Genomic DNA, 56219 nt, shown 5'->3' on the forward strand with positions numbered 1-56219 from the left:
AAGACCCACACGCACGAGTTCGCGTACGGACTGATCACCCCGCAGACGGCCAACGCCCGGCACGCCGACCGCATCGCGGGCGGCTCCAGCGGCGGCTCGGCCGTCGCGGTGGCCGCCGGATCGGCGACCTTCGCCCTCGGGACCGACACCGGAGGCTCCATCAGGGTCCCATCCGCGCTGAACGGCGTCGTAGGACTCAAACCGACGTACGGCCTGGTCTCCACGCACGGCATCGCGCCCCTGTCCTGGTCCCTCGACCACGTGGGCCCCATCACCCGGACCGTGCGGGACGCGGCTCTCGTTCTCGACGCCATCGCCGGGCATGACCCGCGCGACCCCGTGAGCATCACCCGGCCGCCCGAGCACTGCGAGCGGGGACAGCACAAGGATCTGCGCGGGCTGCGCGTGGGCGTCCCCGTCAACTACTTCTTCGAGCAGGTCGACCCGCAGGTGGAAGCGGCCGTCCGGACCGCCGTCGGCGCTCTGGACGACCTTGGCGCCGAGCTCGTGCGGGTGCGTATCCCCATGGCCGAGTATCTGCAGGCCACGCAGTGGGGACTCATGCTCCCCGAGGCAGCCTCGGTCCACGAACGCGCCCTGCGCGAGACCCCTGACCTCTTCACTCCAGACGTACGCCTCCTGCTGGAGGCGGGCGAACTCGTCCTGGCCGGCGACTATCTGCGCGCCCAGCGCTCCCGCACACTCATCCGGCGCGCCTGGTCACGCCTCTTCGAGACCGTCGACGTGATCGCCGCGCCCTCCGTGCCCTGCGCGGCGGCAAAGCGCGAACAGGGCTCGGTGGACTGGCCCGATGGCACCACCGAACCGGTCACCGACGCCTATGTCAGGCTCTCGGCGCCGGCCAATGTCACCGGCCTGCCTGCCCTCTCGCTGCCCGTCGGGCTCGACGACGCGGGCCTGCCCATCGGCATGCAGCTCATCGCGGGCCCGCTCGCCGAGCCCGTACTGCTGCGCACGGGCATCGCCTACGAGACGGCATCATCGGCATGATGTGCACGGATCCGGTCGAGAACCACCCCCAGGAATGCGCCAGAAATTCGGAGTTCACGTATGACTGCTGATGCGACGCCCGACGCGAGTCCGTTGCCCGAGGCCTTCTACCGGGACCTCGGTCAGGGCCGATACGCGAGCACCTCCGCCACCGCGGGGCCGTGGAGCCCGAAGACTCAGCACGCCGGGCCTCCCTCGGCGCTGCTCGGCCGGGCCATGGAGCGGCACGAGCCCAGAGAGGGATTCCGGATCGCGCGCATCACGCTGGAGCTGCCGCGTCCGGTTCCGGTCGCCGAGCTCCATGTCGCTGTACGGACGGTTCGTTCGGGCGGACGTGTCGAACTGCTCGAAGGTGAGGTCACCTCCAGCGGGCAGCCGGTGCTGCTGGCCCGTGCCTGGCGGATGATCGCCAGCCCGGCCGACACTCCGGCGCTGCGCCCCGAGCCCGGCCCGCCTCCGCTGCCGGGGCCGCAACCGCCGCAGACCATGAAAGGCGCCCACATGGAGGGCTATGTCTCGGCCATGGAGTGGCGATTCGAACCCGGGAAGGGGTTCGACACGCCCGGGCCCGGCACGGCATGGGCGCGGCAGCGCATCCCGCTGGTGGCCGGTGAGGAGGACACTCCGCTGACCCGGGCGCTCACGCTGGCCGACAGCAACTGGGCGGTCGCCTTTGAGCTGGACCACTATGAGCGGCTCGTCATCAACACGGACGTCACGCTCGCCCTGCACCGCGAACCGGTCGGCGAATGGTTCTGTGTGCGCTCGGCGACCGCGGCCAGCCCCGGCGGCTCCGGGCTGGCACTGGGGCAGCTCGACGACAGCGCCGGTGACTGCGGCCGCATCCTGCAGACCCTGCTGGTCACCGAACGCTGATCGCGGGCAGAAACGGCCACGGCCCTCCCACCTCGTTACGAGGTGGGAGGGCCGTGTCAGACCCTCGGTCGTGACCCGGCTCACTCCGGCCAGTCGACCAGCAGGCGCCTCGGTCCCCGGAAGGAAATGTTGGCCGGGAAGGTGAGGTCCTGGCCCTCGACCATCCGCATCTTCGGTGCCCGCTGAGCCAGCAGGTCGAGCGCAATCCTGGCCTCCATACGGGCGAGAGCGGCACCGATGCAGTAGTGGATGCCTTTCCCGAAGGAGAGGTGGGCGCGGACATCGCCACGGTGGATGTCGAAGGCCTCGGGTTCTTCGAAGTACTTCGGGTCCCGGTTGGCGGCACCGAGAAGCAGCAAGACCTTGGCGTCCGCGGGGATTTCGACCCCACCCACGTCGACTGCGCGAGTGGTGATGCGCCGCCAGGCGGTGATGCTGCTGTCGAAGCGCAGCGCTTCCTCGACGGCTGCGGGGATGAGCGAACGGTCGGCGCACACGGCGTCCCACTGCTCAGGGTTGAGAAGCAGCCGCCGGATCGCGTTGCCCGTGAAGTTCGTTGTGGTCTCGTGGCCGGCGAAGCTCAGCCCGTAGGCAACGTTGGTGATCTCCTCCAGCGACAACGCGGACGGGTCGTCCTGGTGGATCCGGATCAGGTCACTGGTGAAGTCGTCCACCGGCTCGGCCGCGCGCCGGGCGACGAACTCCTCGCAGTAGGCCCAGTAGTGGACCATATTGGTGGCGATGTCGCGCTGCTCGTCGGGGCTCGGCCGGCCCCAGCTGAAGGCGATGCGGTTGCCGCACCAGCTCTTGAGCATGTCCATGTCCTCGTCGGGGAACCCGATGAACGTGAAGATCATGTACGCGGGGAGCGGATAGGCCAGCGCCGACACCAGATCGACCTGGCCCGGCCTGATCGCATCCACCAACTCGGTTGCCTTGGCCCACACCTTGGGTTCCAGCACCGAGACCCTGCGGGCTGAGAAGCCCTTGAGGTTGTGCCGGCGAATACGAGTGTGCTTGGGCGGGTCGCAGTCGGACATCACCGGGCTGGCGTGAAAGCCCTCCTTGATAATGGCCTTCGCCTCGTCCGTCAACGGGAAAACCGGACGCTGACCGACCGCCGCGGAGAACGTCCCCGGGTCTTTCAGAACTGCCTCGATGTCGTCATAGCCCGTCACCACCCACATGTCGATCGCCGGTGCATAGAAAGCCGGTACCTCGTCGCGGACAGCCGACAGGGTGGGATAGGGATCGGCCACATAGGAATCAGCCAGCGGGTCAAAATTCTGATGGACCGGGCACGATGCCATGTTGGTCTGCGTCATCACGCAACCTCCTCCGCTCGATGCCTCAAGTCTCGTTCACTTTCCTCTACTTGGAAATCAGATAATTGTGGATCCCGGTATAAGATGTCTTCATGACCGACCGTATGAGTCTGCGACAGCTGGACTATTTCGTGGTCGCCGCTGAGGTCGGCACCATGAGCGGCGCGGCAAAGGTGTTGTACGTCTCTCAGTCCGCGGTGTCGATCGGCATCGCAGAACTGGAGCATCAGCTCGGGGTGCAACTCCTGCTCCGATCGAAGCCGAAAGGGCTGACCCTCACCGAGGCCGGGCGGAAGCTGTTGCCGGAGGCGCGTGCCCTGCTGGCCCGCACCGAGGAACTGCAGGCCGGCATGCGCGATGTCGGACAGACTCCGGCAGGCCGGCTGGTGGTCGGCTGCTTCATGACCATCGCGCCGTTTCTGCTGCCGCGGCTGCTCGAGGATTTCCAGGCCGCCTATCCGGAAGTTACCCTCGACTTCCTTGAGGGCTCGCTGGTCGATCTCCAGCAACTGCTCCTGGAAGGGCGCTGTGAACTGGCAGTGCTCTACGGCGTCGACATACAGCCCGGCATCGACTTCGACGTGCTCTATGCGACCCAGCCGCATGTGCTGCTTTCGTCTGCGCATCCGCTGGCGGAGGCGGAAGCCGTCCGGCTGGCCGACCTCGCCGGCCACGACATGATCATGCTCGATGTTCCGCCGAGCCTGCGGTATTTCACCGAGGTGCTGAGCACGGCCGGAGTCACGCCGGCCATTCGCCACCGCACAAGGAGCTTTGAGATGGTTCGCAGCCTTGTCGCGCGCAATGTCGGCTATTCGCTGCTGATCCAGCATCCGGCTCTGGATGTCAGTTACGAGGGCCGCCCGCTGGAAATCCGCCGCATTCACGACCCTGTTGTTCCGCTGCCTGTCGTATTGGCCCGGCCGAGTGGTGCTCAACCCACCCGCCGGGCCGCCGCTTTTGCATCATTCCTGCATGAAACAGTGGCGCGGTACCCCGAGTTGACGTGACGAGGTCATGAACTGCCGACCACAGGGTGATCACTGGTGAAGGGGGACTGAGCGCTTGCGCCGCCGGGGGATCCCAGGGGGATGAACACCTCCGCATCGGCCGTCAGATACTCGCGCCAGGGCGTCGGCACGGAGGTCTCGAAGAAGATCGCCTCGACCGGGCAGACAGGTTCGCAGGCGCCGCAGTCGACGCATTCCTCGGGATGGATGTAGAGCTTCCGGGGTCCTTCGTAGATGCAGTCGACGGGGCACTCTTCGACGCAAGCCTGATCCTTGACGTCGACGCAGGGCTGGGCAATGACGTAGGTCATGGGGAACTCTCCGTTCACAGGGATGTGTTCACGGTCCAGGAGTCGTTGCCGGTGAGGCGGGGGACAGCGTGAAGCCCGTGATGGGGCCCCCAGACCTCGGCCCGCGTGCCGTCCGGCAGGGCGATGACCCTGCGGGCGCCGACCTTCGCGTCCACCGAGCCTGTCAGCAGAGCGAATTCGGCCCGGACGGCATCGGTGGAAGACAGTTCGTCGGACCCGACGAGCAGCAGGTTTCCCACGATGGCCAGCTCGGGCGAGTCCGGGCCGCCGTCCAGCCGGATGCGGGCTTCGAGCTCGGCCTCCAGGACCGACTCGTACAGTGCGACGGCGCTGTCGAGTGCTGCGCGACGCACCGCTCGCCGGGACAGCAGGCGCATCCCGCCGCTCAGCGGACTCGACCTCTCCCCGTCCACGACGGCCGGTTGGGGCCTGGGCCGCTCGCCGAGCTGTGGCCGGTGCTCGACCAGCTCGGCGATCGTTCCGTCCGGATAGCGCACCCGGGCCCGTGATCCGGGCACGATCACTTCCGGCGGCTCAAGGACCGTGGTGCCGGTACGCCGCAGCCGTTCCAGCTGTTGGCCGAGCGACGGCACGATCAGGGAGTAGGCGGTCTGCCGCTGGATGGGTGTGAACGGACGCGCGCCGGCAATCAGCAACAGATTGCCGACGGCGGCCAGTTCGAGACCGCCGAAGTCGGGGATGGGCATCCGCAAGTCCGCGGGTACCCCGAGCAGCTGCTCGTAGAAGGCGATTCGGTCATCGAGGTCGGCGACGTCGATGAGCGAGCGGGTGAGCAGCCGTGGCCGGGGGAGTACGGAGGAATCAGGGCAGGTACGGAACCAGCGTTCGGGCAAGGTCATCGGGCGCTGGCTCCGGCTCGGGCGCTGGCTCCGGCTCTGGGGCATCGGGGGCCGGCCCTCCTTCATGTCGTGGGCGGCTGTGCTCCACCACCGCCGCGCCGTCAGCCCCCAGGCTGCGAACTCGTCGGCGACGAGGCGGTGCAACGACTCGGCATCGCCGAAGTGGTCGGGTATTCCGGTGACAGTCACGGTCATCCGGCTGCCGACCTGGAGCAGACACAGCGAGGCGCGCAGTCGGGCCTTCTCCGGGACGAGGCCGGGCACGTTCATGGTCCGCAGCGCGATGCTGTCGGCGACCTGGCCGGCGAAGTGCACCACGCCGTCGGGAGCGTGTCCGAAGTTCGACGCGACGACATCGGTCTGCTGGGCTCCGGGAGCCTTGAGGCGGTTGGCGTACTCGGCAGGCAGCACATGCCACAGCGGCTCGGGGACGAGCGTGGTGCTGTGTGCCCCCGCCCCCCGGAGAAGGGCCTTCGTCGCCAGTCGGGTCTGTTGGAGATCGGAGTGCTGCGGGGTGCCGCCGGGCACGGTCAGCGGCACGACGACAAGGGCATTGGCGCGTTCGTCGAGCTCGGAGCGTCGCAGGTTCATGGGCAGGCCGACATCGACGGTGGCGTGCTCGTCGCGCGGTACGCGGGCGCGGATCAGGTTGGCGGCGATTTCCACGAACAGGCTGTTGGCAGTGCCCCCATGGGCGCGGGCTTGCTCCTCCCACAGCTCCGCGTCGACGTCGAAGATCGTCGATGTGAAGTACCGGGGTGCCGAACCAGCCACGCCGGGTGCGCCGTTGAAGAGCGCCGCTCCGATACGCGCGAGCTCCCGCGGGTTCGCCAGCAGACCGACGGTCCAGCGTGCCGTTTCGACGGCCGCACGCGCCGTCTGTCCAAGGGCGTCACCGAGGTCGCTGCCGAGCTCGTCACCGAGGCCGGTGCCGAACACTCTCGCCGGCAGTCCGCGTGGCGGCCCGGCGCAGGTGCTGCGGCTTGCGATCGCGTTGAAGATGCCGAGCCCGTCGCTCCTGAAGTGCGGCACGGTAAGCGATACGAGGCTGCCGCCCTGGTAGGGGGCGGCAGCAAGCTGCCACAGGGCGCCGGAGCCGACCGGCAGTGGTGCGCGCACCTGGGCGTCGATCCAGTCCATCACCGTCTCTTCGGTGAGCGGCTGCTGATCGATGTGCGGCAGCTCCTCATTGCTTGCCATGACCCACTTGCGGCGCGCACCGAAGACGCGGGACCCGGCAACCTGACGGCTGAGCCGCCCTTGGTTCAGCCGGTGCCATTCGGCCTCAAGCGAGTCGGCGGACACCGGGTCGGGGAACCGCCACAGCACCTGGACGGCCCGGGACGAGCCGAGGGCGCCGGCCGACCCGTACAGCATTTCGTCGGTGGCGTTGAGCCGCCATGTCGTTCCGTCGGGCATCAGCCGATCGCCTCCCTCAGCCGGGCGGCCGCATGGTCGCCCACGGCGGGGGCGAGCTTGAACCCGCCACCGTTCCAGCCGGTGGCGGTGACCAGACCGGGGACTTGTGGCCAGACGGTCACGGCCCCCTCGCCCCCGGCAGCCATGGCGTCGTACGCGCTGACGCCTCCCACGAGTCGGGCGCCTGCCAGGGGCGGGTAGCGGTGCCGGACCACGTCCCGGACGCGTCGCTCCTCGGCGGGCGGCACGCCCGCCCGTACGGTCGCCGGGACGTCGGTCTCCTTCGAGGCCACACCCGCGAGCAGGGTGGCCCCGGAGTTCCAGCGGCGCAGCCACGCACCGGTGGCGAAGTCGACCACCGTCGGCAACCCCGAGACATCGGTACCGGCAGCCGGTTCGAACAGGCAGTAGCTCACCGCCCGTGTTCGGAGCGGCAGTTGCACCCCGAGAGACTCGGCCAAGGGGACGCTGCCGACCCCCGCAGTGAGCAGCACTGCCCGGGCGCGGACCCGGCCGGTTGTCGTTTCGACCCCGGACACACCCGCATCGGATGTCAGCAGCCTGGTCGCCCGAGCTCTACGCACCTGCACACGCGGCCCGGCATCACTCAGCATCGCCGCCGCGACGTCCTTGGCCGGAAGCCACCCGGCTCCGGGCTCGAACACCCCGACGAAGCCGTCCGGCACACTGAGTCCGGCGAACGTGGCCCTGATCTCCTCGGCCGGGAGGATGCCGGCCCGCTGCCCGGCCGCCCGAACCGCCGCGACTGCGGCGACTGCCCGGTCGAAGCCGTCGGCGTCGACCAGGGTGAGACTGCCCTGTTCATGGACCTGCGGCCAGGTGCCGCGCCAGCCGCGCCGCAGATAGCGGTCGAGCCCTTCGGCCGCCCACGCCGCTTGGCGGCCGTTCATGTCGAGGGCCCGAACGAGCCCGCCGGAGGCGCCCGAGGCGCCACCGGCGATGCCGGACTCGTCCACGACGATGACGGACAGACCATGGGCGCCGAGCCGTTCCGCGGTGGCCAGCCCCATGATCCCGCCGCCGACTATGGCGACGTCCGCCGATTCGACGGCGTGTGTCACTGCAACGTCCCCGCCGTCAGACGCTGTTCGAGATCGAAACCGTCCGACTCCAGAAGTGAACCGGCGATGTCGCTCGACCGCGCCGACAGCATGGCGAGTGCTCCGGCGTCACCCATGCCATGGCTCGCCTCGCACAGTCCGTTGAGATACACCCTCAAGGGACGAGGACTGGACGCCTGGGTCTTGAGCTCGATCGAATAGTCCCGCGCCACGACCGGAATTCCCTCCTCGTCGAGGGGGAGCCGATGAGCAACGCCCTCCATGAGGGGGTGATACGGCTCATCGCCCGGCCCGGTTCCGAAGTCCCGGAAGCCCGTCGCCAGAATGACGACATCGACGTCGATCGTCTTCTCCGTAAGGTGGTTGACATCGCGCAGCATCAGCCGGTGCACACCCTCACGCGGTCGCGGCAGTATCTCTGCCACTTCCGAGAACGGCATCATCCGGAGCCGGTCGGATGCGATGAGTTCGTACTCGCGCTGCACGCCCACGAGCCGGTCGATCACATCCTGGTCGCAGGCGGCGTAATTGATCGACCGCAGCTCTGCGCGGAGGCGTCGTTTCGTCTCGCTCGGAAGTGGATGGAAATAGTCGACGAAGTCCGGGAGGAAGACCTGCCGGCTGTAGGGGCTGGTGTCCTTGAGCCGGAAACCGATGCCCCGGTGAACCGAGGTGACCTGCCGGATGTTCGCCCGGTTCAGAAGGTCGAGCACGATCTCGATCGCACTCTGGCTCGCACCCACGACGGCGACACGGATGTCCTTGTCCTGAAGGCGCTCGATGGACGACAAGTACTGCGAGGAGTGGAAGACCGTCGGCCCCAGACTCCGCTGGAACGGAGGAGGGACCCGCGGGGAGCGGCCGGTGCCCACGACGACGCTCTCGCCCAGATACTGCCGGCCGCTCTCGGTCTCCACGCAGAACAGCTCGCCGTCGCTTCCGTCGTCGACCAGCGAAAGACCCACGGCGGACTGGCCGTAGTCCACCGAACCGTGGAAGGCGTCGGCAACCCAGGCGAGATATCCCGCGTACTCCCGCCGCAGCGGGAACTTGGCGTTCAGGTGCAGGTAGTTGGTCAACGCATCTCGTTCGGCCAGGTAATTGACGAACGTGTGGCGGCTGTAGGGATTGCGCGGCATGACCAGATCCCGGAAGGGATTGTTCTGGATGTCGGCGCCCGGCAGCAGTTGCTCGTCCTGCCACTGGAAACCGTCGGCCCGCTCGATGAAGTGCGCTGCGCCGGGGCGGTCGAGTTCTTCGAGCGCCACCGCCAGGGACAGATTCGCCGGCCCGAACCCTACCCCGAGTATGGGATAGACCTGTTGCTCATTCACTGTGCGTCACGTCCTCGGCTCGTCGTGCCGCATGCGGCATGCAGGAACGCGGAACAAGTGCTGCTCGATGGAGGGGAGGCATCGAGAATCAGCTGCTCAGGAGCGCCACTTCGGCGATCTCGTTCTCTTCGTCGACATGCACGACACGGGATTTGTGGTCGGCTATCTCGGCGGCGTCCACCTGCGCGTAACTGATGATGATGACCTTGTCGCCGGTCTGGACAAGGCGGGCCGCGGCACCGTTGACAACAACCTCATTGGCGCCCGCGGCACCCAGAATCGTGTACGTCTCGAAACGGGCACCGTTGTTGATGTTGACGACATGGACCAGTTCATGGACGCCGATTTCGGCGGCATCGAGAAGCTCGGGCGAGATGGTGATCGAACCGACGTAGTTCAGATTGCTGTCGGTGACGGTTGCCCGGTGGATCTTCGAGTGCATGAACGTGCGCAGCATGGTGGGACTCCTTCGTCATTCGATGAGGGGTGGTACGGCAGGAGAAAGCCGGTGCGGCGATGGGGGATCGCGATGCCTAGGCCCTGTCCGCCGCGGACGGGTTCGGGGCAAGTCCCCGGAAACTCCCGGCCGGTGGCTCGGCGATGCCGGCCAGCAGCGGCGGCTGCTTCGCCGTGGAAGCGGCGTCGAAGGCCGTCGAGATCCGCTCGGACAGATCCGGGGTGACGGGCCAGGCCAGCGTCCGCAGTGTCCAGAGGAACTGCAGGGCACCCGACACATCGCCGGCGTCGTCCGGCTGGAGGTGCTCGCAGCGCAGCGCCAGCACCTCCAGGTGCAGGGCGACTGCCTCGGCCGCCTTGCGGATGGAGAAGGTCTCCAGCCGGTATGCCTCCTCGAACCGCTGCTGGGACGCCTGGATGGCGCTGGTCCACCACGGCGAGGGCGGTGCGTCGATTCGGCGGCCGGTGAGCGCGGAGTTCAGGCCCTCGGCGATCGTTGCGACCGGTGTGTCGAACCGGGTCGCGATCGTCGATGCGGCAATGGGCTCGCTGAACTCCGACTGCTGCAGCTCGGGGCTGGTCAGCGCCAGTACGAAGCGCGCCCGGTCCCGGCCGACGCTTTCGAGGTAGTCCCGCGCCCAGCGCACATCGCCCTTGCTGGTGGAGAACTTCCGTCCTTCGAGCAGGTAGTACTGATTCGTGATCGTGCGGGTCCGGGGCAGTTCGACCGGGAGCCCGTGCCGGACCGCGAGCAGCGACAGCGTCACATAGATGAAGGCGTTGTAGAAGCCGTTGTCGATGCCGATGAACTGGACCAGTTCGTCGCAGCCCGACTCGCGGTCCTTGCGTGCCTGCTGAAGCCAGTACAGATGCCCGACATAGATTTCCGGCCAGGCGTTGATGGCCTGCGGGACGGCGTCCGGCCCGTCCCAGTCCACCCCGATGCCCCAGCTGCTCGGGTAGGTGATCGGGATGTACGGGAGCTGCTGCGCGGCGAGCGTGTCGGAGACGACCCGGGCCAGATCGGGCCGCAGTTCCACGTCCGACGCCCGGTACCAGTTGGTGATCACCGACCGGTACCGCTCCAGGTCCAGGACCCAGATCGAGACGGGCCTGCGCGGCAGCGCGGCCGCCGCGTCGGTGGACGGCAGCAGCGCGCCGGGCAGGTTGTAGAGCCCGCACGCCTCGCAGACTCCGGCCCGGGCGTGCGCCAGGCAGTGGGGGCAGCGTCCGGTCACGAAGGCCTCGGCCTTGTACTCGCCCGACTCGGCATCGTAGGGAAGTTCCACCTCCCGCCGGTCGAACGCGCCGTGGCGCCACAGGTGGGTGAAGAAGTCCCTGACGAACTCGGTGTATTGGGCGTCGGGGCGCTCGAAGAGGTCGACCTCGACACCGGCCAGGCCGAGCGAGACGGTCACACTGTCCAGCGCGTGCTGGATGAGCGCCTCGGGGCTGGTGCCGAGCCGCTCGGCGGTGGTGACGACATAGGTCTGGTTGTCGTCGGTGCTGGTGCCGAATGCCACGTCGTTGCCCAGGATCTTCTGCGATCGTGCGCACACGTCGCTGGCCAGCACCGGGCCCGAGAGGTGGCCGAGATGCAGGTCACCGTTCGGGGTGGGCGGGGAGAAGGTCACATTGATGCGCCGCCGGCCGTGATCGGCGGCGCTCCGGCTCTCGGTCATCGCAGGCCTTTCCCTAGGCGGCGGGCTGGAGCCAGTAGATGCTGACGAAGGTCAGCGGCTCGGATTCGCTGGTGTTGGTGACGATGTGGTTCGTGCCGTGCGGGACGTAGATGACGTCGCCGACGGTGATGGGGCGCTCTTCCTCGCCGACCCGGACATGGCCCTCCCCGGCGACGAAGATGAACGTTTCGTCGGTGTCATGGCCGTGCGGGGTGCTGGACTCGGCAGGCCGGATCGAGCACAAGGTGCTGTTCCAGGGCGGAGTGATGACGCCGTCCCAGGGATACAGCTGGCGGATGTCGCAGCCGTTCTTGCGGATCTGGTCGTCACCGGACGCGGTCTTCACGTACATGTGGCCTCTTCTTTCTGGTACTTGGGCCGGCGCGGGCAGGCGGCGGCGCCGACAGCGTTGTCTCGGCAGTTCGCAGGGGGAGGCGGTTGTCTCGGCAGTTCGCAGGGGGAGGCGGAAGCTCACCCGAGGGCGAAGATGCGCTGGATGACCTCGGGCTCGAACGACTCGGCGGGTACACCGAAGGGGCCCTGGAAGGTGGCGAGCCGGGACCCGGCCAGTACCGGATCCGTGGGCCAGACCTTGGCGTAGGCCTTCCTTCGGGCAGCGCCTTCGGGCGTGAAGGTCATGTTCATCGTGGTCCGGACCGAACCGGAGATCCGCAGTCGGTGCATCCGGACCTCGCGCTCCTCGGCGTACGGCTTGAGCGTCTCGGGCGACCAGACGGAGTTCGACCGCAGGGCTTCCCACACCATGCGTGCGTCCCGCAGCGCGATCGACAGCCCCTGGCCGATGACCGGATCGGTCCAGCCGGCGGCGTCCCCCACCAGGACTGCTCCGGGCGCGACGGGTGAGTCAGTCCAGGCGTCGTTCATGGGGTAGAAGGCACAGGACGCGGAGGGCGTGGCCTGGGCGAACATCTCGCTGTCGGGGATGCAGTGGAGCTGGAACGCCTTGAGGAACCGGGTGTGCCGGTCGGGGCCGGTGAAGCGGCCCTTCTGGGCGACGTCGTGCAGCAGATACAGGCGGGCCCGGGCGCCTGCGCGGGGGAACACGAAGTAGAGCAGATCTCCCTCCGTGCCGATCGAGGTGACGTTGGCCGGCCAGGCGTGCAGATCCTCGACGAGCATCCCGCCCCCGAGGGAGTTCGGCGGGGTCTGGGTGAGGCCGATGCCGAGCTGGCGGCGCACGGTCGACATGCGTCCGTCCGCCCCGATCACGATCCGGCAGGGGACCTCGTACTCGACGTCGTCGTGCTCGTACCGGACGCTCGGGTTCGGCCCGCCGGTGACGGTGACGTCGCCTATGCCGCGGACGACGGTCGCGCCCGCCTGCTCGGCGGCGGTGGCAAGGGCCTCACAGGCCTCAGGGTGCCCGACGTCCAGTACCCCGCGAATTCCCGGAATCATTTCGTCCAGTCGCAGAGCCTTGGCCCGGGCGACGTCCGGATCGACCGTCTCGTCGAATCCGATGAACCGGTCCACATAGGTGCCGCCTGCTTTGAGGATGGGTTCTTCCAGGTCGAGCTGGAGTAATTCGACGACACCCCAGCAATTGATCACCTCGCCCCGGACCTTGTCCCGGTAGACCGTCTGCCGTTCGAGGAGAAGCACCTCGTAGCCATCTCCCGCCAGCGCCGCTGCCAGGGCAGATCCGGCGATCCCGCCGCCGACCACTACCGCGTCAACGCGCTCAGCTTTCGTCATGGAATCCTCCGGAGGAACTGTGCAAAGGCACGGCTGTTCGGACGGCTTGTGGCGTCAACAATCGGCGTCCGCGGGCCCCTGCGGCAATGCCAACTTGCATAAGACGTAACGGAGTTGTTCGTCGGCGGGGCTGCCGCTCACGCCTGCCCGTCGGGGGAGATGCCGCACAGGGTGAGCTCCCAGATCTGACTGAGCAGCTCGACGGCGCCCTGCCCGGGCATCCTGGCCGAGTGGCAGGTGGCGCGTGTGTGTGCCTCCGCGCCGACAAGAAGGTATACGGCCAGGGTCGCGACGGTGCCCGGGCTGGCCGCGGCGTGGAGTTGGCCGTCGCGGTGGGCGCGCGCGAGCAGGTCGTGCATCGTCGGGGCCCATGCGGCGGACCAGCCGTATGCGGTTCCGGGCCGCTCGCGCGTCAGCCTGGCGGCGGAGCGCACCGTGGATTCCGTCTCCAGCAGCCGGGCGAGCTGGAGGGTCAGGTCGATCGCCAGGTTGAGCGCCGGGGTGGAGTGGGCCGTGACCCGGTCGACGACGACGCGCGTGGCCGACTGGCCGCATGACTGGACAGCGTCCGCCAGTTCGCTCTTGGTGGAGAAGTGGAAGGTCAGGGCGCCGATGGAGATGCCGGCGGATTTGCAGATCTGCGACAGGGACGTGCCGTCGTAGCCGTTGCGGTCGAACTCTGAAGCGGCTGCCTTCACGAGGGCTCGACGCGTACGTGCGGCTCGTTCCTGCTGGGCCATGTTGTTTCTCCGGGGGCCGTCCGGCGCATAAGGCGGGACAACGCGTTGTTACGGATGTTGCACAGTAAGTGAGGCGGCCAGCGTGCCGTCGTGACTGCCGCACGGCAAGCCCGACTTCCCAAAGACGCAGCGTGGTGGCCGATTCCCGCGCCGCTGTCCTGGAGTGTGCGCCAACTTCCCTAAGTCGCGGGGTTGTCTGGTTCTGGAAGTGAAAAAATAGTGATCGCTCTTTATTGTTTCTGGGCGGCACCCAGCGAAGGACGCGCTGAAGGGGGAACCAACTTCATGATCACGCGCTATCCGGTCCACTCGCCGACGTCGGTCGACGTCGAGCGGGTCATCACGTTTGCCGACGACCTTTTCGCACATCTCCACCGGGCGGACCAACGCCGGTGGGCCCATACCTATCTGCTCGGCCTGCTCACCGTGCAAGGCAAGAAGTCGGTCCGCCGGCTGGCGGCCGCCGTGACGAACTCACCCACGGCGTCCCAGTCCTTGCACCAGTTCATCAATGCCAGCCCCTGGGCATGGCAGCCCGCTCGCCGTGAGCTGACGCGCTGGGTCGAGCAGCGCCTGCAGCCACGCGCCTGGACCATTGGAACGGCTGTCCTGCCCAAGCGCGGTGAGCACTCCTGTGGTGTGCATCGCCGCTTTGTGCCCTCGCTCGGCCGGGTGGTCAACTGCCAAGTAGGGATTGGGCTGTTCCTCTCGGACGGCCGTCAGGAGATACCAGTCGACTGGCGCCTGCTGATCCCGGGGCAGTGGTCGGACCACCAGCTCCGCCGCAGGGCGAAGATTCCGGACCGGGTCCAGCCCTTTCCGATCTGGGCTCATGTCCTCGACCTGGTCGACAGCCAGGCCGACCGGACCTCGCTCGCCCCGGTGCCGCTGGTGGCGAATCTGCGCGAGTGCCAGGAGACCGGCAGGCTCATTCGCGGATTGCGGCAGCGGGGGCGTGACTTCGTCATCGCCGTTCCCGGAAGCCTGCCGGTGTTACCCGAAAGTCCGCTCCAGGGGCGGCAGCCGCAGGGGCCCGCAGCGGTGCCCGTGCTGAGTGCTCAGCAGGTCCTGCGCCTGGGCAGCGATCATCCGCACTCCGTCACGGTGAACACCCGCGACGGCCAGACCCGGCGTGCGCGCGTTGTCACCGGTCTTGTACGCCTGCCCCACGAGCCGGGGAACGGTGCCCAGCCCAAGCGCGTCTACCGTGTGTTCAGCGAGCTCCACCGCGGCACGCAGCGCCGTGCCGCCGTATGGATCACCAATCTGGTTCACCGTCGGATGGATGACCTTCTGGAGCTCGCCGGGCTGCAGGCCGGAACCGCCCACACCCTGCACGAGCTGGAGCGCGACTTCGGGCTCCAGGACTTCGAGGGCCGCTCCTACCCGGGCTGGCACCACCACATCACCCTGGTGTCCGCCGCCGGCGCGCACAGGCGTCTGGGTGGCACCGAGCCGAACCCGATCGCCCCGGCCCTGGAGAGTCTGCTGGTCTGACCCTCACCTCACCGGCGTACAGCGGCTGTTGGATGACGCAGGCCGTCCCGGTCCAATCGATCGGACCGGGACGGCCCCTCTCTGTCAGATGGCGCTGCAGCCGCCGTCCACCGGAACGGCCGCGCCGGTGATGAAGGATGCGCGGTCACTGCACAGCCACAGCGCGGCCTGAGCCACTTCCTCGGGATCGGCCAGGCGAGGCTGAATGGCCCGTGCCGTCACGGCCTGTTCGAGCTCGGGGGACTTCTCCAGGTGAGGCGTGAGCAGCTCGGTGCGGGTGCTGCCGACCATCAGTGCATTGACGCGGATCCGGTGCTTGCCGTATTCGGCGGCGGCGGCCCGGGTGAGCCCGAGGACGGCATGCTTGGCGGCCACATAGGGAGCCGCGGCACCGGTGGCGAAGGATCCGGCGGTACTGGAGGTGTTCACGATCGCCCCGCCGCCGGCCTGGCGCAGCATGACGGGGATCTGCCGGCGCATGCAGTTCCACACGCCCCGCACATTCACGCCCATGATCTTGTCGTAGACCTCTTCGTCCAGTTCGTGCAGGGCGCCCACCGTTCCCCAACCGGCGTTGTTGAAGGCCATGTCCAGGCTGCCGAAGGTCTCCACCGCGCCGGAAACGGCCCGTTCCACGTCCTCGGTACGCTCCACGTCGCCGACCACCGATATCGCAGCACCGTCCGCGGCCCGGATCTCCTCGGCCACCTCTCGTAATCTGTCCTCGCGGCGCGCCATCAGCACAACGGCTGCACCCTCCGCGGCGAACAGCCGCGCTGCGGCCGCCCCGATCCCGCTCGAAGCGCCGGTGATCATCACCGTCTTGCCCTGGAGTGTTCCCGCTTTATGAGTCATGGTCTGTATTGAACGCCATCGTCCGCAGCGCGGAGGCCAGGTGAGCGATCTCTATGCGGTCTTCGCGCGCTGAGCGGTGAACTCGATGCCGTCCGCGCACCCGGGAGCCGCGATGAGCGGCAGCAGGAAGCGCCATATCTCCTCGATACGCTTGGGCAAGTCCTGGCGCCCCGTGTCCAGTTGGGCGTTCATCTGCGCCCCGGTCGCGGCATTGACCACCAGCCGGGCCAGACGGCCGACGTCGATCTCGGACGTCAGCTCGCCCTCCTCGGATGCGGCGTACAGATGGGGGGCGAGTACGCCCACCCACTGCTGGTAGGAGTTCTCCTGTTCCGGGCTGACGAAGTACTCCTGGTCCATCACCAGCCGGGCTCCGGCCAACAGCAGGGGATCCTGGAGCAGTTGGCGCGCCCAGGCCATGGTGATGTCGACAGCTCCCTGGAGGCCGGAGGGTGACTCGGGCACGGTGACGCGTCGCGGCTGCGCACCCACGATCTCGCGCGCCAGGGCCTGCTTCGATTCGAAGTGGAAGTACACCGCCCCGAGCGTGAGCCCCGCCCGCTGGGCGATCTTCGCCACGCTCGCCCCCGCGAAGCCGTACTCGGAGAAGACCTCGGCCCCCGCTCGCATGATGGCCGCACGCGTGCGCACCGCACGGAGCTGCTTCGGCTTCGAACCGGCCATTCCTTTGACCTCCGACCCCTCGACAAGAAAAAAGGACACTCTTTACGGTATTGCGAACGCAGGCTGACAGCTTCGGCTGTTCGCAACCGCCGCCTGCCTGATGCTCGCGACTTCACGGGGGGAACCCGCATGTTCACACCCAGTCCCACGGTCGGCCACATACGCGCCGAACCCGTCCCGATGGCATACACCCGTAAGACCGTGCCGAGCGAAGTCTTCGTGACGAGCTGGCGACAACTTACCGCCGCCTCACACACCGTCACCGCCGAATGGCCCACGTCGCACAGCTTCTACACCCCGGGCCCCGGACTCTACGACCCGTCCGTGTTGGCCGAAACAGTGCGCCAGGCCCTGGCGTTGCTCTCGCACACGGCTCATGACGTACCCCTCAACTACCGTCTGGGCTGGGAGCACTTCGAGACCTCCTTGGCCCCGGCAGCGCTGCGGACCCGACCGGAGCCGGCGTCCGTGACCTTGACCGTGACCCACACCAAGTCCGTTCGCCGACGGCTCGGTTCGGTGCATCTGACCGCGCACATTACGGCCATCTGCAACGGATGGCCTCTCGGAACAGTGAAGGTCGGCTACTCTGCCCACCCCCCTGCCATCTACGACCGTCTGCGGGGCGCGCATGCCAATGCCCTTGAAGCGACGGCACAGGCGCTCCCGCTCGTGGCCCCGCTGCCTCAGGTGTTACGGGGAGGCGTCAGCCACCCCGAAGACGTCGTCCTATCCGACGCCGGACTGTCCCACGGCTGGCAGTTGAGGGTCGATGTCGCCAACTCCTCCTTCTTCGACCATCCCCACGACCATGTACCGGGCATGCTGCTGCTGGAGGCCGCCTCCCAGGCCATCCATGTCCTGTCCGGTGCACCTCACACGGTGGCGGCCACCCTCGACATCCGTTTCAACCGCTATGTCGAGCTGGACTCGCCCTGCTTGATCGAAGCGACACCACTGGTCCGCGAGGACGGGGGATCGGTGAGCACCGACGTCACCGGCCGCCAGAACGGCCATGAGGTGTTTTCGGCCCGCATGACAGCGCTCGAAGTGGCATGCGAGAGGGGCGTGTTGAAGATGTGACGGGTGTGTGGGATCGTCAGGCCGGTTGTTACTCGCTGGTATTCGCGAGTCCCTTCCTGTTGCGCGTATCCCCCAACACACGCTCCGAGGACTCCCACGTGCGTAAGTTGTCCGCCAGGCATGCCCTGATAGCTGCTCTGGCCACCATTTCCCTGTCCGTCTCCGGGTGTTCGGCCGGCACTGGGGCGTCGTCCCCGGCTGCGTCCGACGCCGATGGCCCCCGTCCCACCAGCATCGTGACCTCCGACCCCGGCCCCTCGCGGCAGCTCGCCGTGGCCGCGGCGCCCAAGGGGGAACCGACCGCAGTCGCGGGCGGGGGCGGCAAGGCGAAGAAGTCACCGCTCAAGGTCGCCTCGTACGACCGCAAGAGTCGACGTGCCGTCATATCCGGTACGAAGAAGGGCCCTTCGACCTCCTCCTCGGCTTCGCCGAACGCTCCGGCCGAAGACGTCCCCGCCGTCGGCGACATCATCGCCAGCGGTCCCGCGCCCGGCGCTCCCGACGGGCTGCTCGCCAAGGTCACCGGCGTGGCCGGAAAGACCGGGAAGGGCACCGAGGTCAGGACCGAACCGTCGACGCTCGGCGCGCTGCTCGGTGACGACAAGGCCGACGGGACGGTGCCGGTCGATCCGGCGAGCGTCGGCGTCGAGCCGCTGGTCCAGGGAGTGAAGGTCTCCTGGGCCAAGGCCGGAAACATCCATGTGGGTCCCCAGGGCGCGAAGGTGCCCCTGGGAAGCCTGCGGATCGATGTCGGGGCATCGGTCCCGCTCCCGGTCACCGAGGGCGCTCCGGTGACGGGGGGCGCATCGGTCGCGGGCTATGTACAGCTCGCCCCCGAGGTCGAGTTCTCGTACAACGGGTCCTCCGCCTTCACCCCCGACTCTGCCTTCCTCGGCCTCACCGGTGACTGGACGTCCCAGTGGGAACTGAAGGGCAGGGCGAGCGCGGGCGGCAAGCCGGTGCGGATTCCCTTCGCCAAGCTGCACGCCGATCCCGTGATCCAGGTCGGCCCGGTGCCGGTCGTGGTGAACCTCGACCTCACGGCGTATGTCCAGGTGGCCGGTGACGGCACCGTCACCGTCGAGGTCAAGCAGGACCTCAAGGGCGGCTTCCGGATCGGCGGCAGCTATACCAAGGCGGACGGCTGGAAGCCCGTCAGCACGTCCGACATCACCAGCACCCCGGTACGGGCGAAGGCCACGGCGGCCGGCCAGGTGAAGGCCGCCCTCGGCGCCGAGGCCACGGTCGGACTGTACGGCGCGGTCGGTGTCACGGCGGATCTCGCCCCGTATGTACGGGGCGAAGTCAGCGCCGCGGCGACGCCCGGGTCCGTCGTGGGGTCCTGGAAGATATACGGCGGCGTGGACCTGGCGGGGTGGCTGCAGTTGCAGTTGTCCATCTTCGGCACGCCCGTCTTCGAGCACCGCATCCCCCTGGGCACCCTGCACCGGGAGTGGCCGCTGGCACAGGGCAAGGGCGCCCTCGTCTGACGCGCCGCAACGCTCCAACTGAGGGCCCCTGCCGGGGAATCCGGCAGGGGCCTTCTCAGCAAACAGCACTCAGCGCTCAGCCACCCGCCGGGCCCTCCGTGGTCTCTGCCGTCGGCCGGTGGCCCGCCCACGCGTTCAGTGCGGTCGCCAGCTGCGCGCGCGAACGGACGTCCAGCTTCTGGTAGATGCGCGTCAGACGGGCCTCGACCGTCTTCACGCTGAGGTACAGCTTCGCCGCCGCCTCCTGATTGCTCGCCCCCTGGCGGACCAGCAGGGCGAGACGCAGCTCCGCGTCCGTGAGGGAGGAGAGGGCGCCGCCGCGGGCCGGGTCGGGTTCGGCCGTACGCGATGGAGTCTCAGCGGCCAGCGCCAGCCAGGGGGAGGCACCTGCCCGTTCGAAGACCGCGGCCGCGGACTGCAGCGCATTCTGCGCGGCCGACCGCCGCCGGCGGCGGCGCTCGACCCGGGCGAGCGCGATCAGCGCCCGTCCGCGCTCCAGCGGCAGACCCGCCATGTCGAAGCGGTCGGCGGTCTGGGTGAGCAGCCCCGCCGCCTCCTCGGGTTTGCCGCTCGCCGCCAGATACAGCGCGTACGCACGGTCGCAGCCGAGCAGCACCGTCGTGCGGCCGAGCCGTTCGGCCACCGGCCGTACACCGGAGAGCAGGGCCGCGGCCTCCTCCGGTGCATCGTTCGCCAGCAGTGCCTCGGCCAGCTCCTCGTGCCAGCGCAGCATCGAGGGGTCGACGGTCGACTGGGCGTGCTCGGCGGCCTGGACCCGGCGCAGGGTTTCCAGGGCACTGGCCACGTCCCCGGCGACGAGCTGAACGCGGCCGAGCGCATAGAGACTGCGGGAGAGAAAGACGTGATCGCGCTCCTCCTCGGAGGCCTGGACGCTGCGCCGGGCGTAGCTCGCTGCCCGGGCGAAGCTGCCCCCCGCCGTCTCCGCGAGAGCCAGCGTGTACCAGGCGGGACCCGGTGAGAGACCGGCCTCCAGTGTCAGGGCGAGCGACCGTCCGGCGTGCGCGAGCGCCGCCGCGCACTGGCCCTGCCGGGCCTCGACCGCCGCGAGCGTATGGAACAGCTCGATGGCGTCCTCGACCGGACCCCGGCGCTCCACCAGCGGCAGCAGGGCGTTGAGCTGGTCGCGGGCATCTGAGAGACGGTCGTCGAACAGGGCATGACGGATCGTCAGTATCTGCGCGGCGTTACGGACGCCGAGCGGGCGCTCGAACACCTCAAGCGCCCTTGCCTCCGCGAGAATCCGCTCCGCCTCCGGCGAGCCGAGGACCCGTTCCATCCGCGCCTGCACGGTCAGCGCCCTGGCCGCCGTCTTCCGGTCGCCCACCGAGCCGGCGAGCGCGGCGGATTCGACGGCGGCGGCCCGGGAGCGTACGGGATCGCCGTCGGCCAGCACGTACTTGACCGCGAGCCGCAGCTGCACGGCCGCCCGCAGCGCAGTGTCGCCCTCGGAGTCCTCCATCGCGTGTACGTAGATCTCGTCGAGGTCGCTCAGCCCCTGCCCGGCCGTGTCCAGCACCGCGAGCCGCGCGCGGACCCGGTCGGCTGGTGCGGCGTCGCGGGCGAGGAGATCGGTCGCGGCGCGCATCGCCAGATCCGCGCGGGCCGCGCGGGCGGCTTCCTCGGCGGCGTCGACGAGCCGGGTCAGCCGCTGTGCACCGAGCTTGACGGGGGTGGACTCGGCGGCGAGCAGGGCGAGTTCGGCGGCCAGCGCGCTGTTCCCGCGGCGCCGCGCGGTCTCGGCCGCCGCCGCGACCTCCGCCGCCAGTTGCTCGTCGGGGACATCGGTGGCCAGTGCCCGGTGCCGTACCGCCTCGACAGGGTCGTCCACGACCCGCGCGAGCGCCGCGTGACCGTCGCTGCGCTCGGTCCAGCAGGCGTCGTGCACCAGCGTGGAGGGCAGTACACCGGCCGTGAAGGCGACCGTCCCGTCCTCCTTGAGGGAGATCAGATTGGCCCGCTCGGCGGCTGCGAGGTCCGCCTCGGCCGTGGGGCGGCCCGCGCGGCGGATCAGTGACGCCGTCGGGCGCAGCGCCAGCGCGGACAGCAGGAGCGTGCGGCGGACGGCGGGCGATGCGGCACCCAGCAGCTGCCGGGCGAGATCGCGTGCGCGGCCGGACAGCGACAGCGCTTCGGCGTGGTGCACCGGCGTGCGCGCGTCGGCAAGGGAGCGGCCGACGGCGAGCGCGAGTCGCGGATTGCCGCCGCTGGCCCTGTGGATGCGCCCGGCCATGCGGGAGGGCAGCCGGTGGTGGATGAGGAGTTCGGCGATCTCGTCGGCGTGCAGGGGCGGTACGAACAGGACATCGGCCTCGGAGGGCACCCAGAGGGGTTCGGGGCCTGCCGTGTCCGGCTGAGGCGTACCGGCAGGGGGCGTGTCGGAGCCGTACGCCTCCGGAGTCTCGACGGCGACGACCCGCAGCGCCGACGGGGCCAGATGCAGAGCGAAACGCAGCAGGTCGGCGCTGTCGGCGTCGATGCGCTGGACACCGTCGACGACGAGCAGGACAGGGCCGCGCGCGGCGAGGGTCCGCAGGATCTGGGCGAGGGCCAGCCGGAGCGCGATGGGGTCCCAGCCGTGGTCGGGGACGGGCGCTTCGCGGCACAGCATGGCGACGGCGGTCCGCTGGGGGCCCGGCAGCCCGTCGAGGATGTCGAACCCGCCCGGACTCTCCGGAGCTCCGGCACCGCCGTGGGTCCCGGGCACCGGCCAGGACACGCTCGCCGAAATGGAGGCGACTAGGGCCGCGGCCGCGGCGCCGGGTATGTCCCGGTCGGCGGGGAGCGTGGCGAGCCACAGCACCCTCTCACCGTGGGACTCCGCGCGTGCCGCTGTGGCCAGTGCGACCTCTGTTTTGCCGACCCCGGCAGGGCCGGTGAGCAGGGCACGCCCGCGGGTCTGAAGGACCCTTTCCAGCCGCGCGAGGAGCTCCACGCGCCCGACCGGCGCAGGGCGGTACGCCGCTGTTGTCACGTGCCCACCACCACCTTCCGGCGTGCGCGGACCCCCTGCCCACGTGTGCAGAGAATACGAACCCGGCCCGCACAGTCCAGGACCGGTGTCCGGCATGCGGACGTGTGACGGCGGACAGGCGGCGGGGCGCGCCCGCGACGATACGCCGCGAACGCGCCCCTGACCAGCGATGATGCAGTAAAGCGGGGTGGCTCAGAAGGTGAGGCTCCAGCTGTCGATGTAGCCGGTGTCACCCGATGCCACATCGCGGACCTGGAGCTTCCAGGTGCCGTTGGCGACCTCGCTGGACGCGTCGACCGTGTACGTCGCGAGGACGTTGTCGGCGCTGTCCGAGGACGAGGAGGCCTTGAGGTTGCGTACGGTCCCGTCCGGCGCGATCAGATCGATGACCAGGTCGCCGCGCCAGGTGTGCTTGATGTCCACGTTGACCTTGAGGGCGGCGGGGGCGTTCCCGGTGAGGCCGGTGACAGCGATGGACGAGGTGACGGTCGAGTTGTCCGAAATCGTGGCGTCCGTCGCATTGCTGAACGTCGTACCGCCGGTGGTGCCGGTGACCGCGTTCACGGTCTTGGCGGCGTCGGCGATACCGGCGCCGCAGCCGCCGGTGCAGGTGCCCGGAAGCGGCCTGGCGTTGCTCTTGATCGCGGCCTCGATCTCGGCCGGGGTGAGAGTGCTCTTGGCCGACTTGAGCAGCGCGACGAGCCCGGCGATGTGCGGGGCGGCCATCGAGGTGCCCTGGTAGGGCTTGTAGGTCTCCGTCGACTGGGTGGTGGCGCCGGAGTTCAGCGTGGAGAGGATGCCGTTCTCGGGGGTGGTGACGGTGCCGGGCGTGTCGGTGGCGCGGCGGGTCTCGCCGCCGGGCGCTGCGACGTCGACGATGCTGCCGAAGTTCGAGTAGAACGAACGGTTGCCCTCACGGCTGGTGGACGCCACATTGATGATGTTGGCGCAGTTCGCGGGGGTGAACCCGGAGGCGTTGGCGTTGCTGTTGCCCGCCGCGACGACCACGGTGGTGCCGCGTGAGACGGCGCCGTTGATGGCGTTCTGGTAGACGCTGGGGCAGGTGGCGCTGGAGCCGCCCAGGCTCATGTTGATGACCTTGGCCGGCGTCGGGTTCGCCGGTACGCCGGGGACGGTGCCGCCGGACGCCCAGGTGATGGCGTCGGCGATGTCGGCCGACGAGCCGCCGCACTTGCCGAGCACGCGCACCGGCTGGATCTTCGCGTTGTACGCGATGCCCGCAACGCCCTTGCTGTTGTTGGCCGTTGCCGCGATGGTGCCCGCGACGTGCGTGCCGTGCCAGGAGGAGTTGCTGGCCGTGGAACCGGCGCCGCACTCGCCGGCGGTGGCGTTCCAGTCGCCCTCGTCCTTGGCGTCGCTGTCGCGGCCGTTGCCGTCGCGGGCGTCCGCGGCGGTGGAGATGAAGTCGTAGCCGGAGATGACATTCGCGGCGACGTCCGTGTGGGCGGCGTAGCCGGTGTCGATCACGGCGACGGTGACGCCGCTGCCGGTGGCCTTGTCCCAGGCGCCGGGCACGTTCATGCCGCCGGTTGCCTCGAACAGGTCCCACTGCTTGGTGTACTCGGTGTCGTTCGGGGCGACAGCCATCGCGTAGGCGCGGATGTCGGGCTCCACCGACGCGACCGAGGAGTCCGCGCGGAAGGCGTCCATGACCTCGGCGACGTCCTTCTTGGACGTCTCGCCCCCGAGGCCGATCAGTGCCGCGCCGCCGGCCAGCCGGCGCTCGAACGACAGGCTCTCGCCGGTCTCGGCGCCCTTGGCCGTCGCATCGGTCTTGGCCGCCGTGTTGGAACTGGCCTCCGCCGTCTTGGACTTGTAGGTGACGATGACCTTCTCGACCGGTGGGGTCGGCAGCGAGGTCATCGCCTGGGCAGCCGGAGCAGGCTTCGGCGAGGGTGACGGGGTGGCGGCGAGTGCTACGGAAGATGTCGCGGCGACGGCGGCGATCGTCGCGCTCGCGGCCACGACGGATATGAGTCTCCGTCTGGAACCGTTCAAGGTGTTCCCTTTCCACTGACGGTGCGGAGCGCGGGCGGGCGGCGCGGGAACCACGGTTCGCTGTGGGGGTGCGACCCGCGGTGCCCTTGGGCCGGGTTTGCCCGTGCGCCGCCGCCCGTGCGACGGCCCCTGGTCAAGGGCCGTCACTGGCGGAACCCATGACTTACATGCACCTGACATCGAAGAGTCAGAGGATGAGATCCGCCGGTGCGGCAGACAGTAGGGAAAGCCGAGATGAACCCGATACGGGGAAAACCCTTGTCACCCCCGTGCGGGGGCTGCGGGCAGCAGTAGGGCAGGGTGTCGCGGTGTGCGGAACGACCGATTGTCAGTGGGGGCTGGCATGCTGAAGCCGACCGACCTCATCCGTCATCCACCGCGCAGTCGCGGGAGGAGAATTGCGATGCTGACCACCACATTTGTCCCGGGCGCACCGAACTGGCTCGACCTGGGAAGCCCCGACACCGAAGCGGCCGCCGCCTTCTACGGGGCCGTGTTCGGCTGGGACCTGCAGACCCTGGGACCGGACGCCGGAGGGTACGGCTTCTTCCAGGTGGACGGGAAGACCGTCGCGGCAATCGGCCCGCTCACCGAGGAGGGCGCGTCCTCCTCGTGGACTCCGTACTTCCTGACGGCCGACGCCGACGCCACCACCAAGGCCGTCGAGCAGGCCGGCGGCACCGTGAGGGTCCCGCCGGGGGATGTCTTCACCGAGGGCCGGATGGCGGCGTACACCGACCCGACCGGCGCCGACTTCGCCGTCTGGCAGCCCGGAGACACCAAGGGCCTGGGCGCGGTCAACGATGCGAACACCCTGTCCTGGACCGAGCTGTACACCACGGACGCGGCCGCCGCGAAGAATTTCTACGGCTCCGTGTTCTCGTGGGACTACGAGGACATGCCGTTCGCGGGCATCACCTACTCCGTCGTCTCCCCTTCGGGCGGCGGCCAGGAGGCCACGCAGGGCGGGATCATGCAGCTCCCGAAGGAGAACCTCGAAGCGGGCTCCAGCTCGGAGTGGCACCCGTACTTCGAGGTGGCCGACGTCGACGCCACCTTCGCCAAGGCGACGGAGAGCGGCGCGACGACGCTCATCCCGCCGATGGACGCGGAGGGCGTGGGCCGCCTGGCGATGTTCACGGATCCGTTCGGAGCGCCCCTGGCCATCATCCGCGGCGCCGCAGCCTGACGGCCCCCTCGTCTGGCTGTCTGACAGGCGAATTGATGCTTGAATCCGAGGATGACTGAATCGATCAAGCAGCCCTGGGGACTGAGCGTGTACGGCGCGGGCACCGTGAAGGCCGAGCCCGAGGTCGCCCGAGTCAAGCTGGCCGTCGATCTGCTCGCGCCCACGCCCGACGAGGCGTTCAAGAAGGCAGGCAGGGCGGTCGCGCAACTGCGCGAGACACTGCGTCGGCACGGCATACCGGACTCGGTGGTGTCGGACTCCCGTCTCTCGCTCAGCTCGGAGTACGACGGTTACAACGCCACCCGGAAGTTCCTGGGCTATCGCTGCCAAGCCACGTACACCGTGGAGACTCCCAAGCTCGGCGAGCTGCAGCAGCTCATCGTGGACGCGGTCGACGCCGGCGCGAATCGGATCGACGAGGTCGTGTTCGACGTGCGGGACAAGCCGGCCATGCGCGACCAGGCCCGCCGCAAGGCGGTTGCCGCGGCGCGGCGCAAGGCCGAGGTGTACACGGAGGCGACCGGGGTGAGCCTGGGCCCGGTGGTGCACATCGAGGACGTGGACCCGGACACCGTCGGGCTGCGCGGCCACGGCGCCTACGGCGGGGGCCGTGGCGACGCCGACGGTGACCTCGCCCCGGGAGTGGTGGAGGTCTCGGCGAGCGTGCTGCTCGGCTACTCGCTGGGTCGATAGGACCTCGCCGCGGCTACCCGGCGCCCGGCGGGGACCTGCGCGGCGCCGACCGGGAGTTCAGCGTCGCGGGAGTGGTTACTGCCCCACTCGTCCGTCGATCCGTTCGCGCAGAAAGTCCGCGTGCCCGTTGTGCCGTGCGTACTCCTCGATCATGTGCGTCCCACCAGCCGAACTGCCGGTCGGGCTGATCCTGGAGAGACCCCTCGGTCCCTGCGTCCTTGTCGGAGGCTGGCATTGCGGTATTGGGCATCGCTTCGAGCATCCACCGTCCGCGTGGGTTCCGCCACCGGTTTTCCCGGGCTTCCGTAGAGCCGCGGGCACGGTCGTCGGCAGCGATTAATCACATGCACCACGTGGCCGGCCGAGCCCACACTGGACGCCCCGGACACCTCTCCCGAAGGAACTCCACGCGTGCAGGCTGCCGTCACCGTCACTCCCGCCCGGATCCCCGACCTGCTGCTCGGTCTCGCCACCGTCCGGCCGGTTTTCCTCTGGGGCGCCCCCGGGATCGGGAAGTCGTCCCTGGTGCGGAAGTTCGCCGAGTCGCTCGGGCTCGAGTGTGTGAGCCTGCTGGGCACCCAGCTCGCCCCCGAGGATCTGATCGGCGTACCGCAGATCCGTGACGGGCGGTCCGTGTTCTGCCCGCCCGAGGCGATCGCGCGCGACGAGCCGTACTGCCTCTTCCTCGACGAGCTCAACGCCGCGACGCCCGACGTGCAGAAGGCGTTCTACTCGCTGATCCTCGACCGCCGGATCGGCACCTACGAGCTGCCCGCCGGAAGCATCGTCATCGGGGCGGGCAACCGTGCCACCGACAACGCTCTGGCGCGCCCCATCGCCTCCGCCCTGGTCAACCGGCTCACCCATGTCCATCTCACTGCGTCTCCCGCCGACTGGCTGGTGTGGGCCGGCGAGAACGGCATCCATCCCTGGGTGAGCGACTATCTGACCGACCGGCCCGACCACCTCTGGTCGCAGCCGCCCAAGACCGAGGAGCCGTTCTCCACCCCGCGCTCCTGGCACATGCTCTCCGACGCCCTGCACTCCTTCGGGCCGACGCTCGACGAGGACACCCTCAAGGTGCTCACGCACGGCACGCTGACGCCCGCGCACGCCGTATCGTTCTGCGGCTACGCGAAGATCGTCCGGCACACGTTCGGTATCGAGGCGATCCTCAAGGGCGACGCCTCCTGGCCCCGGCGGATCGAGGACCGGGATCTGCTGTACTACCTCGCCGAGGCGTTCCGCGGACGGCTCATGAAGGAGCTGCCGGCGAACAAGGAGCATGTCTCGCCGTCGGTACGCCAGACCGCCTACCGCGCCAAGTCGCTGCTCGTCCAGCTCGCCGAGATATCCGTCGAGGTCGCCCAGACGGTGATCGCCGACGACAACGACGGGCAGCCTGTGCTGCCCGCCTGGTTCCTCATCGAGGCCGCGCGGGACATGCCGCGGCTCGTGGAGGCGCGCCGATGAACCGTACGCACAAGAAGTCGGGGGACAAGCCCGATCCGGCGACGGAGGCGTTCGCGGCCGGGGTCGTCCTGGTGAAGCGCAATCCGGCGCTCGGCGCGCTGGAGGCCACGTTCTGCCGCGACAAGACCTGCGATCGGGCGCCCCGCCTCGGCCTTGCCGCTGTCGACTCCAACGGCCGCGTCCATGCCCACCCCACCCGGCGCGCCGAACCGGCCGAGTGGGCCTCGGCGCTGGGGCACTGCCTGCTCCACCTCGGCTTCGGCCATGTGCGGGCGGCCAAGGGCGAGCGACAGCAGCCGGACCGCCACGACCTGGCCGCGCGCTGTGTTGTCGTCAACCGCTTCCTGCTCACCTTCCCCGTCGGCCGCGCACCGGACGATCTCCCGAGCTCGTACCCCGGCGGTGACGAGGAGCAGCTCGCGGCCCGCTGGCGACGCGACGGCATCCCGGCCGCGTACGAACACTGTGGTACGGGCGGCGCCGAACCCGACCAGGTGCTCCTTCCCTACACCGGCTGGCAGAGTCAGCCCCCCGACTGGCAGTTGGGGTTCGCGCGAGCCCTCACCCGCACGATGTCCGCCGCCATGGACGTCGCTGGCGGGCGCCGGGACAGCCTCACCGGGGAGCGAGCCCGGCAGCAGCCGTGGGATCGAGCACTGAGCTGGTTCGTCTCCTCGTATCCGCTGCTCGGCGGGATCGCGGCCGGCATGACGCTGGTCGCCGACGCGGAACTGGCCCGCGCCCACGGCATTTCGATCGCCGCCGTCAACGCCGCCGCCGGTGAGATCTACATCAACCCGCTCAAGCGGTACGCCGACGAAGAGTGGCGGTTCATCCTCGGGCACGAGATGCTGCATGCCGCGCTGCGGCACGGCGAGCGTTGCGGTGCCCGCGACCCGTACCTGTTCAATGTCGCCGCGGACTATGTCGTCAACGGCTGGCTGTACGCGATGGGCGTCGGCGCGATGCCCGAAGGACTGCTGTACGACGCGGAGTTGAACGGCCTCTCGGTCGAGGAGGTCTATGGCCGCATGGCCGGGGATCTGCGCCTGAGGCGACGCCTCGCGACGCTGCGAGGCAAGGGCTCCGGGGACATCCTCGGCGAACCCCTCGCGCACGGCCGCACTTCCGGCACCTACGTCGACCTCGACGAGTTCTACCGGCGCGGACTGCTGCAGGGCCACGATCTCCACCTGGCCGGGGAGCGCGGGCTGCTGCCGGCGGGGCTCATCGAGGAGATCCGGGCGCTGGCGCATCCGCCGGTGCCCTGGGACGCCCGACTGGCCCGCTGGTTCGACGAGTTCGTGCCGCGTCCGCAGCCGGTGCGCAGTTACGCCCGCCCCGCCCGCCGACAGTCATCCACCCCCGACATCCCCCGGGCGGGCCGGTACTTCCCGCCGGAGGAGATCGCCCGCTGCACGTTCGGGGTGGTGCTCGACACCTCGGGTTCGATGGACCGGACGCTGCTGGGCAAGGCGCTGGGCGCCATCGCTTCGTACGCCGAAGCCCGGGACGTACCGGCCGCCCGTGTGGTGTTCTGCGACGCGGGCCCGTACGACGCGGGCTATCTGCCGCCTACGGAGATCGCCGGGCGGGTCCGGGTACGCGGGCGCGGTGGCACCGTGCTGCAGCCGGGTGTGGACCTGCTGCAGCGGGCCGACGACTTCCCGCCCGGCGCGCCGGTCCTGGTGATCACCGATGGCTGGTGCGACGTCCTGCGGATCCGGCGTGAGCACGCCTTTCTGATCCCGCAGGGCGCCTCCCTGCCGTTCACCGCCCGTGGCCCGGTCTTCCGGGTCGACTGAACGCCCGGCCGCGGGTCCCTGAGCAGGCCGGACAGCCTGGACAGACCCGAGCGGAATGATCATAGTGGCGCACATGACTTCCCTCGTACGCCACATCACGATCGACTGCGCCGACACCTACACCCTCGGCGGCTTCTGGGCCGAGGTCCTCGGTGCCTCGCTGGGAGAGGATGACCGGCCAGGCGACCCGGAGGCGCTGGTTGCGGCCGAGGGCGTCACGCTCCTGTTCATAGCGGTTCCGGACATCAAGACCACGAAGAACCGGGTCCACTTGGACCTCCAGCCGCAGGACCGCACTCGCGACGAGGAAGTCGACCGCCTCCTCGCACTCGGCGCCGGCCTCGTGGCGGACCACCGCCGCCCGGACGGCAGTGGCTGGGTGACGCTGGCGGACCCGGAGGGCAACGAATTCTGCGTCGAGCGCAGTGCGGGCGAACGGGCGCTCTGACCGGCGGTCCGGTCCCAGGAACTAGGCCCCGGCGTTGCCGAGCCGGTTCACGGCGGCGAGTACGGGGCCGACGCTGTCCTCCTGGCTGATCCGTTCGGCCAGAGCGCGGGCGCGATGTCCGTAGGCGGGGTCGGAAGTCGCCGCGATCAGTGCGGCGGTGAGCGTGTCCGCGGTGAGGCGGCGCAGCGGGACCGGGCCGGGGGAGATGCCGAGCGCGGCGAGACGGGCGGCCCAGAACGCCTCGTCGAACTGGATGGGGACGGGAACGGCCGGGACGCCTGCGCGCAGCCCCGCGGCCGTGGTTCCGGCGCCCGCGTGGTGGACCACCGCTGCCATCCTGGGGAACAGGGCGCTGTGCGCGACCTCGCCGATGGTGAGCATGTCCTCCCCGTCGCCGTGCAGCCCGCTCCACCCGGACTGGATCACGCCGCGCAGACCGGCGGCGCGCAAGGCCCGCACCACCGTGTCGCTGACCTGATCGGGGTCGGGCACGGTCGCGCTGCCCAGGCCGACGAAGACCGGGGCCGGTCCGGAGGCGAGGAAGTCGCGCAGAAGGGGCGGGAGTTGGGCCGATGGAGGGTCGTGGGGCCACCAGTAGCCGGTGACGCGCAGACCGGGGCGCCAGTCGCGGGGCCGGGGCACGACCAGCTCGCTGAAGCCGTGGAAGACGGGCCAGTCCTGCTGGTCGCGGGCGCGGCGGGCGGCACGCGTTCCGGTGTGCGGCAGGCCGAGGCGGGCTCGCAGGCTGCGGGTGGTGTCGGCGAAGACGTGGTCCAGGGCGGCGTTCACGGCCTGCCCGGCCAGCCGGTTGGCCGTCCTTCCAAACGACCGGGTACCCGTGACCGGCGGGGCGAACTCCCCGGTGGCGGCGAGCGGTTGGAGGTAGACGCCCATGCTCGGCAGCGCGAGTCCTTCGGCGATCGTGTGGCCGAGCGGCGCCAGCGAGCTGGACAGCAGCAGCACATCGTTCGCGTGGGCGGCTTCGAGCAGGCCGTCGGCCATCTGTCCGACCAGGGACCGGGCCATGGTGATCACACGGACGAGCTTCCCGGCGCCGGTGGTGCTGCGGTGCAGTGCCCGGCCCGCCTCGGATTCCAGCTCCGCACGCGGGTCGACGGGCAGCGGGTGGAACCGTACGCGTGAGGCCTCGACCAGGGGCGCGAAGCGTGCGTGGGTGACAAGCGTGACCTCGTGCCCGGCCTGCGCCAGTTCGTGGCCGAGTCCGGTGTAGGGGGCCACATCGCCCCGCGATCCTGCCGTCATCACTGCCACGCGCATGATCGCCAGTATGGCGGCGGCCGCGGATCCGGCCACCCGCGGCGCGCACCGCGGTCCCTCAAGAGTCGTCAGACGAAGTTGACCTCCGCCCGGCTCAGCAGGGGATCGTCGACCATCTGCCAGAGAGGGACGGCGTAGTTGCCGAGGCCGTAGCGGCCGCCGAAGTGCAGGCCGAGGACGCGGTGGTCGGTGAGGTCGAACACGGGGGAGCCGCTGTTGCCGCCCAGGGTCGAGCAGTCGTGCATCATCGTGGTCTGCTCGGACCGGAGTTCCGTGGTGGTGCCGGGCTGCAGACGTTTGACGTTGTAGATGTCCATGAAGATTCTGCGCATCGACTCCGGTTCGTTGCGACGGCCGTCGTAAGCCGGATAGCCGACGCAGTACACGGGATGCCCGGGCAGATCGGCGGGCGCGTCGGCGGCCACCGCGAGCGGGGTCGGCAGCGCTGTGCCACCCGCGGCCGGATGGACGCGCAGCAGTGCCATGTCGACGTCCTGGTGGATGCCGAGCACCTCGGTGACCTCGTACGCCGGTCCACTGCTCGCGGGGAGCGCGCCGTACTCCTCGTTCATGTCGATCCGGGCGCTCATGCCCTGCTGGAACGTCCAGCCGGTGCCGTCACCACGTGAGAACTCCGCCGCCACATGACGGTTGGTCATGACGGCATCGGGGCTGACGAGGAAGGCCGTGCCGAGCCAGTCCAGGCTGGCGTGCCCGGAGACCTCGACCCGCCCCACGCGCGCGATCGACTCGCGGATCGCGGCCCGATGACCGTCCAGGACCGCCCAGTCGCCCTCCTGCGAGGTGAAGTCCTGGTTCTGGACGAGGATGGCGGGTCTGCCTTCCAGCAGGACGATGGCCTCCAGGCCGAAGGACTCGTCGTCACTGATCTCGTCCGCGCGCCCTTCGGCCAGCTTCTCCAGGCCGTTCGCGCCCGCCGACAGAACGCGGTCGCGTTCCTGCTGTGCGAACTGGGATATCTGCCCTGCGGGCCTCTCTTCCGCGGGGAGTTCCTCCGACGACTCGGGGACTTCCTGCCACAGTCCTTCCCGTACCCGTTGCGCGACCTCGCGCAGATCGGTGAAAACCTGCTCGGGATCGGTCGCCACCGGTGATCTGCTCCGGCTGCCCATATCGCCCTCCTCGGTCTCCTCAGTGGTGTTGTTCAGTCGTGTTGTGCGGTCTCGATCTCGCCATGGATTTCAGGGCTGTTCGCCTTCAGATGGCGCATGATGCTGCCCATCTGCGTGCCGACGTTGACGAACGCCGTCGTCCTGCCCTGGAACATCACGTCCTCGACGCGCCGCGTGCCCCGGTGGAGTGCGACCACCTTCCAGTCGTCCGTGAAGACGGGCGATCCGGATGATCCGCCGCGGGTGTCGGTGAAGTAGCGCACGTCGTTCTCGTCCGCCGCGTAGACAAGGTTGTTGCGCAGGGCGACGCGCTTCGGCTGTCCGCCGGGGTGCTGAATGATGTTGACGGCCACGACATCGCCCTTGGCGACGGACAGGGGTTCCTTCGCCAGCTTCAGTACCGGCCGGGAGGGCTCGGTGGTCAGGCGCACGACCGCGTAGTCGAGCTCCGGGTCCGCGGCGACGAGTTCGCTGACGGCGGCCTCCTCGGTCTCCACGTCGTCCGTGTCGTAGTCGAACCGCGCGTGTGCGTGCTGCGCCTGGAGGCTCAGGTCCTCGGCATCGGCCCGGGGCCGTCCCGAGCCCGTGCCGGAACGGGCGTTGACCACATGGTGGTTCGTGATGAGCAGGTCAGGGGCGATGAGCCATCCCGTGCCGGAGTGCGGGAAGCCGTTCGGCTGGAGCGGCGCGCCTCCCTGGTAGGGGGGAACCTTGATACGTGCGACGGCCGTTCCGGCCAGATCGCCGCCCCGGAGGAAGTCGAAGGGAACCGTGTCGTCGCGGTGGACGATCTCCTCCTTGATCTCCTGGATGTCCGGAGCGGGCATGCCCGCCATGACGTCCGGCTCGCCTCCCGCGCTGCGCGCCACGTCGTCCAGGGTGCGCTGCAACAGGGCGAGCGGTGCGGCCTCGGTCGTCTGGGCGATGGCGTTACGGAGCCAGATCTCCAGCGGTACGGAACCGTCCACGAGCCGCTCGACCCCGTTCATCTGGTTGAGGTCCGAGTGCACTTGCCGCCCGGGCGCCGGAAGCAGCGGCAGCGTGCCGCGGTACCTGGGCATGATGCCGTCGAACAGCAGCGGCCTGACCATGGGGTCGGCGAGCCCGGTCTCCAGGGCCGCGTCCCGCACCTGGAGGATCTCGTCCGCCGAGAGGTATGCGCTCATGACCGACCAGGCCGCGCGGGGCCGTTCCCTTCGCTTCCGGTGTGTCCGCCTTCCCGCGGGGCCTTGCCTGTCCGCGACGTACGACTGGCGGTGCCCGCGCCCATGGCGGCCGCCACTCCGGCGACGATCTCACCGCTCTTGTCGCGTACGGCAAGCAGCCGCCGGGCGAGCTTGTTGAGGGTGCCGCGGTCGCGGGCCAGGCGCAGGATGCCCGTGGTGTCGGACGGGCCTGATCCCGCCTGCGGCTTGGAGGGGCCGGCCGCGTCGCTCAGGATGTCCATCAGAGAGCCGAGCAGCGCCGGCTGGTCGGCGGCCGCACGGCGTATCGCCGCTCCGAGTGTCTCCAGTGCCTCGTCGTCCGCGGGCAGCCCCACGACATCGAGCGCGTGCTCCAGCGCGCCGGGATCCTGCGGATAGACCTGCGACGCCACCGCGCGTACGAGGGCGGGCTGGTCGGCGAGAACACCGTCGGGCAACCGCCGCAGCCGCTGCGCAAGTTGGTTGTCGGCGTCGTTGTCGGCCACTTCGGCGCCGGTGGAGAGCCGCGACCGGGCCAGCAGTGCACCCATCGCTTCCAGGTCCTGCCCGAGGTTCACGGCAATGTCCTCCGCGATCCGCAGATCATGCTCGGCGCTTTCCAGGTCGTCCGCGTCCTCAGCGAGTCGGGCGGAGAGCAGGAGTAGTTCCAGTTGCTGTTCCGCGCACCCCACTGCCTGAGTCGAAGCGATCGCCTCCGAGGCCGCTCTGCGCGCCTCGTCCTGCCGTCCGAGCCTGTTCAGCGTCTCGGCCAGCAGGGAGTGGAGCGGGCTGCACGGCATCCATGGCCTGCGTTCCCCGAGCCGCACGAACGCGGCTTCGGTGAAGCCCTGAGCCAGCAGATCCTCCACCTCGCGCGCGGCGATGCGCTCCCAGTCCTGCTGGTCGGCGCCCGCCATGACATGGTCGGGGGCCTCGCCCCCGAGCTTCGCGCCGAGCAGGCCCGCGGCCCGCGGGCTCATCTCCTGCTGCGCGCCGATCAGGAAGCGCTCGATGCCGGGCAGCCACCGCTCCTCCACCGATCGCGGGTTCTCGTTGAGCCGCAGCCGGTGATAGATCTCCTCTGCGCGTGCCTCAAGACCGTCGCGCGTTTCGTAGTACTCGACGGCGCGCCGTTCGACCGTGCGCATCACGTCGGAACGGTCGGTGCTCGGCAGTCGCAGCATGATGGCGCGTACGTCGGTACGGTGCCGCACGGCTTCGGGCCCGGCCGGTTCCACCAGGTCGAGGCGGGACAGCTCGTCGAAGAGGTGCCGGGCGTCGTCGAGGGTCTCCACCCGCAGCCCGCAGGGTTCGGCGAGTACGTCCTTGATGATCTCGGGGGTGATGACGCGGAGCACCAGGCCCGGGTGGGCGAGACGGCGTACCTCCGGATTCGCGATGTGGTTGAGGATGCGGTCGTAGAGGATGCCCTGGACGAGCATCTGGTCGACGCGGCGGAAGAACTGCTCGCGCCGGGCGGGCAGGCTGCGGATGAGGTCGCCCATCCGGTCGGCTTCGCTTCCGGCGAGCGTTGCGGCCCGGGCGGCCAGTTTCAGACTGAGCGGATGCCCGCCGACGCGGTCCGCCAGCACCCATGCCACTTCAGGGTCCTTGATGCCGCACGAGGCGAGGAGGCCGACGGCGGCCTCCGGATCGAGTTCGAGGAGTTCGATGTCCCGCGGGACGACGGACCGTGCCGGATGGTCCACGGAGGCGCGCCCGGAGACGACGACACGCAGCCGCGGGTAGACGTTCTGGAACGAGACGCACATCGCCCACATCCGGCCGAGGACGGGTGAGCCCCGGTACTGGGCCTCCTCGAACGAGTCGATGGCCAGGACGAACGGCGGGTCCTCCTGTTCTGCCGAGGCCACCGCCCGTACCAGGACACCGGCCGTGCGCCGGATGAGGTCGCCCTCGCGCTCGCCGGCCAGCAGCTGGAATTCCTGCGAGGAGCGGCGTCCCATGACCGACCGGGTGGTGGCGAGCTCGTGCAGCTGTGTCACGCGTTCCTGGCCCTCCCGCTGACTGCGGGCCGTGCGATGGCACTCGTCCGCCAAGGCGTCCAACTCGGCGCGGTGAGCGGGGTACTGGATGCCGAGCTGCCGCGCTACCTCGGCGATGAGCGTGACCGGTTCGTGGATCGAGATTGTGGGCCGCTCGAAGTCGATGTACGCGAAGGGGAAACCGAGGCCGCGGTCGTGAATGCTGTCGAGGAGGAATTTGGCGAGGAGGGTGCTCTTGCCCATGCCGCCGGGGCCATGGATGACCAGTGGGGGCACCGGAGCAGGAGGGGCGCCCGCTGCGGAGTCGGCAGGCGTGGCGGAGACGGCAGACGTGCCGATGTAGTCGTGCAGTTCGTCGAGTTCGCCCGTGCGCCCCTGGAAGGGAGCCTGCACGAGACGTTCGAGTGGTTGCAGCAGTCTGGCCCGCTCCAGAGTGTGCTGGAGTTCTTCGGTATCCGGCAGTCCGCTCATACCCGGCACGCGCGAGAGCCACAGCACCGCTTGGAGGGTGTCGGCCAGTTCGTCGGCCGCCCGGGCGCTCTTCGCCGGAGGGCTGTCCGACAGATAGGCCAGGCAGATGCGCTCCGGCCCGGGCTCGTCCTGGAGCTGGTCGAGATTGCACTCAAGGGCGCGCCGGGCGGCTTCGGGCCCTGCCAGGCCGCGCAGCGCTTCGTCCCGGACATCGGCCTTGAGGCCCCAGACAGCTCGCTCCTTCATGCCCATGGTCGTGCAGTCGTCGAGCAGTTCGAGTACCGCATTGCCGCTGGCGCGGCTCTCGCCGGGCAGGCGGAGCAGCATGGGGTCGAAGCGGGTGAGGAGGCAGGCCGCTTCCCGATAGGCGCCGCGGGCGTCCGAGACGGCGCTGGAGCGGTCCTCACTTGCGCGGAGTTCCTGGCGCAGCCGGGCGCTGAAGATCTTCCGCGCCTCAGAGGGTTCGGTAGACATGAATGGCCCCCTCTGCTGCGGTGCAGATCTTCCGCATGTAGCTTTCGCTGCCGCCGTTGCCGTCCGTCTCGGCGGCCCGGAGCACCTCCTCGACGGCCACGTCCACGAGTTCGGCGATCGTGGATTCCCCGGGCGGGCCACCGGTGAGGAATTCGGGAGGGGACTCGTGGAAGTACTGGTTGAAGAAGTTGCGCAGATCGTCGGGTTCGGCGACCCGGGCCGTGTCCCAGCAGAGACTTCCCCGCAGGTCGTACGGGAGTTGGCGCATCGAGGGCCCGTAGCCGAGAAGCACAAGACGGGGTGCCTGGTCGCCTCGTACGGCAGCGTGCTCGTAGATTGCGAGGGCCAGTTGCCCGATGAAGTCCCATACGTCGGAGCTGGGATCGAGCTTGTCGCACTCGTCCAGGACGAGCCAGAAGCGGTCCTCGACGGCGGTGGCCCTGCCGACGACCCAGTGCACGGCGTCGTCGATCGACGGCAGCAGGTCGTTGAGCTCCGTGGGGTTCAGCAGTGAGATTCCCGCGCCCGGGTCGGAGACGAATTCCGCGAGCCGGCGGACGACCTTGTCCGCGGTCGAGGTGTGCGACAGAGTCACTCTCGCCGGACGGAAGCCGTAGTGCTGCCCGATATGGCGGATGAGGTTGTACGTGTACGACCTGCCACTGTCCGGATCGCCGTCGACCAGCAGTACGGATTTCTCCGGGTCGTAGACGAACTGACGCAGCGTCTCCCGCAGGTTCTGCCGGTCTATGAAGACCTCGGTGCCGTTCTTGAGGACGCAGGTACGGAAATTGTCCTGCGAGGCGTGGACGCGGCAGTCCTCGCGCAGCCGGTCCTTGAATTCCAGCGCCTTGGAGACTTCCGGAAGGACGCTGAGCCGGTCGACCGTGGCGACGACCTCGATGAGTTTGAGCTGCCGCTGGATGTCTTTGCGTGAAGCTTGAACCAGCGCGCGGGCATTCTCCGCGCTGACCGCCGTGAGTGGCAGGGCGGAGACGAATTCCGGGGCGAATCCGTACTGGACGAGCTGGGTGTGGGGGTCGGTGGTGTCGAGAAGGTACTCCCGTACCCACATGGTCACGAGGTCCCATTCCGTGTCGGCCAACGGCATGCCACACCTGCCCAGCCGCCCCTGAAGAGCAAGAGACGGACTAACTCCTAGTTGTCATGTTTCCACCCGGTCTATGCTCACGCAAGGTGGCTGAACATCCGCTGGAATGGCCCTCTGACCTGCGGATTTCCCAGATATTCGGAGATGCCGTGATGGTTCTTGCTGTCGTTCGTGACCAGCAGATCTGTCACCCGTTCAACAGGTGCGTACTCGGGCCGGAGGGTGTGGTCGAGTGCCACCAGATCCCGCAGGTCCGACGCGTTGCGCCAGACCCGTACGCCCGACGGAACCGCGGGCGGCTTCGCCAGATGGTCCTGCACCTCGGTGATCGCCAGCGGCGATCCGACGGTGGCGAACAGCTCGATGTCCCGTTCCTCATCGGCCAGTACTTCGTAGGCGACGATGGACCCGAGGCTGTGCCCGACCATCGCCAGGGGGGCACCGTCCGGGCCCTCCAGCGCCTTCCTGACCACCTCGCGTATCGCCGCTCCGGCACCGCCGAAGAAATAGGCGTAGACATCCTTGAAGGTGCGCTTGACGAGCAGCCGGAACACCGCCTTGCGGGCCGATCCGGGCAGCGGCAGTGCTTCGAGGGGGAGTTGGGATCCGAGCCCCGTCTCCTCCGTCTCGGCGAGCGTGTCCCCGAGATAGGTCATCCTGAGCAGCCAATCGCTGAGCGCGTTCTTCACCTCGCCGGTGCCCGGCACCGACTCCGGCGCGACATCACCCGCGTCGAACCGTGCTTCGTCGATGGTTCTCGCCACGAATGCCTCAGGCGTCTCGAACTCCACGGGTGCGGGTACCCCCTCGGTCGCCGGCGGTCCTTCGTCCAACGGGCCACCGTCCAGCGGGTCGGGCCGGTGGTCGGGCAGAGGGTGGTCGTACCGAAGCGGAGCCCAGTACGCCATGCGCGAGAAATCACCCATGTCCCTGCCGAAAAGGGCCGTGTCCCACTGAGACTTGAGCAATTCCGAGCGAACCTTGTTCCCATTGCCGTGGACGTAAATGACCCTGGGTTGCATTTTCGTGCCTCCCGACACCGCACGGGCTCCGGTCATTTGGACGCCGGTCACTTTCAGTATTGGCCTGCGGTGATGTGTCCGCCATTCGGGCGCCCGACCGCCCGAATGGGGTTCAGACACCGAACGGTCACGGAACTATGCAGACGACGCACGTCACCCAGGCACAAGGAGCCCCCCTCATGGCCACCGGCCTCTCCCTCCACGTCGGACTCAACAGGGTCGACCCAGCGAAGTACAACGGCTGGGACGGCGAGCTCGTCGCATGCGAGAACGACGCCAATGACATGGCCCGTCTGGCCCGCGAAGCGGGCTTCGAGGACACCACTCTCCTCACCACCGACGGCACCGTCGAGAACGTCACCGCCGAGCTGCGCAAGGCGGCCCGAAAGCTGAAGAGCGGGGACATCCTGATGTTCTCGTACTCGGGCCACGGCGGTCAGATGCCGAACGCCGTCGGCTCCGACGACGAGCTGGACGACTTCGACGAAACCCTCGTCCTCTACGACCGCGAGTTCCTCGACGACGAGCTGTACAGGGAGTTCGGCCGCTTCGACACGGACGTCAGGATCCTGGCCTTCCTCGACTCCTGCCACAGCGGCACCGGCATCGAGGTACGGGAGGTCCTCAGCCCCGAGGCCATGCAGGAGCAGTTCCAGACCAGCGACCCGAACCAGATCGAGAACACCTCACGACTCATGCCGGTCGCCAAGCAGTACGAGATCTACCAGCGGGACAAGGAGTTCTTCCAGGAGATCCAGCGCGCAGTCGGCACCGAGAACGGTCGCGAGGACGGAGCGAACGCGCTGCTCATCTCCGGCTGCCAGGACAACCAGCTCTCCTCCGACGGCCCGGTCAACGGCAAGTTCACCGGCACGCTGCTGGACGTCTGGGACGGCGGAACCTTCCGCGGCGGCTACCGTGCCTTCCACCGGGACATCGTGCGGAACATGCCGGCCACGCAGAGCCCGAATTTCTACGTGACCGGGCGCCCCGGGGCCGAATTCCTGGAGCAGCGGCCCTTCACGGTGTGAGGACCGGCTCGAGGAGGCCGGTTCGAAGAGGCCGGTTCGAAGAGGCCGGTTCGAGGACCGGTGTGAGGACCGGTGCCGTCAGGATCCGTCAGGGCCAGGCGCCGGCGAAGTCGATCTTCTCGGCCCACTCCGGGTGGTCGATGAGCGGATTGCGATTGCCCTGTATCTCGGCTATCGCCGCATTGCGGTGCCGCTCGTACTCGCTCACCTCGTCCGCGCTGTGCCAGGACAGCAGAAGGTCCAGGCGCTCCCGTTGGAGCTCGCGTGCCTCGTCCCCGATGAATCCGGGATAGCGCAGCAGGAAGTACAGCGTCGCCCGGGCGACCGGTCCCTTGCCGTCCGACGGCTCGAACTTGAGCGGCTCGCGGCGCCCGCAGGAATGCCGTACGACTTCCTCGCTGTCCGCGAAGTCGAAGTACGGGATGTTCCCGCGGAAGCTGTTGCACGCCGACTCGCAGGCGAAGAGATGATGCAGATCGCCGCGCATGGGCTCCTTCTTGGCGAACCAGGACTGGGGCACGACGTGCTCGCAGTTGAACGGCAGGGCGGCCTCCAGTGCGTCGAACTCGGCCTCCAGCGCGCCGGGGCCGGGCGCACTCTCGTGCAGCAGGAATTCCTGCCAGCGTCCGATCCGGGCGGCCTCCACCGCCGCGTCGGCCTGTATCAGCTCTTCGGGTGTGAAGTCCTTGCCCGAGTAGATACTGCGCAGCTGCTCGTCCGGGTGCAGGTCGACCCACGGGTAGAGCATGCGCATCGGCTTGTACGCGGGCCGGTGCTCGTGGGTCGTCTCCAGCAGCTCGGCGAGCGCACCGCGCAGGCCGGTGGGGCTGCCGGTGCGGATGTCGGCGTAGTAGGCGTCCCGCGCGGTCCGGTCCGCCGCCGCGTCGTAGTAGGGGCGGGCCCTGGCGGCCGCGAGGTTGACGAGTGCGGCGGCCAGGTCGTTCTCGGCGGGCGACTGACCGTCGATGTGTCCGACCGCAGGACCCGGAAGACCCGGGAGAGCGGTGGCCGGAATGGACCCCGGAGCCGCGGCCGTTGTCTGGGTCTGAGCCTGGAAGGTGGTCGTGTCGAGGCTGACCGTGATGTTCAGCGGGACGCTCAAGCGCACCGTCCCGCCGGACACCGACGGCTGCGCGGCCCCGTCCGGCGCCAGGCCCGCGAGGCCCACGGCGCTCTGGGGTCCGACGACGCCGTTCGTCCCGCTCGGCGGCGGCAAGAGCGGCGGCGACACCTCCACGGGGTGCAGGGACGCTCCGGCCGCGAAGATCTCCTCGCGGAGAGCGGCGGCGGCACCGGACATCGGCAGCTGCCTGAGCGTGCCCAGGACGCGGCTGATCCGTACGCCCTCGTTCGCCATCCAGTCGAGCCGGTTCTCACCCATCTCCGGCTCCCAGATGGAACCGTCGACGGCAAGGGGTTTGCCGTTCTCGTCGGTGCGCGGAACACCCGCGTGGTGCAGCGCCACGACCTCCCACTGGTCGTTGAAGACCGGCGACCCCGATGATCCGGGAGCTGTGTCGGTCGCGTAGTGCACGAACATCTCCAGCAGGTCCACGACCTTGTTCTCGCGCAGCGCGAGCTGCTTGGGCTCGCCGTTGGGGTGCTGGATGATGTTGACCATCTCGCCGAGGATGACCTTGCCCTCGGCCTCCTTGAGGGGCAGCCGGCCGAACGGCGAGAGCGGCCGGCCGTCCTGCGAGCGCTGCGCCACGGCGACCACGCTGAAGTCGAGGGCGCGGTCGGTGACGAAGAACGTCTGGGGCTCCAGCTTGAACACCACAGGCACGAGCGGCTGTCCGTCCAGGCCCGCCTGGAAGTTGAACTCGATGACCCCGCGGCCCGCTTCGTCCGCGTTGCGCAGCACATGATTGTTTGTCATCAGGAGCGTGGGGGACACAAGGAATCCGGTGCCGTGGAGCGTTCCGCCTCCACTCCGCAGGGTCACCCGGCCGATCGAGCGTGCCGCCAGAAAGCCGGCTTCGAGGAAACCGACTCCGATGAGGTCATTGCGCCCCATGAGGCGTTCAAGACCCAGCACATCGGCACCGAAGGAGTCCGGGGCCAGCTCCAGGCTGCTGCCCGTGGTCGCTGCCGCCGGTGTCTGGTCGATCGCCGTGGCCAGCGCCATGTCGGCGCCCAGGCGTGCCAGCCGTTTTTCCACCCGCTCCGGAGCGTCGGCATACAGGATGCCGCGCCGGTCGAGGACGCGCAGGTTACGGGCCCGCTCCGCTGCTCGCATCTCGTAGCGGTCGCGGGCCTGCTTGATTTGGGAAAGATATTCCGCGTCGGCCTGGGACAACTGCTCCACCGTCATTTCGGTCCGCCTCCTCGTGGACCTCGCCTGCACGTGGGTTCATGGCTTGTCGCCCCTCCTTCATTATGGGCACGGAATGCCCATAGGTGCTCACCCGAACGGGCCAGTGGTTGGCCCTTCAATACTGGACCGCTGGATTATTGCGAATTGAATTTGGTTTGCCCGCGCGAAACGTACTGAGCACCCGAACGGCCCGGCTCCTATGCTCGAAAGAGAAACCATCGAGCAGAATTCAGCAGAGGAGAGGCCATGTGCACCTACCGTACGTACCGCGCGGTTGCCGATCCCGCACGCGCGGATGAACTCGCCGCCGTCACCTCGCCATTCACGATCGAAGTGCGGTTCCTCGGAGGGCTGACGGATACTCAGGAACAGGCCTTCGAGCAGGCGGCCGACCGCTGGGCGCGCGTCATCATCGGCGATCTGCCGACGGTCATCCTCGGCGGCGAGGTTATCGACGACCTTCTGATACTTGCTCAGGGAGTGCCGATCGACGGCACCGGCAGAATACTTGGACAGGCGGGTCCGACACATGTGCGCTCCGCCTCGGCCAACTTCGGTGCCCTGTTGCCGGTCAAGGGAATCATGTCGTTCGACACGGCCGATCTGGCACACATGGAGGACGACGGGACCCTGCTCGATGTCATCACCCATGAAATGGGGCACGTTGTGGGCATCGGCACGGTGTGGGAGGACAAGGGCCTTCTCAAAGACCCCCGGACGCCCAATCCGAATTTCGTCGGAGGCGCCGCCATGGACGAACTCGGCAAGCTCATGGGCGCCGGCGGACCCGTTCCGGTACCGGTGGAGAGCACCGGCGGTCCCGGCACCGCCGACAGCCACTGGCGGGAGACCGTCTTCCACAACGAGCTCATGTCCGGCTTCGTCGGCTCGCCCGGAAATCCGCTCAGCCGTGTGACGGTCGCGAGCCTGCAGGACCTCGGATACGAGGTCGACATCGAAGCCGCCGAAGCATACGAGCTTCCCGATCTGTTCGAACTCGCCCGCGCCGGCGAACTCGTGACGCACAGCGCGCCTACGGACCGCGGCATGATGCTGCCGGTCATCCCGGTCGTGCTGCCCGCGGACACCTCCGGCCGCCAGGTGGCCTGAGGTACCTGGGGGAGGGCTCGGTACAGTGCGGCCCGGCCTCCCGCAGGTGCGGCCCGGCCCTCCCACATGGGAGGACCGGGCCGCACATCGGTCGCGCCGCCGGCTGTTCGCCCGCGCGACCGGCCCCCGTCCTAGGGCCTGTGGTTCGGATCTTGCCGGGCTCGCGTGCCCTGGCACGCACGCTCGCTGCGTTGTCGTCAGTCGCCGACGCTCCGCGTCGCCGCCGAGCGCAACGCCGCCCAACGTATGAGGGATACCCAGGGTTGACCTGACATGGCGGTCATCGTGCCACGCCGCGATCCAGCCGGACGAGCCGCTCATCCGTGGTCGGGCGGCCCGTACAGCCCCTCGTAGGCGATGCGTGAGGTGTCGGACTGCCGGGTGTCCTGGGCAACTGCCCACTGGCGCGTCGCACGGTCGACCGCGACGGTGGTCCACCCATGACCGTCTTCGTCGCTGAGGTGGATCAGGAGGGTGTACTGGTCGTGCTCCACACGAAGCCGGTGGTCCGGGTTCGCTGCCTCGTGCAGCCCGCGTGACGCTTTCTCCGGGGTCGTGGGATCGGCGACGAAGGAGGTCCATCGCTGTCCACGACGCGGAGGGCGGGCGGGGCGATCGCCGGGAGCCGCTTGGTCGGACACGGATGTCTCCTCTCGTGAACCCCGCTTCACGAAGCATTGTCTCCCCGGCGCGTCCGCCACCGGCGGGCAGAGCGCATCCCTCCACGGAGGCCGATCCACACGATCCCGGCGCCCCCACCGGCGATCACGGCGGCGCCGATCCACACGTCGTGGCGCGCCTCCTGAACCTGGATGCTCTTCTGCTCCTCGTAGGTCCGCGTGCCGCCGTACTTTCCGCCGGGCAGGATCACAGCGCATGAGGTGTCCCCGGGATGCATGGGGCCGGGCACCTCCTCGCCCTGGCTCCCGGCGGGGCTGTTCTCTCCAGGGCAGACGACGTCGGCCGACCGGCCCCGCAGACCTGCGGCGACGAACAGCAGGCCGACGACGACGGCAAGCAGCAACAGGGCCAGGGGAACAAGGCGTTGGCGCACGCGTCTCCTCGGTCGAGGCATCGGGAATCAGGCATGGTAGTTGCTCAGCCCGACGAGCTACCTGTTTCCCGGAGCGTCGGCCGGTGCCGTGCGCGCCGCGAAGTCGGCGAGGTCGGCGAGAACGCGTCCGGGCTCTTCCCAGTGGACGACGTGGCCGACGCCCTCGTACGTGAGGAGACGCGCGCCATGGATGGCGTCGAGGATGGTCTGCTGGTCGCTGCGCGGGAGGAAAGAGTCCTCGTCGCCCCAGATGAGAAGGGTCGGCACCAGGATGCCCGCGAGGGTCGCGCGCAGATCCGCTTCGAGCAGTCCGCGCAGTGTCTCTTTCCAGACATAGGCGGGGAGTTTGAGGCTTTGCTCGATCATGGTCTCGATCAGACCCTTGGCCACCGGGCGGGCCACCATCCCGGACATGAGGTCTTCGACGATCGCCCGCGGGACGGGATCGGAGAGGCCCTCGATCGTCTCCTGCATTCCGGTCATCCCGGGCTTGTCCGCGAGGGTGGCGGGGACACCGACCAGGACCAGCCCCGAGACACGGTCGGGGTGGCTGCCGGCGACGATGCGGGCGGCCACGCCGCCGCTCGAGGAGCCGACGAGGATCGCGCGGCCGATACCGACCGCGTCGAGGAAGGCCACGAGATCGGAGGCGAAGTCCTCGGGCCGGTAGCCGTCAGGGGGACGGTCGGCGTCGCCGTGGCCGCGCTGGGTGGGTGCGTAGCCGTGCAGGGATGCCGGGAGTCGTCTCAGCAGAGGTTCGAAGGACCACCAGGAGTCGGAGAGGCCGTGGACGAAGACGACCGGAGTGCCACGGGGATAGCCCGCCTCGGCGTAGGGGAGCGTGAGCCCTTCCTGCAGAGGCGCGGCCTTGACGGAGATGGTGGTCATGGCGGCCTTCCTCGCCGCGCTCGATCGTCCCCCGGCGGCAAGCCCGCGGGAGCCGGTCGGCAATATTCCGATCGTATCGACGACCGGCCGCTCCCGCCGGGTAGCGAGAGGACTGCGCGCATCACCGGGCCCGCAGCACCAGGTCCTCAGCGCCGCGCCCTCCCGGACGCGCTATTCGGCGATCTCTGTCCGCTCCCACCATTCATAGACGGGCAGCCGTCCCTCTGGGCTGTCCTGATGCCGCGACGTGACCTTGAAGTGCTCGAACCCGCCGCGGTGCGGAATCTTCAGCTCTTGTCCGGGAGGGGTGATCGGGACGATCCGCTCCTGCAGATCATCCGGACCTCCCTCAAGGACTGCCTTGTTTGTCATGGAACCAGTCTTCCTACCCGAGCGACCCCTCGCACCTCGGATCGAGCATTGGCTCATGCGGGCGTGATGCCGGTGTCGGCGAGGATCTGCTCTGCCGATGTGCAGTTGCTGTCCTGTACGGCCATGGTCATCACGGTGTACGCGGCGGAGGCGTCGGCATGCAGCGGGATCACCAGGAACGAGAAGTGGTCCTGAGGCCCGCGGGTGATGATCATTGTGTGGTCGTCGACCACGGACCTGTCGATACGGACCATGTGGTCATCGATGACCAGGTGACCCCAAGCGCGTCATGAGCTGCCGCCCCTCCGAGGGCACTTCTGCACGGGTGGTCTGCGCATGGTGTCTCACTTCCGGACGAGACGGCGGGGCCAGATCCGCCCGGAGCCTCCGACGCGACGGTCGCGGCGGCCATCAGTGGCACTCGAAGCCACGAGTCCGCGGGACGTGTGAGGATCCGCCGTGGGCGGATTGCGAAGGTTCGACTTGGCACGGCCGTAGGGGAAGGCCGCGATCCGTTCGTCGTGCTGGGAGTTGAGCATGTGAATCGCGAGCGCGCCGAGGGCGACCGTGGCCAGCAGCACGAGCACGGTGAAGAAGGTCCCCATGATCCTCACATCGCTTCCGTCGGATCCGGCACCTGATTGATGACCGCTCGCGCAGGTGAATGGGAGATCGGGCCGCGCGCTTCATGGCCGCCTTCGGAGTCCCAGACCCTCTCGCGCGTCGAGTCCCAATCGGCTTCGGCCGCCATCCGGAAGAACTCGGCCTCCCGGATCAATCCGCTCGCGGTGAGACTCTGCGACGGGTCAGCGGCTGTGGCCATCAGCCTGGCGGCCGTGGCCGGACTGGTCTCCGGGGGGATCACCAGAAGGTCCCAGCGGCCGGCGGTGTAGGAGAGCAGCAGCAGCTTGTGGGGGTCCTGCTCGGCCTTGAACCAGCCGACATGCACCACGTGCCCGGCGACGGGCACCTTGCGTGGGATGACGGGCCAGAAGGTGGGGTTCACCGTGACGCGGGTGATCCGTCCCCACAGCGGGTCCAGTACCGCGATGAGCGCGGGGAGTTCCGCCGCCAGATCCCGGGTACGTGGCCACCACGCACCGTCGATCAGAGCGGGAGCGGTGCCGGCCGGCGCCAGCATGAGGCGGAGCGGCAACGAAGAAGGGGTCCGGTCTTCGACCGCGTGCGTATCCAAAGTGGTCGCGGTCATGACGCGGACCCTGCCCCGGGCCGGACTCAACCGGCCCGGTGTCGTGAATCGCCGAAAACGACACGAGCTTGAAGGCTGGTGCACGAAGTGTCCTCGGTGCCTTCAGGGTACTCCGATGCAACGGCCCCGGCGTATACACGTCGGGACCGCCCTTCCGGGCGGTTGCACGTGAGAGTGCACCAACCCAATTCCTTATTTTACGCCGCTATTGCGCCGTTTCCGGAATGAGGCGGGACGCGGGCCGAATCCCGCGTCAACCGCGCTCTTCCTCCTCGGCCTCCATGCGCCGAATGCCTTGATGCGTCAGTGTGACCATGGAGGGCGTATTGCCCGTGGCCCAGTCGACGGTGATGAGGTCCTCGCCCACCAGGTACGTGCAGGCGGCAGCCAGATCCTCTTCGTGGATCCCGAGATCGTGAAGCAGCCTCGCCCCGGTGACGCCCAGAAGGCGGCTGCCTTCTGTGGCCTCGTACAGGGCGTGCATGATCTTCTCGCGGTACGCCTTCCGCTCGGTCAGTGATGCCATGACGGCCGCTTTCTGGAGCGCTGTTGGCTCAGACGCTGTTTGCTCAGACCTCGTCCGCGTGCGGGCGGTCGTCGCTGGCCGACTTACTGGTCACCAGCCAAGGCGCGTCCGACTCGGAGGGCTCGGAAGGGTGCGTGGTGTCCACGGTGATGTGGAGCCGGGTTCCACCCTCGTGGCCGGCGGGGTAGCTGCGCTGTTCGGTCGACGCGAAGCTGCTCCGGAGCACTTCGGCGACCCGCCGGGCGGACTCGGGGGACGCGGCGACGATACGAACCTCGGCGAACCCTTCCGCGGGCTCTGATTCCACACGTCTCATGATGGCCTCGCTGTCCGGCGAATGATGCGCCCAAGGGTGTGGAGCGAAGACGTCGAGAAGCATGGGCCGACACGCTCAGAGCGCTCCCGGTTCCTTCACACTACTCCGGGTCACCGAACTGGGCCTGTTCGACACCGACCCGCAGATGGGCGCGGGCATGCCGTAATGGCTGCACGACGGTGCGGTCGTGCGGCACGCTCTCCGGGGTGCTCGGCGGTCGGCGGCGGTCCCGCACACGCGCCCGTTCGCGATTCGGGTCAGCGCGCGTGCTCGTGATCGGTGAGTACTTCCCGGATCACGTGGCGCGCGTTGGCCGCGATCGCCGGGTTCGTGTCCTCGTAGTACGGGAGTTGGATGAGGGCCATCGACAGCGCCCAGCCGCGACCGCGCGCCCACGTCGCGTCATCGGCCTTCGACGCGGTACGGAAGATGTCCCGCGCATCGGCCGGGAGGAGATTCCACGCGGCGATCAAGTCGCACGAAGGATCGCCCACACCCATGGTCCCGAAGTCGATGACCGCGCTGAGCCGTCCCCGGTCGATCAGGAGGTTCCCCGGCATCAGATCGGAATGGACCCAGACGGGCGGACCGGACCACTCCGGCGCCCGCAGGGCTGCATCCCACGCCGCTGTCGCCGCCTCGGTGTCGACCATTCCCCGAAGCTCTCCGATTGCCGTACGCGTCTCGGCGTCCTGCGTCCTCAACGGCCCACCACGGTAGGCAAGCGGCCCGTTCGTAGGATCGATCCGGTGCAGCGCGGCGACGAACTCCGCCAGATCCAGGGCGAGCAGGCCGGGGTCGGCGAGGCCGCCGACGAGCGGGTGCTCGCCGTCGAGCCAGCGGTACACGGACCAGTTCCAGGGATATCCCTCGGCGGGCTCCCCCTTGCCGAGCGCGACGGGAATGTCCACCGGAAGCAGCGGAGCCAGCCGCGGCAGCCACCGGTGCTCCTTCTCCACATCCCCGACGCCCGACTCGATACGGGGGAGTCGTACAGCCATGTCGTCCCCGAGCCGGTACACCGCGTTGACGGTCCCGGCCGAGGGGTACGGCTCGATGGGCAGGTCCGCCCACTGCGCGAACTGCGCGGCGAGCAACCGGCGTACGAGAGCTACGTCAATGTCTGCCTCGTCGGCATGCATCTTGCTTGCGCACATGGACCCATCCGAACGGGCCGGGACATTGACCGTCAACTCATTTCCCGACGGCCAGGAGGTCACATCCAGGTGTCGGGGCCGGGGTTGCCGCCCTCCGCGATTGTGGCGAGCCGCTCCGTGTAGTGGATCCAGCCGTCCTTGTGGGCGGCGCGCGCCTGGGGAGAGGGCAGGTCGCGGTGGACCAGGCGGAGCAGGGTGCCCTCGGCGTCGGGTTCGAGGGTGATCTCGACGGTGGTCGAGCCGGGTGGGACGGCCAGTTCGCTGTCCTGCCAGCCCCAGGTGAAGACGAGGCGTTTGGGCGGGTCGATCTCGACGAAGCGCCCCTCGGCGATGTTCTGGCCGGTGACGGTGGTGCGGTAGGCGCCGCCGGGCTGGAAGCTGAACTCGCCGTCCTGGCCCATCCAGGACAGCCATTTGTTCCGGTCGGTGAAGAAGGAGAACACGGTCTCGGGCCGGGCGGCGATGCGTCGCTCCAGGGTGACCAGGTCGGTGCTCACGAGCTCGTCCCTTCGGACTTTTCTTCGCGTTCGGCCGCTTCCGCCAGTTCGGCGAGGGTGTCCAGCTTGGTGGCCCACATGGACTGCAGATAGTCGGCCAGCGGGCCCATGGACTCGCGGTCGGCCCGGTAGAAGCGCCTCTTGCCGTCCTGGCGCAGCGTGACAAGGCCGGAGTCCCTGAGCACCTTGAGGTGCTGGGAGACCGCGCCGAAGGTGACGTCGAACCGCTCGGCGATCTCGCCCGCGGACAGCTCGGAGTCCCAGACCAGGCGAAGGATCTCGCGCCGCCTGGGCTCGGCGACCGCCCGTACCGCATCCATGGTGTTCATTTTAGCCGCTGCTGCAATTTGCCTTCCAGTCGAAGTCATTTTAGTGTGTACTAAAGCGACGAGGAACGGGGCACATCCCATGGCGGACATCGCGATGCAGCTGCACATCGAGGCCGACGCGGACACCGTGTACGCGGCGATCTCCACGACCGACGGCATCAGGAGCTGGTTCACCACGACCGCAACCGCGGGCGAGGGCGTGGACGGCCTGCATGAGCTGCGGTTCCCGGGCGTACCGGAGCCGTGGCGGCTGCGGATCACAGAGGCGGAGCCCGGCAAGCGGCTCGTCCTCGCGGCCGAAAACGGCCCCTGGACCGGCACCGTGCAGACCTACGCGGTCCTGACCCGCCCCGAGGGCGACGTCACACTGCGCTTCACCCACAGCGGCTTCCCGGCCGTCGACGACGCCTACCGGGACTTCACATACGGCTGGGCGACGAAGTTCGTACAGCTCAAGGCCTACGCCGAGACGGGCAAGCCCGCGCCCTTCTTCACCGCCTGAACCCGAGGGAGAGACCCCATGAACGCCCCACAGAGCACACTGCCCACCGCCATCCGGGAATGCGCCGACGCGGTCGCGGCGACGGCCTCCGGCATCCGCGGCGAACAGCTCGGCGACCGCACCCCGTGCGAGAAGTTCACCGTCGCCGAGCTCCTCGACCACCTCGGCGGGACCCTGTCCTCCTCGGCGCGCGCCGCCCGGAAGGAGCCGCAGCCCGGCGAGGCCGCCGCATCGGCCGCATCCCCGGCGTCCGTCGCCGAGTCCGCGAACCGGGCCGCGGCGGCCTGGGGTGACCCAGTCGCGTACGAGGGCACCACCGAATTCGGCCCTGGGGAGATGCCCGCCGGCCTCGCGGCCACGATCACCCTGGAGGAACTCGCCCTGCACGGCTGGGACCTGGCCCGCGCCACCGGGCGGACCTTCGTCATCAGCGAGGAGGCCGGACGCGTCGCGCTCGGCGCGGTCGAACAGATCGCGGAGCAGGCCAGGACCAACGGCTCCTACGGTCCGCCCGTCCCGGTGTCGGCCGACGCGCCCGCCTTCCACCGTGCGCTCGGTGCCAGCGGGCGGAATCCTGAGTGGGCCGGATGACCGAAGGGCGGGGGCGACCGGCGAGGAGGCCGAGGCACCGGCGTGACGATCGACGAGAAAGCGGAGCGCGTGATCCCGCTCCCGCCCGACCGGGTGGCGGCCTACGCCATGGACTGGAGCAACGATCCAGAGTGGACGCAGGGCATCCGCACGCGGAGCAGACCCGGGAGGCGGACGGGGGAGGCTTCGGCGTCGGCGCCGAGGTCACCCGTACCGCGTACTTCCTCGGCAAGCGCATCGACTACGTGCTCCGTGTCGCCGCGTACGAACCGCCGCGGGTGCTGGACATGGTGTCCGTGGCGGGCCCGATGCCCATGCACGTCACGTACACCTTCGCCCCGCATCCGCACGGCACGCTCGCTCGTATCCGCGTCCAGGGTGACGCAGGCCGTTACTACCGCCTGGCCGTGCCCGTCATGGCGAGATGGGGCTGGGCCGCAATGTGCAGCAGGCGATCAAGGACGGACACATCGACGAAGAGCGCGGCCGTCGCTGGTTCACCTCGCTGTCCGCAGGCCCCTTCCTCGCTTCCTTCACCCTCAACACCGTGATCGGCTCCCGCTGACCTCATCCGTGGAAGCGCCGTAACGCCCCGGCGCTGCTTGGTGATTGAGCCATTGACTCCGCCTGTCCCTCCTGGTTGAGTGGCTCATCCACTGAGCCACTCATGTCACGAAGGAGGGTCCACATGGAGGCGCTGCCCCGCGAGACCATCGTCGATGTCCTGGAGACACGGCTGCGCGAGGACATCCTCGCCGGGCATCACCCGGCCGGCAGCTATCTGCCTCCTGAGCGCCGGCTCGCCGACGGATACGGCGTCACCCGGACCACCCTCAAGCACGCCTTCGGCCGCCTCGTCCAGGCCGGACTCCTGGAGACCCGGCACGGTGTGGGCACCCGGGTGCGCGACTACGCGCGGCTCGGCGGGGCCGATCTGCTGCCCATGCTCGTGCGGCACAGTCCGGACTGGATCGGCGAGATCTTCGAAGTGCGGCGCAGCGTCGGCGCGTTGATTGCCGAGCGGGCCGCGGCCCGCTCCACCGAGGACCACCGGGCAGAGCTGCGTTCCCTGCTGGCGCTGGTGCGGGCGGCCGATGGCGGGGACGCCGTGCAGCTCGCCGACATCGAGGTGCACCGGGCACTGGCCCGGGCCACAGGGAACCGGGTCTACGTATTGCTGACCAATACCCTCTTCAATGCCTACCTGCCGGTGCGGGCCGCCCTCGTGGGCCCCTTCACCGACCCCATTGCCGCGCACGCCAGGCTGGAACCGGTGGTCGAAGCCGTCGCATCGGGTGACGAGAGCGGCGCGCGGCGGGCGGCCGAGGCGTATCTGACGGCGACGGAGCGGATCATGCTGGAGGGCCTCGCATGAGTGCGAGTGCAGCCAAAGCAACGAGTGGTGCCAGGGGAACCGTCTTCCGCGAGACGATGCTCGGTACGGTCAGGCTCGACGGGGAGGACCGGACCCGAGCGGTCCGGCTCGACCTGAAGGCCGCCGCGGATCGCGTGCTGCGTCCCCGCGGCACGACCGAGGCGCGGATCACCGGGCGGACACGGATCGCCGGATGGGCCGACGACCCGTGTGCCGAGGGCAAGTTGGAGATATCGCCGCTGGCCAGGCGGCGCATCCGCTACAAGATCTCGTTCATGGCCGGAGATCGCCGACTCACCCTCGACGGCTGGAAGTCCGTGACGCCCCGAAGGCCGCTGACGTCGATGACAGTGCTGCCCTTCACGCTGTACGAGGAGGGAACCCCGGTCGGCGAAGGCACCCTGCGCTTCCCGGTGGCCACGGGGCTCCTGCCCTTCCTCGCGAGCTTCCGCTTCCCGCGACATGAGGACGCGGCTGCCCATCTGGCACCGCGCTGGAAAGGCGAACCGGGCCGCACCGAGGTCTGGTACACGACCCTGACCGACCCGGCGACCGGCACCGGGCTGTGGCTTCACCATGAACTCACCGCGCCCGCCGACGGCTCCGAGGCATTCGCTCACGGCTGGGCCGCCGTGTTCCCGAAGGACGGTCCGGTACGGCACGCCCGCTTCGGCCCGGCGAAGTGGACCGGGAGCGCTGACGGCTACACCGCTGAGGGCTTCACCGCGGACGGCGTCTCGGCCGCACCCGGACGGCTGTCCGGCTCGGCGGGCGCCCTGAGCTGGGACCTGACCGAACGGACCACGGGCGCCCCCCTGTTCACCTTCCCGCGCTGGTCCTGGCGTCGCCCCCTGCTGCCCGCGGCACAGATGCTTCCGGCCGCGCGTGCCTCGTACGGCGGCACGTTCTCGTACGAGAACTCGACCGTGACGCCGGTCGATGCTCCCGGAGCCACCGCCCGGATCTACGGTCACGGCAACGCGCGCCGCTGGGCCTGGCTGCACGCGGATCTCGGCAGGGGCGATGTGCTGGAGGTCGTCGCCGCGGTCTCCACCCGGCCCGGGCTGCGACGGCTGCCGCCACTGGTCTTCCTGCGGCTGCGCCGCGGCGGCCGGACCTGGCCGCGCAGGGCGGAGCGTACGGCGGTCGGCTGGGCGGGGCTCGGGCGCTTCCGCTGCGCCATCGGCCTGCCCACCTGGACGGCGACCGGCCGTGCCGGTCTGCGCCGTATCCGTGTCGAGGTCACCCAGCCCGAGGAGCGCACGCTCGCGCTCGATTACACCGACCCGGACGGCAGCCGCGCGACCTGCCGCAACAGCGAACGTGCCGACGCACACGTCCTGTTGGAGCGGTGGTGGGGCGGCTGGCGCACCGAGGCCGAGTGGACCCTGGACGGCACGGCTCACGCGGAGGTGGGCACACGATGAGTCTCACCGGTCTGGTGGCCGCTCTCATCGCTGACGACGGCACCGCCGACTGGCCTGCGCGGGTTCCCGGCAGGCTGGAGGCCGTCATCGGCTCGATGCCCGCGCCGGCGCGGGCCGGGGTGCGGGTGGCGGCCGGTGCCATCGACGCGTATGCGATGGCCCGCACAGGCCGCAGGCTTGCCGCTCTCACCGCTGAGGAACGAGAGACCGTGCTCGGTTCGATCGGCTCCCGGCCTTCGCTGCTGCCCCTGATCGACGTACTCAAAGTGCCTGTCCTGCTCGCTGCCGGGACCGAGCGAATGCTCGAACACGGTGTGCGTACACATGCGTTGACGCGTGAGGATCCCCCGCTCGACTGCACGCCTTCCGGCGAGTGGCCGGCGCGTTCCACCGCGGACGCCGTGGTCATCGGCTCCGGTGCGCTGGTGCCATGGCGGCCCGGACCCTGGCCCGGGCAGGGCTCCGCGTCGTCGTACTGGAGGAAGGGCACCACCACTCCACGGCGTCGTTCGGGCGGCGCACCCCGCTCGACCGGTTTGCCGAGCTCTACCGTGACGGCGGGGCGACGATTGCCGTGGGCCGTCCGCCGCTGCTGCTTCCGGTGGGCCGGGCGGTCGGCGGCACGACCGTCGTCAACTCCGGGACCTGCTACCGCACTCCGGACCATGTGCTCGCGCGCTGGACAGGCGACTTCGGTTTCTCGCTCGCTGAAGGCTTCGGCCCGTATCTCGACGAGGTCGAACGCACGCTCCGGGTGGGCACCCAGCCGATGGACGTCCTCGGCAACAACGGCCGGCTCGCGCTCGCCGGAGCCGAACGCCTCGGCTGGCAGGCCTCGCCCCTGCGCCGTAACGCCACGGACTGCAAGGGCTCCTGCCAGTGCGTCGTGGGCTGTCCGACCGGCGCCAAACAGAGCGTCCAGCTGTCGGTGCTGCCCGACGCCTGCGCCGCCGGAGCCCGCATCGTCACGGGCGCGCAGGCCAGGCGCGTCCTCGTGGACGCCGACCGTCCGGGTGGCCCGCGTGCGGTGGGTGTGCTCGTACGGAGGGAGGACGGCGGCGAGTTCGAGATCCTTGCCCCGCTGATCGTGGTCGCCGCGGGCGCCCTGCAGTCCCCGCCCCTGCTGCGCCGCTCGGGCCTCGGCGGCCATCCGCAGCTCGGCCGCAACCTCAGCGTCCATCCGGCGACCAGCGTCGCGGGCCGCTTCGCCGAGCCGGTCACCGCCTGGGAAGGAGTGCTGCAGAGCGTCGGCGTGGAGGAACTGCACGACCAAGGCGTACTGATCGAGGCCACAGCGACCCCGCCGGGCATGGGTTCCTTCGTGCTGCCGGGCCTGGGCGGCGAGTTGCGGCGCGAACTGGAGACCGCCGACCGGCTCGCCACCCTCGGCGCCATGATCGCCGACCGCCCGTCGGGCCGTGTCCTTGGCCGGGAGCGGACCCTGCTCCGCTACGACCTGGACGTACGCGACGGAGGCCGCCTGATGCGCGCGGTACGCGCGATGGGTCAACTCCTGTTCGCAGCAGGCGCACAGGAGGTCCTCACCGGCATCCCCGTAGCACCCCGGGCTCGTTCCCTGCCCGAACTGGACGAGATCCTTACGCGAGTGGGCCCGCGGCATCTGCATCTGTCCGCGTACCACCCCACGGGCACGGTCGCCGCAGGCGCCGACGACCGACGCTTCCCGGCCGACCCCGCCGGGCGGCTGCGCGGAGTGCACGGGGTGCTGATCACGGACGCGGCGGTGCTGCCCGGCTGCCCGGAGGTCAATCCTCAGCTGAGCATCATGGCCGCGGCACTGGCAGTCGCCGAGCGCTACCTGGAGGGACGAGGGCCGGGCGGACTCATTCGGACCGGACCCGTTCAGGAGCGCTGACCTGCCCTGTCAACGATATCGGTGTCGACCCGGGTGGCCGTCGCGATCACCGTCCCCTTGGCCACGAACGGTCCCCCCGAGTCCTTCCCGCCCACGTAGTAGCCGATTCCGGCCAGGTAACGGACACCGCGGTAGGCAAAGGTCTCCGGGTCGAGCAGCACCTGCATGCTGTTGCGCTCGTAGGAGTAGTCGCGGAAGTTGCCGTCGACGCCGATCGCGATGGTCGGCCGCCCCGCCCCGTCGGTCACTTCGACCGGCTTGGTCACCCCTTGAAGACGAGTGATGACCCGGTGGATCGTCCTGGCCTTGTCGGGTGGGATCAGGGGCGATCCGGAAAGGACCTCGACGATCTCCGCGAAGTCCCGCTGAGCCTGGGTCAGGCGCGGCGCGTTGCCGTCCCGACTGGGGATGGTCCGCTTACGGATCATCTTCAGCGCCGCCTGCGGATCGTCGGGGAGAGCGGCCACCAGAGCGTCCGACGGCTGTGGGGCGAGCATCTCCCACGATTCCGGATGGCGGTCGTTCCAGACGTCCACGTCGTCCGGATCCTCGGAGCTGTCGTCCGGCGTGGCCAGCACTCGCCCGTCGTAACGGATCCACTTGTCCTGATAGCGCGGCTTGGCGGGCTTCGCGACGCACCGCTGGGAAGAGGGCCCCAGGCTGAAGTAGTCGGCTTCGCTGTAGCCCAGAGTGCTGCCGCCTGTGCCGCACTGCCATGTGTCCCACCGGACCTTCTGGTGCACCCACTGGTCCGACCGCGGCATCGGATTTGCCGGCGCATCGTGCCGCTGCCCCAGCGGCAGTGTGGTCAGCAGGGCGGCCGCCGTGACCGCCGCCGCCGCGCCCACTGCCGCGAGCTTCCACCCGCCGCGGCTGCGGCCGGGCTTGGCGATCTCGTCCAGCAGCCGTTGC

At 69.2% G+C, this 56219-nt stretch carries 51 protein-coding genes and 3 pseudogenes (2 of these 54 cut by a window edge); 19 read left to right on the forward strand and 35 right to left on the reverse strand.

The features are described 5' to 3' along the window. Nucleotides 1-1011: the 3' portion of an amidase gene (locus ABZS64_RS20250; RefSeq protein WP_355831134.1), read on the forward strand. 360 nt of this gene lie to the left of the window's left edge; the window shows 1011 of its 1371 coding nt (coding positions 361-1371); the start codon falls outside the window, past its left edge; the stop codon is at nt 1009-1011. Between the two features lie 60 nt (nt 1012-1071). Further along, nucleotides 1072-1887: a thioesterase family protein gene (locus ABZS64_RS20255; protein ID WP_355831137.1), complete on the forward strand. Its 816-nt coding sequence runs from the start codon at nt 1072-1074 to the stop codon at nt 1885-1887. An 80-nt stretch (nt 1888-1967) separates the two neighbouring features. Here the strand turns inward: ABZS64_RS20255 and ABZS64_RS20260 are convergent, their stop codons facing one another. Further along, nucleotides 1968-3212: a cytochrome P450 gene (locus ABZS64_RS20260; protein ID WP_355831140.1), complete on the reverse strand. Its 1245-nt coding sequence runs from the start codon at nt 3210-3212 to the stop codon at nt 1968-1970. A gap of 92 nt (nt 3213-3304) precedes the next feature. Between ABZS64_RS20260 and ABZS64_RS20265 the strand changes: the two genes are divergently transcribed. Beyond that, complete coding sequence (locus tag ABZS64_RS20265) at nt 3305-4222, forward strand: LysR family transcriptional regulator (protein ID WP_355831143.1); 918 nt, start codon at nt 3305-3307, stop codon at nt 4220-4222. A gap of 5 nt (nt 4223-4227) precedes the next feature. Here the strand turns inward: ABZS64_RS20265 and fdxA are convergent, their stop codons facing one another. The 9 genes from fdxA to ABZS64_RS20310 form a co-directional block, all read right to left on the reverse strand. Next, the gene (gene fdxA / locus ABZS64_RS20270; RefSeq protein ID WP_355831145.1) at nt 4228-4533 is read right to left on the reverse strand and encodes a ferredoxin; all 306 of its coding nucleotides are present in this window, start codon (nt 4531-4533) and stop codon (nt 4228-4230) included. A gap of 14 nt (nt 4534-4547) precedes the next feature. Beyond that, on the reverse strand, nt 4548-6812 hold the full coding sequence (locus ABZS64_RS20275; RefSeq protein WP_355831148.1) for a hypothetical protein: 2265 nt from the start codon (nt 6810-6812) through the stop codon (nt 4548-4550). Then, nucleotides 6812-7894, reverse strand: a complete 1083-nt coding sequence (locus tag ABZS64_RS20280) for an FAD-binding oxidoreductase (RefSeq protein ID WP_355831151.1) — start codon at nt 7892-7894, stop codon at nt 6812-6814. The genes ABZS64_RS20275 and ABZS64_RS20280 overlap by 1 nt, the downstream gene beginning before the upstream one ends. Beyond that, entirely contained in the window at nt 7891-9228 is a 1338-nt protein-coding gene (locus ABZS64_RS20285) for a SidA/IucD/PvdA family monooxygenase (protein WP_355831154.1), read from the reverse strand. The genes ABZS64_RS20280 and ABZS64_RS20285 overlap by 4 nt, the downstream gene beginning before the upstream one ends. A gap of 88 nt (nt 9229-9316) precedes the next feature. After that, a complete protein-coding gene (gene panD / locus ABZS64_RS20290) occupies nt 9317-9685 on the reverse strand; it encodes an aspartate 1-decarboxylase (protein WP_355831157.1) in 369 nt (122 codons plus the stop codon). A 76-nt stretch (nt 9686-9761) separates the two neighbouring features. After that, complete coding sequence (locus tag ABZS64_RS20295) at nt 9762-11366, reverse strand: class I tRNA ligase family protein (protein WP_355831159.1); 1605 nt, start codon at nt 11364-11366, stop codon at nt 9762-9764. A gap of 13 nt (nt 11367-11379) precedes the next feature. Then, on the reverse strand, nt 11380-11718 hold the full coding sequence (locus tag ABZS64_RS20300) for a cupin domain-containing protein (protein ID WP_355831162.1): 339 nt from the start codon (nt 11716-11718) through the stop codon (nt 11380-11382). 119 nt (nt 11719-11837) lie between these two features. After that, nucleotides 11838-13082 carry an FAD-dependent monooxygenase gene (locus ABZS64_RS20305; RefSeq protein ID WP_355831165.1) on the reverse strand — a complete coding sequence of 415 codons (1245 nt, stop codon included), beginning with the start codon at nt 13080-13082 and terminating at the stop codon, nt 11838-11840. Nucleotides 13083-13219: 137 nt separating this feature from the next. Next, the gene (locus ABZS64_RS20310) at nt 13220-13822 is read right to left on the reverse strand and encodes a TetR/AcrR family transcriptional regulator (RefSeq protein WP_355831168.1); all 603 of its coding nucleotides are present in this window, start codon (nt 13820-13822) and stop codon (nt 13220-13222) included. Nucleotides 13823-14107: 285 nt separating this feature from the next. Between ABZS64_RS20310 and ABZS64_RS20315 the strand changes: the two genes are divergently transcribed. Then, nucleotides 14108-15319: a transposase gene (locus ABZS64_RS20315; RefSeq protein ID WP_355831171.1), complete on the forward strand. Its 1212-nt coding sequence runs from the start codon at nt 14108-14110 to the stop codon at nt 15317-15319. Nucleotides 15320-15403: 84 nt separating this feature from the next. On the opposite strand, the gene ABZS64_RS20320 is transcribed toward ABZS64_RS20315, so the two are convergent. Next, nucleotides 15404-16174, reverse strand: a complete 771-nt coding sequence (locus ABZS64_RS20320; RefSeq protein ID WP_355831174.1) for a glucose 1-dehydrogenase — start codon at nt 16172-16174, stop codon at nt 15404-15406. Nucleotides 16175-16225: 51 nt separating this feature from the next. Next, nucleotides 16226-16858, reverse strand: coding sequence for a ScbR family autoregulator-binding transcription factor (locus ABZS64_RS20325; RefSeq protein ID WP_355831178.1), 633 nt, complete (start codon nt 16856-16858; stop codon nt 16226-16228). A gap of 129 nt (nt 16859-16987) precedes the next feature. Here ABZS64_RS20325 and ABZS64_RS20330 point away from each other — a divergent pair, with 129 nt between their 5' ends. Continuing rightward, on the forward strand, nt 16988-17941 hold the full coding sequence (locus tag ABZS64_RS20330) for a ScbA/BarX family gamma-butyrolactone biosynthesis protein (protein WP_355831181.1): 954 nt from the start codon (nt 16988-16990) through the stop codon (nt 17939-17941). A 98-nt stretch (nt 17942-18039) separates the two neighbouring features. Continuing rightward, entirely contained in the window at nt 18040-19431 is a 1392-nt protein-coding gene (locus ABZS64_RS20335; RefSeq protein ID WP_355831184.1) for a hypothetical protein, read from the forward strand. A gap of 76 nt (nt 19432-19507) precedes the next feature. On the opposite strand, the gene ABZS64_RS20340 is transcribed toward ABZS64_RS20335, so the two are convergent. After that, entirely contained in the window at nt 19508-22423 is a 2916-nt protein-coding gene (locus ABZS64_RS20340; RefSeq protein WP_355831187.1) for an AAA family ATPase, read from the reverse strand. A 192-nt stretch (nt 22424-22615) separates the two neighbouring features. Next, a complete protein-coding gene (locus ABZS64_RS20345) occupies nt 22616-24307 on the reverse strand; it encodes a S8 family serine peptidase (protein WP_355831339.1) in 1692 nt (563 codons plus the stop codon). Nucleotides 24308-24845: 538 nt separating this feature from the next. Between ABZS64_RS20345 and ABZS64_RS20350 the strand changes: the two genes are divergently transcribed. After that, complete coding sequence (locus tag ABZS64_RS20350) at nt 24846-25631, forward strand: VOC family protein (protein ID WP_355831190.1); 786 nt, start codon at nt 24846-24848, stop codon at nt 25629-25631. 51 nt (nt 25632-25682) lie between these two features. Next, on the forward strand, nt 25683-26324 hold the full coding sequence (locus tag ABZS64_RS20355; RefSeq protein ID WP_355831193.1) for an SIMPL domain-containing protein: 642 nt from the start codon (nt 25683-25685) through the stop codon (nt 26322-26324). Between the two features lie 75 nt (nt 26325-26399). Here the strand turns inward: ABZS64_RS20355 and ABZS64_RS20360 are convergent. Then, nucleotides 26400-26480, reverse strand: a pseudogene (locus tag ABZS64_RS20360) (DUF664 domain-containing protein); the annotation flags it as partial. 255 nt (nt 26481-26735) lie between these two features. On the opposite strand from ABZS64_RS20360, the gene ABZS64_RS20365 reads away from it, so the two are divergent. The 3 genes and pseudogenes from ABZS64_RS20365 to ABZS64_RS20375 form a co-directional block, all read left to right on the forward strand. Further along, entirely contained in the window at nt 26736-27797 is a 1062-nt protein-coding gene (locus tag ABZS64_RS20365; protein WP_355831195.1) for a MoxR family ATPase, read from the forward strand. Next, complete coding sequence (locus ABZS64_RS20370) at nt 27794-29602, forward strand: hypothetical protein (protein ID WP_355831198.1); 1809 nt, start codon at nt 27794-27796, stop codon at nt 29600-29602. The genes ABZS64_RS20365 and ABZS64_RS20370 overlap by 4 nt, the downstream gene beginning before the upstream one ends. A 73-nt stretch (nt 29603-29675) precedes the next feature. Further along, nucleotides 29676-30044: pseudogene (locus ABZS64_RS20375) on the forward strand (VOC family protein); the annotation flags it as partial. A 27-nt stretch (nt 30045-30071) separates the two neighbouring features. Here ABZS64_RS20375 and ABZS64_RS20380 read toward each other — a convergent pair. The 6 genes from ABZS64_RS20380 to ABZS64_RS20405 all read right to left on the reverse strand — a co-directional run bounded on the left by ABZS64_RS20380 (nt 30072) and on the right by ABZS64_RS20405 (nt 38633). Further along, the gene (locus tag ABZS64_RS20380; protein ID WP_355831201.1) at nt 30072-31328 is read right to left on the reverse strand and encodes a glycosyltransferase; all 1257 of its coding nucleotides are present in this window, start codon (nt 31326-31328) and stop codon (nt 30072-30074) included. Between the two features lie 68 nt (nt 31329-31396). Beyond that, nucleotides 31397-32461 (reverse strand): serine protease, encoded by a 1065-nt coding sequence (locus tag ABZS64_RS20385; RefSeq protein WP_355831204.1) that lies wholly within the window; start codon nt 32459-32461, stop codon nt 31397-31399. 32 nt (nt 32462-32493) lie between these two features. Then, entirely contained in the window at nt 32494-33627 is a 1134-nt protein-coding gene (locus ABZS64_RS20390; protein WP_355831207.1) for a trypsin-like peptidase domain-containing protein, read from the reverse strand. Further along, on the reverse strand, nt 33624-36596 hold the full coding sequence (locus tag ABZS64_RS20395) for an AAA family ATPase (protein WP_355831210.1): 2973 nt from the start codon (nt 36594-36596) through the stop codon (nt 33624-33626). Before ABZS64_RS20395 ends, ABZS64_RS20390 begins: the two co-directional genes overlap by 4 nt. After that, nucleotides 36577-37707 carry a hypothetical protein gene (locus tag ABZS64_RS20400; RefSeq protein ID WP_355831213.1) on the reverse strand — a complete coding sequence of 377 codons (1131 nt, stop codon included), beginning with the start codon at nt 37705-37707 and terminating at the stop codon, nt 36577-36579. Before ABZS64_RS20400 ends, ABZS64_RS20395 begins: the two co-directional genes overlap by 20 nt. Nucleotides 37708-37784: 77 nt before the next feature. Then, a complete protein-coding gene (locus ABZS64_RS20405; RefSeq protein WP_355831216.1) occupies nt 37785-38633 on the reverse strand; it encodes a hypothetical protein in 849 nt (282 codons plus the stop codon). A 275-nt stretch (nt 38634-38908) separates the two neighbouring features. On the opposite strand from ABZS64_RS20405, the gene ABZS64_RS20410 reads away from it, so the two are divergent. Next, a complete protein-coding gene (locus ABZS64_RS20410) occupies nt 38909-39760 on the forward strand; it encodes a caspase family protein (RefSeq protein WP_355831219.1) in 852 nt (283 codons plus the stop codon). Between the two features lie 88 nt (nt 39761-39848). Here ABZS64_RS20410 and ABZS64_RS20415 read toward each other — a convergent pair whose 3' ends face one another. Then, complete coding sequence (locus ABZS64_RS20415; RefSeq protein WP_355831222.1) at nt 39849-42074, reverse strand: endonuclease; 2226 nt, start codon at nt 42072-42074, stop codon at nt 39849-39851. Nucleotides 42075-42323: 249 nt separating this feature from the next. Between ABZS64_RS20415 and ABZS64_RS20420 the strand changes: the two genes are divergently transcribed. After that, nucleotides 42324-43187, forward strand: a complete 864-nt coding sequence (locus ABZS64_RS20420) for a leishmanolysin-related zinc metalloendopeptidase (protein WP_355831225.1) — start codon at nt 42324-42326, stop codon at nt 43185-43187. 317 nt (nt 43188-43504) lie between these two features. Here the strand turns inward: ABZS64_RS20420 and ABZS64_RS20425 are convergent, their stop codons facing one another. The 12 genes from ABZS64_RS20425 to ABZS64_RS20480 form a co-directional block, all read right to left on the reverse strand. Then, nucleotides 43505-43828: a hypothetical protein gene (locus ABZS64_RS20425; protein ID WP_355831227.1), complete on the reverse strand. Its 324-nt coding sequence runs from the start codon at nt 43826-43828 to the stop codon at nt 43505-43507. A 26-nt stretch (nt 43829-43854) separates the two neighbouring features. Further along, the gene (locus ABZS64_RS20430) at nt 43855-44241 is read right to left on the reverse strand and encodes a hypothetical protein (protein ID WP_355831230.1); all 387 of its coding nucleotides are present in this window, start codon (nt 44239-44241) and stop codon (nt 43855-43857) included. A 57-nt stretch (nt 44242-44298) separates the two neighbouring features. Continuing rightward, on the reverse strand, nt 44299-45129 hold the full coding sequence (locus ABZS64_RS20435) for an alpha/beta hydrolase (protein ID WP_355831233.1): 831 nt from the start codon (nt 45127-45129) through the stop codon (nt 44299-44301). Nucleotides 45130-45300: 171 nt separating this feature from the next. Further along, nucleotides 45301-45501: a DUF5988 family protein gene (locus ABZS64_RS20440; protein WP_355831235.1), complete on the reverse strand. Its 201-nt coding sequence runs from the start codon at nt 45499-45501 to the stop codon at nt 45301-45303. Between the two features lie 53 nt (nt 45502-45554). Beyond that, nucleotides 45555-45773 carry a DUF5994 family protein gene (locus ABZS64_RS20445; RefSeq protein WP_355831342.1) on the reverse strand — a complete coding sequence of 73 codons (219 nt, stop codon included), beginning with the start codon at nt 45771-45773 and terminating at the stop codon, nt 45555-45557. 72 nt (nt 45774-45845) lie between these two features. Continuing rightward, nucleotides 45846-46106, reverse strand: coding sequence for a hypothetical protein (locus ABZS64_RS20450; RefSeq protein ID WP_355831238.1), 261 nt, complete (start codon nt 46104-46106; stop codon nt 45846-45848). A 5-nt stretch (nt 46107-46111) separates the two neighbouring features. Then, nucleotides 46112-46711: a DUF5994 family protein gene (locus ABZS64_RS20455; protein ID WP_355831241.1), complete on the reverse strand. Its 600-nt coding sequence runs from the start codon at nt 46709-46711 to the stop codon at nt 46112-46114. A gap of 253 nt (nt 46712-46964) precedes the next feature. Then, nucleotides 46965-47237, reverse strand: a complete 273-nt coding sequence (locus ABZS64_RS20460; RefSeq protein WP_355831245.1) for a hypothetical protein — start codon at nt 47235-47237, stop codon at nt 46965-46967. A gap of 43 nt (nt 47238-47280) precedes the next feature. Continuing rightward, nucleotides 47281-47553, reverse strand: a complete 273-nt coding sequence (locus tag ABZS64_RS20465; RefSeq protein WP_355831248.1) for a hypothetical protein — start codon at nt 47551-47553, stop codon at nt 47281-47283. A 257-nt stretch (nt 47554-47810) separates the two neighbouring features. After that, the gene (locus ABZS64_RS20470) at nt 47811-48710 is read right to left on the reverse strand and encodes an aminoglycoside phosphotransferase family protein (protein ID WP_355831251.1); all 900 of its coding nucleotides are present in this window, start codon (nt 48708-48710) and stop codon (nt 47811-47813) included. 59 nt (nt 48711-48769) lie between these two features. Further along, nucleotides 48770-49207, reverse strand: a complete 438-nt coding sequence (locus ABZS64_RS20475) for an SRPBCC domain-containing protein (protein ID WP_355831253.1) — start codon at nt 49205-49207, stop codon at nt 48770-48772. After that, nucleotides 49204-49527 carry a metalloregulator ArsR/SmtB family transcription factor gene (locus ABZS64_RS20480; RefSeq protein WP_355831255.1) on the reverse strand — a complete coding sequence of 108 codons (324 nt, stop codon included), beginning with the start codon at nt 49525-49527 and terminating at the stop codon, nt 49204-49206. The genes ABZS64_RS20475 and ABZS64_RS20480 overlap by 4 nt, the downstream gene beginning before the upstream one ends. Before the next feature lie 88 nt (nt 49528-49615). On the opposite strand from ABZS64_RS20480, the gene ABZS64_RS20485 reads away from it, so the two are divergent. The 6 genes and pseudogenes from ABZS64_RS20485 (at nt 49616) to ABZS64_RS20510 (ending at nt 55307) form a co-directional block, all read left to right on the forward strand. Further along, nucleotides 49616-50038 carry an SRPBCC domain-containing protein gene (locus tag ABZS64_RS20485; RefSeq protein ID WP_355831257.1) on the forward strand — a complete coding sequence of 141 codons (423 nt, stop codon included), beginning with the start codon at nt 49616-49618 and terminating at the stop codon, nt 50036-50038. 18 nt (nt 50039-50056) lie between these two features. Next, entirely contained in the window at nt 50057-50629 is a 573-nt protein-coding gene (locus tag ABZS64_RS20490; RefSeq protein ID WP_355831259.1) for a TIGR03086 family metal-binding protein, read from the forward strand. 42 nt (nt 50630-50671) lie between these two features. Next, nucleotides 50672-51180 (forward strand): annotated as a pseudogene (locus ABZS64_RS20495) (SRPBCC family protein). Nucleotides 51181-51317: 137 nt separating this feature from the next. Continuing rightward, nucleotides 51318-52004: an FCD domain-containing protein gene (locus tag ABZS64_RS20500; protein ID WP_355831262.1), complete on the forward strand. Its 687-nt coding sequence runs from the start codon at nt 51318-51320 to the stop codon at nt 52002-52004. Continuing rightward, nucleotides 52001-53431: a hypothetical protein gene (locus ABZS64_RS20505; RefSeq protein WP_355831265.1), complete on the forward strand. Its 1431-nt coding sequence runs from the start codon at nt 52001-52003 to the stop codon at nt 53429-53431. Before ABZS64_RS20500 ends, ABZS64_RS20505 begins: the two co-directional genes overlap by 4 nt. Nucleotides 53432-53861: 430 nt before the next feature. After that, nucleotides 53862-55307, forward strand: coding sequence for a GMC family oxidoreductase (locus ABZS64_RS20510; protein ID WP_355831268.1), 1446 nt, complete (start codon nt 53862-53864; stop codon nt 55305-55307). Here ABZS64_RS20510 and ABZS64_RS20515 read toward each other — a convergent pair. Further along, on the reverse strand, nt 55295-56219 hold the 3' portion of the coding sequence (locus tag ABZS64_RS20515) for a hypothetical protein (protein WP_355831271.1). 77 nt of this gene lie beyond the right edge of the window; 925 of the gene's 1002 nt are visible here — the last part of the coding sequence; the start codon falls outside the window, past its right edge — the gene reads right to left on this strand; the stop codon is at nt 55295-55297. The two genes, ABZS64_RS20510 and ABZS64_RS20515, sit on opposite strands and share 13 nt — an antisense overlap.

It is taken from the genome of Streptomyces sp. NPDC005408, assembly GCF_040606445.1.
GTDB lineage: Bacteria > Actinomycetota > Actinomycetes > Streptomycetales > Streptomycetaceae > Streptomyces.

Bases quoted from the DNA above. Each gene is read 5' to 3' on its own strand.
- ABZS64_RS20355 (WP_355831193.1), top strand. From the start codon at position 25,683: ATGACTGAATCGATCAAGCAGCCCTGGGGACTGAGCGTGTACGGCGCG.
- fdxA (WP_355831145.1), bottom strand. From the start codon at position 4,533: ATGACCTACGTCATTGCCCAGCCCTGCGTCGACGTCAAGGATCAGGCT.
- ABZS64_RS20490 (WP_355831259.1), top strand. From the start codon at position 50,057: ATGAACGCCCCACAGAGCACACTGCCCACCGCCATCCGGGAATGCGCC.
- ABZS64_RS20400 (WP_355831213.1), bottom strand. From the start codon at position 37,707: ATGCCGTTGGCCGACACGGAATGGGACCTCGTGACCATGTGGGTACGG.
- ABZS64_RS20500 (WP_355831262.1), top strand. From the start codon at position 51,318: ATGGAGGCGCTGCCCCGCGAGACCATCGTCGATGTCCTGGAGACACGG.
- ABZS64_RS20305 (WP_355831165.1), bottom strand. From the start codon at position 13,082: ATGACGAAAGCTGAGCGCGTTGACGCGGTAGTGGTCGGCGGCGGGATC.
- ABZS64_RS20435 (WP_355831233.1), bottom strand. From the start codon at position 45,129: ATGACCACCATCTCCGTCAAGGCCGCGCCTCTGCAGGAAGGGCTCACG.
- ABZS64_RS20265 (WP_355831143.1), top strand. From the start codon at position 3,305: ATGACCGACCGTATGAGTCTGCGACAGCTGGACTATTTCGTGGTCGCC.
- ABZS64_RS20465 (WP_355831248.1), bottom strand. From the start codon at position 47,553: ATGAGACGTGTGGAATCAGAGCCCGCGGAAGGGTTCGCCGAGGTTCGT.
- ABZS64_RS20325 (WP_355831178.1), bottom strand. From the start codon at position 16,858: ATGGCCGGTTCGAAGCCGAAGCAGCTCCGTGCGGTGCGCACGCGTGCG.
- ABZS64_RS20410 (WP_355831219.1), top strand. From the start codon at position 38,909: ATGGCCACCGGCCTCTCCCTCCACGTCGGACTCAACAGGGTCGACCCA.
- ABZS64_RS20385 (WP_355831204.1), bottom strand. From the start codon at position 32,461: ATGGGCAGCCGGAGCAGATCACCGGTGGCGACCGATCCCGAGCAGGTT.
- ABZS64_RS20320 (WP_355831174.1), bottom strand. From the start codon at position 16,174: ATGACTCATAAAGCGGGAACACTCCAGGGCAAGACGGTGATGATCACC.
- ABZS64_RS20350 (WP_355831190.1), top strand. From the start codon at position 24,846: ATGCTGACCACCACATTTGTCCCGGGCGCACCGAACTGGCTCGACCTG.
- ABZS64_RS20380 (WP_355831201.1), bottom strand. From the start codon at position 31,328: ATGCGCGTGGCAGTGATGACGGCAGGATCGCGGGGCGATGTGGCCCCC.
- ABZS64_RS20440 (WP_355831235.1), bottom strand. From the start codon at position 45,501: ATGACAAACAAGGCAGTCCTTGAGGGAGGTCCGGATGATCTGCAGGAG.
- ABZS64_RS20370 (WP_355831198.1), top strand. From the start codon at position 27,794: ATGAACCGTACGCACAAGAAGTCGGGGGACAAGCCCGATCCGGCGACG.
- ABZS64_RS20345 (WP_355831339.1), bottom strand. From the start codon at position 24,307: ATGACCTCGCTGCCGACCCCACCGGTCGAGAAGGTCATCGTCACCTAC.
- ABZS64_RS20450 (WP_355831238.1), bottom strand. From the start codon at position 46,106: ATGGGGACCTTCTTCACCGTGCTCGTGCTGCTGGCCACGGTCGCCCTC.
- ABZS64_RS20420 (WP_355831225.1), top strand. From the start codon at position 42,324: ATGTGCACCTACCGTACGTACCGCGCGGTTGCCGATCCCGCACGCGCG.
- ABZS64_RS20260 (WP_355831140.1), bottom strand. From the start codon at position 3,212: ATGACGCAGACCAACATGGCATCGTGCCCGGTCCATCAGAATTTTGAC.
- ABZS64_RS20485 (WP_355831257.1), top strand. From the start codon at position 49,616: ATGGCGGACATCGCGATGCAGCTGCACATCGAGGCCGACGCGGACACC.
- ABZS64_RS20300 (WP_355831162.1), bottom strand. From the start codon at position 11,718: ATGTACGTGAAGACCGCGTCCGGTGACGACCAGATCCGCAAGAACGGC.
- ABZS64_RS20255 (WP_355831137.1), top strand. From the start codon at position 1,072: ATGACTGCTGATGCGACGCCCGACGCGAGTCCGTTGCCCGAGGCCTTC.
- ABZS64_RS20315 (WP_355831171.1), top strand. From the start codon at position 14,108: ATGATCACGCGCTATCCGGTCCACTCGCCGACGTCGGTCGACGTCGAG.
- ABZS64_RS20455 (WP_355831241.1), bottom strand. From the start codon at position 46,711: ATGACCGCGACCACTTTGGATACGCACGCGGTCGAAGACCGGACCCCT.
- ABZS64_RS20395 (WP_355831210.1), bottom strand. From the start codon at position 36,596: ATGTCTACCGAACCCTCTGAGGCGCGGAAGATCTTCAGCGCCCGGCTG.
- ABZS64_RS20415 (WP_355831222.1), bottom strand. From the start codon at position 42,074: ATGACGGTGGAGCAGTTGTCCCAGGCCGACGCGGAATATCTTTCCCAA.
- ABZS64_RS20405 (WP_355831216.1), bottom strand. From the start codon at position 38,633: ATGGGTGATTTCTCGCGCATGGCGTACTGGGCTCCGCTTCGGTACGAC.
- ABZS64_RS20295 (WP_355831159.1), bottom strand. From the start codon at position 11,366: ATGACCGAGAGCCGGAGCGCCGCCGATCACGGCCGGCGGCGCATCAAT.
- ABZS64_RS20510 (WP_355831268.1), top strand. From the start codon at position 53,862: ATGGCGGCCCGGACCCTGGCCCGGGCAGGGCTCCGCGTCGTCGTACTG.
- ABZS64_RS20470 (WP_355831251.1), bottom strand. From the start codon at position 48,710: ATGTGCGCAAGCAAGATGCATGCCGACGAGGCAGACATTGACGTAGCT.
- ABZS64_RS20310 (WP_355831168.1), bottom strand. From the start codon at position 13,822: ATGGCCCAGCAGGAACGAGCCGCACGTACGCGTCGAGCCCTCGTGAAG.
- ABZS64_RS20460 (WP_355831245.1), bottom strand. From the start codon at position 47,237: ATGGCATCACTGACCGAGCGGAAGGCGTACCGCGAGAAGATCATGCAC.
- ABZS64_RS20275 (WP_355831148.1), bottom strand. From the start codon at position 6,812: ATGCCCGACGGAACGACATGGCGGCTCAACGCCACCGACGAAATGCTG.
- ABZS64_RS20330 (WP_355831181.1), top strand. From the start codon at position 16,988: ATGTTCACACCCAGTCCCACGGTCGGCCACATACGCGCCGAACCCGTC.
- panD (WP_355831157.1), bottom strand. From the start codon at position 9,685: ATGCTGCGCACGTTCATGCACTCGAAGATCCACCGGGCAACCGTCACC.
- ABZS64_RS20505 (WP_355831265.1), top strand. From the start codon at position 52,001: ATGAGTGCGAGTGCAGCCAAAGCAACGAGTGGTGCCAGGGGAACCGTC.
- ABZS64_RS20390 (WP_355831207.1), bottom strand. From the start codon at position 33,627: ATGAGCGCATACCTCTCGGCGGACGAGATCCTCCAGGTGCGGGACGCG.
- ABZS64_RS20480 (WP_355831255.1), bottom strand. From the start codon at position 49,527: ATGGATGCGGTACGGGCGGTCGCCGAGCCCAGGCGGCGCGAGATCCTT.